The organism is Streptomyces sp. NPDC051576 (assembly GCF_040681835.1).
Taxonomy (GTDB): Bacteria; Actinomycetota; Actinomycetes; order Streptomycetales; family Streptomycetaceae; genus Streptomyces.
In genome coordinates this window covers 1-56,766 of the sequence record NZ_JBFAZO010000019.1, presented here as the reverse complement: position 1 = coordinate 56,766, position 56,766 = coordinate 1, and the positions used below count along the sequence as shown (strand labels likewise).

Below are 56,766 nucleotides of genomic sequence, written 5' to 3'. Positions count from 1 at the left end.
TGGATCTTGGAGCTGCCGGAAACCTTTTCGCCGTCCTTGAGCGTGACCTTGATGGTCTGCTCGTCGCCGGTGGTGATCTTGGCCGACTCGACCTTGTTGTCATTGATCGCCTGGACGACCTGGCCGGTGTCCACCGTCTTGTAGCCGCCGGACGAGCCGACGACCTGCATCAACACGACCACGGCAAGGACGGCCAGCACGATCCACATGACCGGCCCACGGAAGTATCGCTTCACGTCCATCCATACGGAGCGAAGTCGCTCCGTCCCTCCTGCCATAGTGAGTTTGATAAAGACAGTTCTTCTGACGGTACCCCAGCATGGTGGGCCGAAGCCGCACAGGACCGCTGGGAGACGCGTCTGCATGCTCCAACGGCGCGAAACCCGCTGGGGTTCCCGATCGTCTTACAGGGCTTGGGCCGAGTGGCTCTAGCCGCCGTAGACGTGCGGCGCGAGCGTACCGACGAACGGCAGGTTGCGGTACTTCTCCGCGTAGTCGAGGCCGTATCCGACGACGAACTCGTTCGGAATGTCGAAGCCGACCCATTCCACGTCGATGGCGACCTTGGCCGCCTCCGGCTTGCGCAGCAGGGTGCAGATCTTCAACGAGTCGGGCTCGCGGGAGCCGAGGTTGGAGATCAGCCAGGACAGCGTCAGACCGGAGTCGATGATGTCCTCGACGATGAGGACGTGCTTGCCCTTGATGTCGGTGTCGAGGTCCTTGAGGATCCGCACCACACCGGAGGACTGGGTGCCCGCGCCGTACGACGACACGGCCATCCAGTCCATGGTGACGGGGGTGGACAGCGCCCGGGCGAGGTCCGCCATGACCATCACCGCGCCCTTGAGGACGCCGACGATCAGCAGATCCTTGCCCGCGTACTCCGCGTCGATCTTCGCGGCCAGCTCCACGAGCTTCGCGTCGATCTCTTCCTTGGTGATGAGCACCGACTGGAGGTCGTCACCCATGTCTTTCGCGTCCACCCGCATCACTTTCGGTCGTCCCACCGGCTACTACCTGGTCCCGCCCCCGGAGGTCCGGAGGGGGTGTCGATTCAGCCTTGCCGAATCACCAGTCTGCCACCCTGCCGCCGGGCGACGACCTTGCCCGGGAGATTGATGGCTCCCTGGCCGCGCCAGCCGGTGATGAGGCGGTCGACTTCCTCGATGTGACGGGCGAACAGCGAACCGGCCGGGGCGCCCGCCTGGATGGCCGCGCGGCGCAGGATGCGGCGGCGCACGGCGGGCGGCAGGGCGTAGAGCTTCGCGCACTCCAGGAGGCCGGTGGCGTCGCGCACGGAGGCCTCGGCCTGGCTGGCCCAGGTGTCGAGGGCGTCGGCGTCGTCCCGGGAGAGCTGCGCCGTACGGGCGAGGGCTTCCACGACGCCTTTGCCGAGCGCCTTCTCCAGGGCGGGCAGGCCTTCGTGGCGGAGCCGGGAGCGGGTGTACGCCGGGTCGGCGTTGTGCGGGTCGTCCCAGACGGGCAGCGACTGGACCATGCAGGCCTTGCGGGCGGTCTGCCGGTCCAGGTGCAGGAAGGGGCGGCGGTAACGGCCGTCGGCCCCCGAGACCGCAGCCATTCCGGACAGGGAGCGGATGCCGGAGCCGCGGGCGAGGCCCAGCAGGACGGTTTCCGCCTGGTCGTCGCGCGTGTGGCCGAGCAGGACCGCGGCGGCGCCGTGGCGCGCGGCGCAGGCGTCGAGGGCGGCGTAGCGGGCGTCCCGGGCGGCTGCCTCGGGGCCGCCCTCGCGGCCCACGGTCACGGCGGTGGCCTCGACGGGGTCCAGGCCCAGTTCGCGCAGGCGCAGGACGACCTCGTCGGCGCGCAGGTCGGAGCCGGCCTGGAGGCCGTGGTCGACGGTGATGCCGCCGGCCCGGATGCCCAGCTTGGGGGCCTCGAAGGCGAGGGCGGAGGCGAGGGCCATGGAATCGGCGCCGCCGGAGCACGCCACGAGCACGAGCGGCGAGGGCGGGCGCTCGTGCGAGGGGTGCCGGGAGGCGCCGGCTGTCTGCAGGGCCTCGTGGTCTGTGAGGATGTCGTGGAGGACGCGGCGGACCGCCAGGCGTATCGCCGCGACCGCAGGATGGGGACCCATGTCCGGTTCCCTTCATGAAGTTTTCGGGGGGTTGGCCCGAGGTTCGGTCACTCAGAGTGTGTAGATGGTGACAGAACCGGGGCGTTCCCCGAGCATTGCACGCCTACCCATCGCTCACGGTCCCTCGGACGGGTGATTGCGGGGGCGTTCGCCTGCCGTCGGCCGGATTCGTTTCACCACGCCCGCGACGGTTCACGACTCGGCCTTGCGATGCACCCGCGCGACCCAGTCCGCCGGTTTGGCGATCTCCGTCTTGGTCGGCAGCGTGTTCGGGGAGGTCCACACCCGGTTGAAGCCGTCCATGCCGACCTGGTCGACGACCGCGCGGACGAACCGCTCGCCGTCGCGGTACTGCCTCAGCTTGGCGTCCAGACCGAGCAGCTTGCGCAGCGCCGAGTCCAGCCGGGAGGCGCCCTTCGCGCGACGCTGCTGGAACTTCTCGCGGATCTCCGCGACGCTCGGCACCACCTCGGGACCGACGCCGTCCATCACGAAGTCGGCGTGTCCCTCCAGGAGGGACATCACGGCGGTGAGCCGGCTGAGGATCTCCCGCTGGGCGGGCGTCTGCACGATCTCCACGAGGGAGCGACCGCCGTCGTCCTCCTCCTCGCCCTCGGGCCGGCCACCGGCCAGCGACTGGGCGGCTTCCCGGATGCGCTCCAGGACCGTCATGGGGTCGACCTCGGTCTCCCCCAAGAACGACTGGATTTCGCCCTCCAGGTGGTCACGCAGCCAGGGCACGGCCGTGAACTGCGTGCGGTGCGTCTCCTCGTGCAGGCACACCCACAGGCGGAAGTCGTGGGGCTGTACGTCGAGTTCGCGCTCCACATGGACGATGTTCGGCGCGACCAGCAGCAGCCGTCCGCCCTTCGCGCCCGCCGGCAGTTCGCGCGACGCCGGGGCGAACGTCTCGTACTGACCGAGCACGCGCGAGGACAGGAACGACAGCAGCATGCCCAGCTCGACGCCGGTGACCTTGCCACCGACCGCGCCGAAGACCGCGCCTCCTGGGGTGTTGCTCCGCCGCTCCTGCATCTTGTCGAGCAGCGGCTTGAGGACCTCCCGGAACCCGGCGACGTTCGCCCGGACCCAGCCGGGGCGGTCGACGACCAGGATCGGGGTGTCGTGGATGTCGTCCGTGCCCATCCGGGTGAAACCCCGGACGTGCTGCTCCGAGGCCTTCGCGTGCCGGCGCAGTTCCGCGACGACGGCCCGGGCCTCGTCACGGCTCACCTCGGGGCCCGGCCGCACGAGTCGGGTCGCGGTCGCCACCGCGAGATTCCAGTCGACCATCTGAGAAGAAGCAGCACCACCGATGCTCGTCATGCGTCAACCGTACGTGAGCGCTGCCGCTTGGGGCAGGGCACGAGATGCGCGAACGCGGTCCGGCGGCGGCTCGATGGCGACTTGGCTATGAGCAGCCGCAGCCCGCCAGCGCCGTCGCCGTGCGGTCCAGGGCCGCCTGGGCCTCCAGCGCGTTCGTCGTGTCGGACGCCAGGAACGCGAAGGCGAGCAACTGTCCGTCCTTGTCGACGACCGTGCCCGCGAGGGTGTTGACGCCCGTCAGGGTGCCCGTCTTGGCGCGTACGACGCCGGCCGCGCCCGTGGCGTCCGTGTAGCGGGTCGTCAGGGTGCCCGTGAAGGCGGCGACGGGGAGGCCGGTGAGGACCGGGCGGAGTTCGGGGTGGCCCGGGTCGCCGGCCTTGACCAGGAGGGCGGTCAGGAGGTCGGCGGTGAGGCGGTCGTCGCGGTTGAGGCCGCTGCCGTCGTTGAAGGCCGCGCCCCCGACGGGGAGTTGGAGCTTCTTCAACTGGGCGGCGATCGCGGCGGCGCCCCCGTCGAAGTCGGCCCGCCTGCCCGTCGCTACGGCGGTCTGGCGGGCCAGCGCCTCCGCGATGTCGTTGTCGCTGTTGGTCAGCATCCGCTCGACCAGGTCGGAGAGCGGCGGCGAGGAGACCGTGGCGAGGGTGTCCGCGCGGCCGGTCGCCTTGGAGGGGCCGGGCGATGTCGTCTTGATGCCGTGCTCCTGGAGGAAGGACGCGAACTTCTTGGCCGCGTCCGCCGCCGGGTCCGTCACCCGCAGCACCGGCCCGCTCGACGAGTCGTCCGTACGGCCCTCGTCGGCCATCAGGGCGCTGACCGGGGCGAGGTTCTCGTTGACCCCGATCGGGTGGAGTTCGGCACCGGCGTACAGGGTCGTGTCGTACGACAGCGTCACCTCGCGCACGCCGCGCTTCTTCAGGGTCGCCGCCGTCCTGTCGGCCAGCGTGCGCAGACTGGCCCAGTCCTCGGCGTCCTGGTGGGCCGTCAGGGTGGGGTCACCGCCGCCGACCAGGACGAGTTCCTTGGTGTCGGGCTCCAGGGCGGCGCGGGTGGTGAAGCGGTGGTCGGCGCCCATCGCGGAGAGGGCTGCCACCGCGGTGGCGATCTTCGTGGTCGAGGCCGGGGTCAGCGCGTCGTCCGCGCCGACGCCGTAGAGGCGCTTGCCGGTCGACACGTCCACCACGGCGGCCGTGTGGCGGGTGCCGAGCGCCGAGTTGCCCAGAAGGGGGCTCAGGACGTCCGCGAGGGCCGTGCCGGTCGGGGCCGACTTCACCGTGCTCGCGGAGCCGCCGAGGCCGACCAGGACGGATGCGGCGCTCGGTGCGGGACGGGGTGCCTTGGCGGACGTATCGGAATTACGGCCGTGATCTACGCCACCTGAACGTTCCTGTGCGACTGCGTGGTCCCGCTCGGCCGTACGCTGACCCGAGGAGTCCCAGGGACCGGCGGCGGTCACCACGACGGCGGCCAGCGCCATCCCGGCGGTGGTGGCGACGGCGGGGAACCGCCAGGTTCGGTCGGGCCGCGGCAACCGCGCGAGCTGTGGTGACACGGCCTGCGTGAGCCGCGTGACCTGGGGCGACACAGCTTGGGCAACCCGCGTCACGCGCGGTTTCACGGATTGCGCGGCCCGCACGAGACGGGGCCGGGCGGCTCGTGCGACCCGCGCCACATGCGGTCTCGCGGCCCGCCAAGGCCTCAGCTCCGGCACGACCACCAGCCCCTTTCGCGATCACACACCTGCGTGAGGGACACTTAACCACCAGAACTATGTGCTGATCATGGAGGAGCCACCGGTGGAGTTCGACGTCACGATCGAGATCCCGAAGGGTTCGCGGAACAAGTACGAGGTGGACCACGAGACCGGTCGGATCCGCCTGGACCGTCGACTCTTCACCTCGACCAGTTACCCGGCCGACTACGGCTTCGTCGAGAACACTCTCGGCGAGGACGGCGACCCGCTGGACGCGCTGGTCATCCTGGAGGAGCCGACCTTCCCCGGCTGCCTCATCAAGTGCCGCGCGATCGGCATGTTCCGGATGACCGACGAGGCCGGCGGCGACGACAAGCTGCTGTGCGTCCCGGCGTCCGACCCGCGTGTGGAGCACCTGCGTGACATCCACCACGTGTCGGAGTTCGACCGCCTGGAGATCCAGCACTTCTTCGAGGTCTACAAGGACCTGGAGCCCGGCAAGTCGGTCGAGGGTGCCAACTGGGTGGGCCGTACGGACGCCGAGGCGGAGATCGAGCGCTCGTACAAGCGACTGAAGGAGCAGGGCGGCCACTGAGCCCCCTGTCGCGAACGGGCCGCACGCGTACGCGTGCGGCCCGTTTGCATGTCTGTGCGCATACTGAGGATCACCGCAGTCGTCGTACAGGGAGTGCTACGGAGTGACGGAAGCGGAGGACCGCAAGCCGCAGTCGGACGAGGCCAGGAGCGCGTTCACGGCTCCGGTGGGTGTCGCTGCGATCGACGGGGAATCGTCCACGACCTCGGAGTTCGCCGTCCCGCAGGGGCTCGACGTGACGCCGGTGCCGGCCGTCGAGGAGTCCGAGGGGTCGGCGTTCAGTCCGCCCAGGACCTACCGCGCCAGACAGGCGCCGCCCGCCTTCACCCCGCCGACCGGGATCCCCGTCGTCAGCCTCACCAAGGACGTGCCCTGGCAGGACCGGATGCGCACGATGCTGCGGATGCCGGTGGCCGAACGGCCCGCGCCGGAGCCGGTGCAGAAACCGGACGACAGCGGTCCCGCCGTACCGCGCGTGCTCGATCTGACGCTCCGCATCGGCGAGTTGCTGCTCGCGGGCGGGGAGGGCGCGGAGGACGTCGAGGCGGCGATGTTCGCGGTCTGCCGCTCCTACGGCCTGGACCGCTGCGAGCCGAACGTCACGTTCACCCTGCTGTCGATCTCGTATCAGCCCTCCCTGGTGGACGATCCGGTGACCGCGTCTCGGACCGTGCGCCGCCGGGGCACCGACTACACGCGGCTGGCGGCCGTGTTCCGGCTCGTCGACGATCTGAGCGATCCGGAGACGGCGCTCTCCCTGGAGGAGGCCTACCGGCGGCTCGCGGAGATGCGGCGCAACCGGCACCCGTATCCCGGGTGGGTGCTGACCTCGGCCAGCGGTCTGCTCGCGGGGGCCGCCTCCGTGCTCGTCGGCGGTGACGTGATCGTGTTCTTCGCCGCCGCGCTCGGGGCGATGCTCGGGGACCGGCTGGCGTGGCTGTGCGCGGGGCGCGGGCTGCCGGAGTTCTACCAGTTCACGGTCGCCGCGATGCCGCCGGCCGCGATAGGGGTCGCGCTCACGGTCGCCGACGTCGATGTGAAGGCCTCCGCGGTCATCACCGGTGGGCTGTTCGCGCTGCTGCCCGGGCGGGCACTGGTGGCGGGCGTGCAGGACGGGCTGACCGGCTTCTACATCACCGCGTCGGCGCGGCTCCTGGAGGTCATGTACTTCTTCGTCGGCATCGTGGCCGGAGTGCTCATCGTCCTGTACTTCGGTGTGAAGCTCGGCGCCCAGCTCGACCCGGACGTGGCGCTGGGCGATTCGGACCAGCCGCTGTGGCAGATCGCCGCGTCCGTCCTGCTGTCGCTGACCTTCGCGGTCCTGCTCCAGCAGGAACGATCCACCGTGCTGCTGGTGTCCCTCAACGGGGGCGTCGCCTGGTCCGTGTACGGGGCGATGCACTACGCCGCCAAGATCTCACCGGTCGCCTCAACGGCCGTGGCCGCGGGGTTGGTCGGCCTCTTCGGGCAGTTGCTGTCCCGCTACCGCTTCGCGTCGGCGCTGCCGTACACGACGGCCGCGATCGGGCCCCTGCTGCCCGGATCGGCCACGTACTTCGGGCTGCTGTCGATCGCTCAGAACGAGGTCGACAAGGGGCTGGTGTCGCTGGCCACGGCCGCCTCGCTCGCCATGGCCATCGCCATCGGGGTCAACCTGGGGTCGGAGATCTCGCGGCTGTTCCTGCGGGTGCCGGGCGCTGCCGCCGGGGCTCGGCGGGCTGCCAAGCGGACTCGGGGTTTCTGACCGCCACCCACGACTTCAGCCCTGCGGATAGCCGCCGTTCTGCGAGTAGCCGTGGTTCTGCCCCTGGTTGTCGTACGGCGGGTACTGCTGGTTTCCGTACTGCTGGTTGCCGTACGGCTGCTGCTGGTACGTCTGCTGTTGCTGGGGCTGCGCGTAGTACTGGTCGTAACCGTTGTTCTGGTCGTAGCCGGTGTTCTGGTCGTAGCCGTTGTTCTGCTGCTGGGGCTCGTCCACGCGACGGAGCTGGGTCGTCGAGTCGTCCATGATCACGGGGAACGGCTGGGTCGCGGCCGGGTCGCCGGGCTGCGCCCCGTTCCCTTGGGGCCCCTGGGGCTCCTTCTTGGCCTTGGAGCGGGCGCGCAGGAACTCGATGATGATCGGGACCACCGAGACGAAGACGATCAGGATGAGGATCGCTTCGATGTTCTTGTGGACGAAGTCGATGTTGCCGAGCCAGGAGCCCAGCAGGGTCACGCCCGCGCCCCACAGGACGCCGCCGATCACGTTGAACGTGATGAAGGAGCGGTACTTCATGCCGCTGACGCCGGCGATGATCGGCGTGAAGGTGCGCACGACGGGCACGAAGCGGGCCAGGACCAGGGACTTGGGGCCGTACTTCTCGAAGAACTCGTGCGCCTTGACCACGTTCTCCTGCTTGAAGAGGCGGGAGTTCGGGCGGGTGAAGAGCGAGGGGCCGACCTTCTTGCCGAAGACGTAGCCCGCCTGGTCGCCGAGGATCGCGGCCACGCAGATCAGCGGGATCGCCGCCCACAGCGGGAAGTCCAGGGTGCCCGCGGTGATCAGCAGGCCGCAGGTGAACAGCAGGGAGTCACCCGGCAGGAAGAACCCGATGAGCAGGCCGGACTCCGCGAAGACCACGAGGAGCAGGCCCCAGATCCCGAACCGGTCGAGCATGGTGTTCGGATCGAGCCAGCTCGGGCCGAGGGCAAGCGTCATCACGGTTCCGGGCTCCTGAGGGGTGGAGGGATACGGCGTCAGGCACGGCCGCACAAAGCTATCAACGCAATGTGTCCGTCCCAGGTTCCACCGGTGTCTCCAGGATGCACTGTGCCTCCCATAGGACAAAGCTGTGAGCCATGGGTATCGACGAATACGGCGGCGGCCAGGGGCCGCAGGCCGATGTGCTGGTCGTGACGACGAACGACGTCCCCGGGTACCGGGTCGAGCAGGTGATCGGCGAGGTGTTCGGGCTGACCGTGCGCTCCCGGCATCTCGGCAGCCAGATCGGCGCCGGTCTGAAGTCGATGGTCGGCGGTGAGCTGAAGGGGCTCACCAAGACCCTCGTGCAGACCCGCAACCAGGCCATGGAGCGGCTCATCGAGCAGGCACGCGCGCGTGGCGCCAACGGCGTCCTGGCGTTCCGCTTCGACGTGACCGAGGCGGCGGACGTGGGCACCGAGGTGTGCGCCTACGGGACGGCGGTGGTCCTGGCCCGGGAGTGACCCCGGGCCGGAACGAGGCCTACGGGGTGTGCCGGGACGCGTTCGCCAGGATCGCGTCCCGGAGGTGTTCGGCCAGGCCGGGGGCCATGGAGTCGTAGAACGCCTTGAAGCGCTCGTCGGAGACGTACATCCCGCCGAGGCACACGTGCATCTCGTACGAGCACGGGTAGAACCAGCGGTCGATGTGCAGGCGGTGTTCCTCGGCCAGGTCCATGGGCGCCACGGCGGTGGGTGGTTCGCCGGTGGTCACCAGGGTGGCGTAGCGCTCGCTCCAGTCGTCGACCTCGGCCTGGAGGCGTTTCCAGTCGGCCTTGGTGTAGCGGGCGGCCCGGCGCTGCGACTCGGCGTAGGCCTCGGTGCCGCCCCAGCGCTGTTCGGCCTCTTCGGCGTACTGCTCGGGATCCTTGTCGCCGAAGACCTCGAAGCGTTCCTCGGGGGTGAGATTGATGCCCATCGTGCGTGCCTCCATGGCGTGCTCCACGGCCTCGGCCATCTTCCGCAGCTTCTCGATCCGGGCGGTCAGCAGTTCGTGCTGGCGGCGCAGGTGTGCGCGCGGGTCCGTCTCCGGGTCGTCGAGCAGGGCCGCGACCTCGTCGAGCGGGAAGCCGAGTTCCCGGTAGAACAGGATCTGCTGCAGCCGGTCGAGGTCGGTGTCGGCGTAGCGCCGGTGACCCGCGCGGCTGCGCTCGCTCGGGACGAGCAGGCCGATGTCGTCGTAGTGGTGCAACGTGCGCACGGTGACCCCGGCGAATCCGGCGACCTGTCCTACGGAGTAGCTCACTTCCGCTCCCTTCTGTGTCCGCGCTCCACGCTGAGGCCTCACGTCGCGTGAGGTGCAAGTCCCGCACACTCAAGATGTTGGGTCCGTTTTGCCCGCTTATGGTGTGCCCGTGGCCCAGGACAGCGCGCAACAGGCACCGGTTGCCCCTACGACCCCGGCGCGCACCCTGCTGCCGTTGATCGTCCCCGCTCTGGTCGTGGGCGTGCTCGCGAGTCTGCTCTTCCTCGGGGTGAGCGAGGTGGCCGAGCTGCTCCAGCACGTGCTCTGGAAGAACCTGCCGGACGCTCTCGGCGTCGGCCGGTACTCGGTGCTGTGGATGCTCGTCATGCTGACGGCCACCGGCATCGCGGTCGGTCTTGTGGTGTGGAAGGTGCCGGGGCATGCCGGTCCCGATCCGGCGACCACCGGGCTGGAGACCGTGGCGCTGCCGCCCATGGTGCTGCCCGGGCTGGTGCTGGCGACCGCGCTGATGCTCGCGGGCGGCCCGAGTCTCGGGCCGGAGAACCCGCTCATCGCCGTGAACGTGGGGCTCGCCGTGTGGGTCGGACACAGGCTGGCGCCCCGGGTGCCGGGCGGGGCGTGGGCGGTGCTGGCCGAGTCGGCGACGATCGGCGCGCTCTTCGGGACGCCGGTGGCGGCGGCGCTGCTCATCTCGGAGGCGCTGGCCGGGCGGAACACCAAGGGCGCGCTGTGGGACAACGTGTTCGCGCCGCTTGCCGCGGCCAGTGTCGGCGCCATGACGACCACCCTGGTGGCTCATCCGACCTTCGACCTGCATCTGCCCGCGTTCGGCCGACCCGGCTGGGGCGATCTGCTGGCCGTCCTGGTGCTGGCACCGCTGGCCGCCCTGCTCGGGATGTGCGCGGTCTACGGCTTCCCGTACGTCCATGGCGCCTTCTCCCGACTCAAGCACCCCATGCTGGCGCTACCGGCCGGTGGGCTCGTGCTGGGCCTGCTGGCGGCCGTGGGTGGCCATCTGACGCTCTTCAAGGGGCTGGACGAGGTCGCGGCGCTGGCGGCCGATCCCGAGGGCTGGTCGGCGGGACAGTTCGCGACGATGACGGTGGTGAAGCTGGCCGCGCTGGTGGTCGCCGCGTCCTGCGGTTTCCGGGGCGGGCGGATCTTCCCCTCGGTGTTCATCGGCGCCGCGTTCGGGCTGTTCGCCCACGCGGTCGTCCCGGCGGTGCATCCGGCGCTGGGCGTCGCCGCGGGCGTCCTGGGCATGCTGCTGGCGATCACGCGGCAGGGCTGGGTGAGCCTGTTCACCGCCGCCATCGTGGTGGCCTCGCCGGCGATCCTCGCCCTGTTGTGCATCGCCTCGCTGCCGGCGTGGCTGCTGGTGACCGGGAGGCCGCAGATGCAGTTGCGCGCGGACGGAACTCCGGTTCGCTGATACCCGTTGATCCTCTGTCACTTGCCGCAGGAGGCATGCCATGCCGTTGCACAAAGGTCCCGAGCACTCCGACGAGCGCCCGATGTCCGTGAACCCCTTCTACGGAGAGGCCAATCCGGTCGGCGGCATGACCGAGGCCCCGCCGAAGCACCGGCTGCCGGACGCGCCGCTGGCGCCGATGACGGCGGCCCAGGTCGTGCACGACGAGCTGATGCTGGACGGCAACTCCCGGCTGAACCTGGCGACTTTCGTCACCACCTGGATGGAGCCGGAAGCCGGCGTCCTGATGGCGGAGTGCCGGGACAAGAACATGATCGACAAGGACGAGTACCCGCGCACGGCCGAGCTGGAGCGCCGCTGTGTGGCGATGCTCGCGGATCTGTGGAACGCGCCGGACCCGTCGGCCGCGGTGGGCTGTTCGACGACCGGGTCCAGCGAGGCCTGCATGCTCGCCGGGATGGCGCTGAAGCGCCGCTGGACGCAGCGCAACAAGGACCGCTACCCGGCCGCCCGCCCGAACCTGGTGATGGGGGTCAACGTCCAGGTGTGCTGGGAGAAGTTCTGCAACTTCTGGGAGGTCGAGGCCCGCCAAGTCCCCATGGAGGGCGACCGGTTCCACCTCGACCCGCAGGCCGCCGCCGAGCTGTGCGACGAGAACACGATCGGGGTCGTCGGCATCCTCGGCTCGACCTTCGACGGGTCCTACGAGCCGATCGCCGACCTGTGCGCCGCGCTCGACGCGCTCCAGGAGCGGACCGGTCTCGACATCCCGGTACATGTGGACGGCGCGTCCGGCGCCATGGTCGCGCCCTTCCTGGACGAGGACCTGGTGTGGGACTTCCGCCTCCCGCGCGTGGCCTCGATCAACACCTCCGGCCACAAGTACGGCCTGGTCTACCCGGGCGTCGGCTGGGCCCTGTGGCGCGACAAGGAGGCCCTCCCCGAGGAACTCGTCTTCCGCGTCAACTACTTGGGCGGCGACATGCCCACCTTCGCCCTCAACTTCTCCCGCCCCGGCGCCCAAGTGGTCGCCCAGTACTACACGTTCCTGCGCCTGGGCCGCGAGGGCTACCGCGCGGTGCAGCAGTCCACCCGCGACGTGGCCCGCGGCCTCGCCGACCGCATCGAGGCCCTCGGCGACTTCAAACTCCTCACCCGGGGCGACGAGTTGCCGGTCTTCGCCTTCACCACCGCCCCGGGCGTGGAGAACTACGACGTGTTCGACGTCTCCCGCCGCCTCCGCGAACACGGCTGGCTGGTCCCCGCGTACACCTTCCCGGCGAACCGCGAGGACCTCTCGGTCCTACGCGTCGTCTGCCGCAACGGCTTCTCGGCGGACCTCGCGGAACTGTTCCTGGACGACCTGACCCGGCTGCTACCGGAGCTGCGCCGCCAGGCGCATCCGTTCACCCGGGACAAGGGGGCGGCTACGGGATTCCATCACTGAGATTCTCGCTCCTTCGCCACCAGCTCATAGGCCGTCGCGCCGTCCAGGGACTCCCGGATGATGTCGGCGTGGCCGGCATGGCGGGCCGTCTCGCGGATCAGGTGGAGGCAGACCCAGCGGATCGAGACGCTGCCCTCGGGGAACCAGGGTTCCTTCGGAAGCGGGAAGGTGTCGTCGAGGCTCGGTGCCGAGCGGATGAACGCCTCGGTCCCGGCGGCGACCTTCTCCCAGTACGCGAGCTGGGACTCGATGGTCTCGCCGTCGACCAGTCGGAACGACTCGTGCCAGTTGGACTGGTCCCGCTCGACCTCCGGCGGCTCCTGCTTCGCCCGGGCGATCCAGCCCTGCTCGACCTGGGAGACGTGCTTGAGGAGGCCGGAGAGCGAGAGTTCGCTGGCGCTCGGCCTGCTCGCGGCCTGTTCCTCGGTCAGTCCGAGCAGGGCCCGGCGGATGCCGCCCCGCTGCTCCTCGATGAACGCGAGCAGCGCCTCGCGCTCGTCGTCCTGTGCCGCTACGTGCGTGACCATGGCCTTCGCCTTTCGCCGGTGCCGGCAGGGAACCCGTCCCCCTGCCCGACACCGACGAAGCTACGGGCCATTGAGGTCAGGTTCTGTCCTCAATCGCTGGATCGGTGGAAGAGATCTAGAACGGGAAACCGCTGCGTCCGTGCTGCACCGAGATCCACTTCAGGCTGGTGAACGCGTCCAGCATCGACTCGCCGTTCAGACGGCCCAGGCCGGAGGCCTTCTCGCCGCCGAAGGGGACGATCGGCTCGTCGTGCACGGTGCCGTCGTTGACGTGGAACATGCCGGTGTCGATCTGCTTGGCGAAGCTGACGCCCCGCTCGATGTCGCCGGTGTGGACCGCGCCGCTCAGGCCGTACGGCGTGTCGTTGACGATGCGCACCGCCTCCTCCTCGCCGTCGAACGGGATGAGGAAGGCGACCGGGCCGAAGACCTCCTGGCGCAGCAGCGCCGAGTCGGCGGGGAGGCCGGTCAGGACCGAGGGCTCGACCAGGTTGTCGGTGGCCGTGCCGTGCACGAGGGCCGTCGCGCCCTCCGCGATGGCCTGGTCGACGACGCCCGAAATGGCGTCCGCCTGCGAGGAGTTGATGACCGGGCCGATGACCGTGCCCGGGTCGCGCGGGTCGCCGACCTTGAGGGACTTCACCTTGGCGACGAACTTCTCGGTGAACTCGTCGGCGATCGAGCGGTCGACCAGGACGCGGTTGGCGGCCATGCAGACCTGGCCCTGGTGGACGTAGCGGCTGAAGACCGCCGCGTCGACCGCGTAGTCGATGTCGGCGTCGTCGAGGACCACGAGGGCGCTGTTGCCGCCGAGTTCGAGCACCGAGCGCTTGAAGTGCGAGGCGCAGACGGTCGCGACATGGCGGCCGACCTTGTCGGAGCCGGTGAAGGAGATGACCTTCGGGACCGGGTGCTCGATGAAGGCGTCGCCGATCTCCGCGATGTCGGTGATGACGACGTTGAGGAGGCCGCCGGGCAGGCCCGCGTCCTCGAAGATCTTCGCGACCAGGGAACCGCCGGTGATCGGGGTGTTCTGGTGCGGCTTGAGCACCACGCCGTTGCCCAACGCCAGTGCGGGGGCCACCGACTTGAGGGAGAGGAGGAAGGGGAAGTTGAAGGGGCTGATCACACCGACGACGCCCACCGGGACGGTGTAGACGCGGTTCTCCTTGCCGTCCACCGGCGAGGGGATGATCCGGCCCTGGGGGCGCAGCGCGAGGTGGATCGCCTCACGCAGGAACTCCTTGGCGAGGTGCAGTTCGAAGCCGGCCTTCAGGCGCGTGCCGCCGAGTTCGGCGATGATCACCTCGGCGATCTCCTGCTCGCGGTCCTCGATGAGCCGCAGGGCCTTCTCGAACACGGCACGGCGGGCATAGGGATTGGTCGCGCCCCACGCCTTCTGCGCGCGGGCGGCCGCCCGGTACGCCTCGTCGACCTCGTCGACCGTGGCTATCGTGATCGACGCCAGCTTCTCGCCGTCGTACGGGTTGAAGTCGATGATGTCCCAGGAGCCGGTGCCCGGGCGCCATTCGCCGTCGATGTACTGCTGAGCAAGGTCGGTGAAGTAGGACGACATGTGATCCCTCAATCGCTGGCAGACGATCAACAGCAGACACGATCATCACGGTCTGATCACACGTCATCGTACTTGTGTTTCAAGAGAGTTGGAGCAGTCCCCGAAGAAGATCCCGGCTCTCGTCCGGGCCCGGACTGTCCTGCTGAAGTTCCTTCAGCGCCTTCTCGTACTGGGTGACGTCCTCGGCCTTGTCCAGATACAACGCGCTGGTGAGCTGCTCCAGATAGACGACGTCCGACAGGTCGGACTCCGGGAAGGAGAGGAGGGTGAAGGCGCCGGACTCGCCGGCGTGACCGCCGAAGCCGAACGGCATCACCTGGAGGCGGACGTTGGGGTGTTCGGAGACCTCGATCAGATGCTGCAGCTGGCCACGCATCACCTCGCGGTCGCCGTAGGGGCGGCGCAGGGCGGCCTCGTCCAGGACGATGTGGAAGTCCGGCGGGTTCTCGTTCACCAGGTACTTCTGCCGCTCCAGGCGCAGCGCCACGCGCCGCTCCACGTCGGCCTCGCTCGCGCCCTTCATACCGCGCCGGACGACCGCGCGGGCGTAGGCCTCGGTCTGCAGCAGCCCGTGCACGAACTGCACCTCGTAGACGCGGATGAGGGAGGCGGCGCCCTCCAACCCCACATAGGTGGGGAACCAACTGGGCAGGACGTCCGAGTAACTGTGCCACCAGCCCGCTACGTTGGCCTCCTTCGCGAGGGAGAGGAGTGAGATGCGCTCCGCCTCGTCCGTGATGCCGTACAACGTCAACAGGTCCTCTACGTCCCGGGTCTTGAAGCTCACTCGCCCCAGCTCCATGCGACTGATCTTGGATTCGGAAGCACGGATCGAGTACCCCGCGGCCTCGCGGGTGATCCCGCGTGCTTCACGCAGTCGCCTGAGTTGCGAGCCGAGCAGCATCCGCCGCACCACCGATCCGGGCTCTCCCGCGCTCACGTTCGTCAGCCTCCCCAACCGTCTTCAGGGGCCGCAGTCTGCCACTAAAACACTTCGAGCAGTACTCGTTCGATTACAGAAATGGAAAGAAGAGGCCCCTGTTCACAGGAAGTCGTCAGGAAGAGGTCAGGAAGAAGCAAGGTCAGGACGTGAGAACGGCGTGAAGTTGGCGGAAAAAATGGCCAACAAGCGGTACGGGTGGGTCCAATTCGGTCAGCTGCACGTGCATCTGCCCTTGCATCTGCTGTACGCATCCGAAACCATGGTCTCGCGCCACCGCTGCATCGCAACGACCGCGAATTCCCGGGAGTGCCTCGCATGGGGACGAATGGATCGACCATGCTCAAGCCGTTACGGCAGGGCCTTCCACCGCTGGACCCCTCGGCCGTGTCCAGCGCCGCCTCTTGTGCCCTGCCCGCCCGCTACGAAGCGGTGCGCGAGGCACGGCAGTTCACCCGTCGCACGCTCGACCAGTGGGATCTGGGCGACCGCTTCGACGACGTCTGCCTGGTGGTCTCCGAACTGGTCACCAACGCGCTGCGGCACGCGCTGCCGGCCAACACCCCGCGCGTCGTGGACCAGAACCCGCCCGTGCGGCTGCATCTGATGCGGTGGACGGAGCGGCTGGTGTGCGCGGTGCGCGACCCCAGTCACGACAGTCCCGTCGCGCAGGACTCGGGCGACTTCTCGGCGGAGTCGGGGCGGGGTCTGTTCCTCGTCGACTCGTTCAGCGACGGCTGGGGCTGGCACCCGCTCGCGGGGACGCTCAGCGGCAAGGTGGTCTGGGCGCTGTTCCGGCTGCAGGGCGACACCGCGCAGAACAACGCGTGACGAACCGCGGCTCTTTTTGGGGCCGCGGTTCTACGCGCGTTGCCGACGCGGGGGTGCGCCGGACCGCTATCCCACTATCAGGTGGTCGAACTCGCCGTCCTTGATGCCCAGCAGCATCGCCTCGATCTCGGCGCGCGTGTAGACCAGCGCGGGACCGTCCGGGAAGCGGGAGTTGCGCACGGCCACGTCCCCTCCGGGCAGCCGCGCGAACTCCACACAGGAGCCCTGCGAGTTGCTGTGCCGGCTCTTCTGCCAGGCCACTCCGTCAAGCTGGGTGGCAGCCATGCCGTTGTACACGTCGTACCCCAAGTACACGCTGTCAACGCGGTGGTCCACAGGTCGCTCCCGGTTGTGCACTGGCTGGTGTGGCCATTGATGCAGTGGTCAACTGTTCCGGATCATAGCCCTGTTCATGTGCAGATGCATGGGCAGATGCACGTGCACGGGGGGTGGTGCTCCGGTTACAGCTTTGACGACTGCTTTACCGATGCCGTTCCAGCGTCTGCCCCGGTCCTCGCAGGACATGTCCTAGTGAAGACGCGTACCGGGGCACTTGTGTTCCGGGAGGGGGCGGCTACCGGGTCGAGTAGGGCAACAATGTCATCTCCCGGGCGTTCTTGATCGCGAGGGCCACCCCCCTTGCTGCTGGGCGCTCGGGCCTGCGGGGCACGGTCATGTCTCCAGAAAGGTGTCGAAGACGGGCGGGAGGCGTTTCCAGGCAGCGGGGCCGGCGGCGTACTCGATGTCGGTCAACAGGCAGGACTCCAGGAGCCGTTCGAGTCCGTCGCGGTCGAGACCCGGGGACGTGAAGACGAGGTGCTGACAGCAGTCGCCGTGCTCCGGATGCCAGTCGAGCGCGGCGGCGGCGCGCCGCACCGGCGGCACCAACTCCCAGGCGGCGTCCGGCAATGAGGCCAGCCAAGGCCCCGCACTCTCCACACACAGGGCACCGCCGGCCGCGTCCCAGTGCAACAACGAGTCGGGCTTGTCGGCGAGCCAGAACCGCCCCCGGCTACGGGCCGCGGCACAGGTCAGGTCCTCCAGCGCCGCGTACAACCGCTCCGGGTGAAAGGGCCGGCACCGATGCCAGACGAGCGTGCCGACCCCGTGCGCATCGGCCTCGACGGGGAGGAGCGCACAGGCGGGGTGCTGGGCGGCGGCAGCGGCTTCCACGTCGAAGCCGGCGAGGGCGGCTTCGACGAGGGGGGTCCCGAAGGGGCGGGCGCCGGATCCGGGCGAGGGCGATCGCGGCATCGAGCCCCGCTCGATATCCGCTGGCCTCAACGCCCTTTTTCCTACGGCTACTTGGCGCGCCGTCGGATGCAACTGACCCAACAGCTCCCGGTCCTCGTCATCGGCCTCCTCGGAGTCGAGGACCGCGAGGACGGGGGCGTACTCCAGTTGGCGGGCGAAGGTGTCCGCGATGGTTCGCCGGTCGGTGGGGGCTGCCGCGAGGCCGGCCGCGGTGAGGTCGTCGCCGTTGGCGAGGTAGGGCAGGAGGAGGGCCGGGTCGACGGCGGTGATGACGGCGGTGACCGTGAGGCCGCCGGAGGTGATCACCTCGGCCATCGCCTTGGGCTCGACGGAGTCCCACAACTCGACGACGGCCAACCGGACTTGGCCGGCCGCGGCCAGTCGGCGCAGCTCCGGGACCAGGTCCTCACGCAGGGCGCAGCAGGCGCAGTCGTCGACGAGCGGGGTCTCACCGGCGGAGACGATGCCCGTGGCGTCCCGGATCGTGCGGACGACCGTGCCCGCGGTCGCCGTAGCCAGGTCGTGGTGGAGAACAACACTGCCGGGGACCTCGTGGAGGAGGTGGGCGACGGTCGCTCTGCGGGCGTCGGCGTGCAGGCCGCCGACGATCGCGACGGAGAGGTCGTGCACCGTCAGTCCCGCTTTCCGTAGCGGCGCTCGAAGCGCTCCACGCGGCCGGCCGTGTCCAGGACGCGGGCCGTGCCGGTGTAGAAGGGGTGGCTGACGTCGGAGATCTCGACGTCCACGACGGGGTAGGTGTTTCCGTCCTCCCACTCGATCGTCCTCGCGCTCGTCATCGTCGAGCGGGTCAGGAAGGCGTGCTTCGCGGCCCGGTCCCGGAAGACGACGGGGCCGTAGGGCGGGTGGATGTTCTCGCGCATCGCGGTCAGCGCTCCTCTCGGAAGTCGACGTGCCGGCCTGCTACCGGGTCGTACTTGCGCAGGGTCAGGCGGTCGGGGTCGTTGCGGCGGTTCTTGCGGGTCACGTAGGTGTGGCCGGTGCCGGCGGTGGACCGGAGCTTGATGACCGGGCGGAGTTCGTTGCGAGCCATGCCTGATACCTTACTGAAAATGAATTCCATTAGCAGCACCGGCTGCGACCCCGATCGAGGAGAGGTACGTCACCCATGTCCGCCCACTGCATGCTGACCGGCGCACAGCCCGGCTTCGGCAACCGCATCTCCCACTCCCACCGGCGCACCTCGCGCCGCTTCGACCCGAACATCCAGTCCAAGCGCTACTGGCTGCCCGGCGAGGGCCGTTACGTACGGCTGCGGCTGAGCACCAAGGGGATCAGGACCGTCGACGCGATCGGCGTCGAGGCGGCCGTGGCCCGGATCCGTGCCCGTGGGGTGCGGATCTGATGGCCAAGAAGAGCAAGATCGCGAAGAACGAACGGCGGCGGGAGATCGTCGCGCGGTACGCGGAGCGGCGGGCCGAGTTGAAGGAGATCATCCGGCGGCCCGGCTCGACCGAGGACGAACGGGTCGCCGCCCAGCGGGAGTTGAGCAGTCAGCCGAGGGACGCCAGCGCCACCCGCGTGCGCAACCGCGACCAGGTCGACGGGCGGCCCCGCGGTTACTTCCGCGCCTTCGGGCTGTCCCGGGTGAACCTGCGCGGGCAGGCTCACAGCGGATACCTACCCGGCGTCCGCAAATCCTCCTGGTGACCCCTGGTAGCTTGCTGCGGTCGTTCCGGCCAAGGCCGGCCGGGCGGCCGTCCGGCTACAGCATGGGGAGCTACCAGTGACTACGGCGTTTTCGACGGTGTCGACGGTACGGATCGCGGCCGCTGCCGCCGGTCTGGCGGGCGCGCTCGTGCTGTCCGCGTGCAGCGGTGACGACTCCAAGGACGACTCCTCGTCCACGCCGAGCGCGTCCGCCACCTCGACCGCCACGGCGGACACCGGAGGCGCCACCGGCAGCAGCCCGTCGGCCGCGTCCGACGGGCTGCAGGGGAGCTGGCTCGCCACGACCGACGGCAAGGCGGTGGCGCTGGTGATCACCGGCAAGCAGGCCGCGCTCTTCAGCACCGGCGGAAGCGTGTGCAGCGGGACCGCCGGCGAGGAGGCGGGCATGCAGATGATCCACCTCACGTGTACGGACGGCAGCAAGACCCGGGCGACCGGAATGGTCGGCTCCGTCAGCAAGTCGAGTCTCGCGGTCACCTGGTCGGGCAGTCTCGGCGAGGAGACCTACACCCGCTCCGAGGGCGGGCAACTGCCGTCCGGCCTGCCGACGGCGAGCCTCGGGTCGTAGCCCGCTCCGCGTCCCGTGGGCCTCGTGTCGGCGGAGCCCCGCCCGGTGCGGGATGATCCCCTCATGCGCACCATTTCCCTCGCCGTCACCGCCGTCGCCTCGGCCCTGCTCCTGACCGCGTGCAACGGCAGCGGCGGCGGCTCCGCCGACAGCAAGAACGGCTCGGCCTGCTCCTTCGACGGAGTCGCCGTCCAGGTCGGCCCCGCCAGCACCGCCCCGGCCGCGGGCGACACGGGCGAGGTCCCCGTCTCGCTCACCAACCAGAGCAAGCCGTGCACCCTGGACGGCTTCCCCGGCGCCTCGCTGGAGGCGGGCGGCACCAAGGTCGCCCTCGCCACCCAGAAGGGCGCCAAGGCGCAGAAGCTGACCCTCGCCAAGGGCGACGCGGCCTCCTTCACCATCACCTACGTACGCGGCAAGGCCGGCGAGAAGCTGAGCCTGGCCGCGACGAAGGTGGTCATCACCCTGCCGGGCAGCAGCGACACCGCGAGCTACAAGTGGTCCTACGGCCCCGTCCAGGGCAAGACCTCGGTGAGCGACTCGGAGGCCTCGGTCGGCGCCTTCACCCAGGCCGGCGACTGACGTCCGTCAGTCGAGCGGCGGCCGGGCCCTGACCTGGGCGCGGTCCGCCGCCTCGGCGCCCTCCGTCCAGCCCGCCTCGTCGCTGACCCCGCGCAGCCGGGTCGTGGTCGTCTCAGGGAACATCTCGTCGACGCGGTCGGTGACGGCGACCTCGCGGGTGGCGAGGACCGGGAGCAGGTCGTCGGTCACCTGGGTTCCGGCGGCCTCGGCCAGCCGGGTCCCGATGCGGTGGGCGTAGGCCGCGAGGAACGACTGCCGGAAGGTCTTGGTCCGCCTACGGCCGCCCGCGCGCTGGGCCGCCTCCGCCCGGGTCATCGCGGTCGTGGCCTGCACCAGCAGCGAGGTGTAGAGCAGTTCGACCACCTCCAGATCGCCCTCGAAGCCGACGACCGTGGAGAACCCGAAGGCGTCGTTCCACACGGCCCGGCAGTGGTTCGCCCCGGCGACCGCGTCCAGCAGCACCGCCTTCGCCTGCTCGTACGGCGCCTCGACCCCGATCCGGCAGGCACCGGGCGCGTCCTTCGCCGGCGCCTGCGCGTCGAGCAGCGCCTCGTCGATACTGTGCCGCGCCATCAGCTCCTGCGCCTTGGCGCTCAGCGCCTCCGCCTCCTCCGGGAACCCGGTCGCCTCCGCCTTCGCGAGCAGCGCGCGGATCCGGGTCAGCATGCGGGACACGGGCCGACGGCTCTCGTGCCGTTTCGGTTCGTCCAGGGGTTCGACGGCCGGCAGTCGCAGCAGCAGGCGGTACAGCTCCAGCACGGTGGTGGCCTGCGTGAAGCGGTCGGTGCGGGCCGGCGGCTCGGCGGCGGCCAGCTCCTCCACCTGCGCGGTCCAGCGCGGCCCGCGCGCCCGGTCGTCGGGCGCCTGTTCGCGGATCAGCGCCGACACGAGTCGTACGTGTACGTCGTCCAGGTCCCGCCGGACCAGCCGTACGACATCGGCGGGCTGCCACCCGCGCCGCCAGGCCGCCGCGACGAACTCCCGCCCCCGCCGGGCGAGTTCGGGGTCGGCCGCGGGGTCGGCTGCGAGGATCGAGGCGCCCGTGTCGAGGGCGTCGTGGGTGTCGGTGTAGAGGGCGGCCTCGAAGGCGCGCTCGACGGTGCCGGTCGTGCTGCTCACCCGTCGATCGTGTCATGGGGTGACGGGGAGGTAGGGCTGGGCATACCACCGGGACGCCCGCTGGTGGTCGTGTGCGCGCGGGGCGGGCGCGGTGCGATGGGGGCATGACACAGACAGTCGTACGGACAGTCGTACGGATTCGGGGACTTCGGCGTCGCTACGGCGATGTGCGCGCCCTCGACGGGGTGGATCTGGACTTCGGCGCCGGCACGTTCACGGCGGTGATGGGGCCGTCGGGGTCCGGGAAGTCGACGCTGCTCCAGTGCGCGGCGGGGCTGGAACGGCCGGACGCCGGGACGGTGACCGTCGCCGGGGTGGAGCTGTCGGGGCTGGGCGAACGGCGGCGGACGCTGCTGCGGCGCGAGCGGATCGGGTTCGTCTTCCAGTCCTTCAACCTCCTCCCCTCGCTCACCGCCGCGCAGAACGTGGTCCTACCCCTACGGCTGGCAGGGCGCCGCCCCTCGCGCGGGGCCGTGCGTGAGGCACTGGAGCGGGTGGGGCTGGCGGAGCGGGCCGGGCACCGGCCGTCGCAGTTGTCGGGCGGGCAGCAGCAGCGGGTGGCGCTCGCGCGGGCGCTGATCACGCGTCCGGCGGTGCTGTTCGGGGACGAGCCGACCGGAGCGCTGGACACCAACACCAGCCGCCAAGTGCTCACCCTGCTAAGGGAGTTGGTGGACATCGAGGGCCAGACGACGGTCATGGTCACCCACGATCCGGTGGCCGCCTCGTACGCCGACCGGGTCGTCTTCCTGGTCGACGGCCGGGTGGGCGGGGAGTTGCTCGCACCGTCCGCGGCCGAGGTGGCGGCGCGCCTGACGACCCTGGAGGGCGTGCCGTGCTGATCCTGGCTTCGTTGCGTACGCGATGGGTGTCGCTGGTCGGTGCGTTCGTCGCCGTGGCGCTGGGGGTCGCGGTGCCGGCGGCGGCGCTCGCGGGTCTCGCCTCGGCGGTGGGCGCGCCGGAGCGGGCGCCGCAGCGGTTCGCGTCCTCGCCTGTCGTGGTGCTGGGCCGGGACACGCTCACCGTGGAGGTGCGGCGCGGCCCGTCCACCGCGAAGGTGTCGAAGAAGCTCGCTCATCCACACCCTGTGGACAACCAACTCCTGACGGAACTACGGGCGTTGGGACCAGTACGGCTGGCCGCCGACGGACGGCGGGACGCAGTCGGGGTGGACGCGCCGGTCGCGGCGGTACGGGCGGTGGTGGGCGAGCGGGCGAGCGTCCTGACGGGGAGTGCGCGCCGGCTCGCCGATCCGTCCGCGGCACGTGACGCCGAGCAACTGACCTCCGTCGTCGCGCTGCTCGGCACGGCCGCCGGGGTCACCGGCTTCGTGTCCGTGTTCGTCATGGCCTCGACCTTCGCCTTCGTGATCGCCTTGCGGAGAAGGGAGTTGGGGCTGCTGCGGATGGCCGGGGCGACTCCGGGTCAGGTACGGCGACTGCTGCTCGGGGAGGCCGGGGCGGTGGGGCTGGTGGCGTCGACGGCCGGGTGTGCGCTGGGGGTCCGGGCCGCGCCGTGGCTGGTGCGGGCGCTGGTGGAGGGCGGGGTGGCGCCGTCGTGGTTCGCGCTGCGGGCGGATGTGCGATGGCCGTACGAAGTCGCCTTCTGTGTCGGGGTGTTGGTGGCACCGGCCGGAGCGTGGGCGGCCGCGCGGCGGGCCGGGCGGGTCGGTCCGGCGGAGGCCTTGCGGGAGGCGGCCGTGGACACGGGGGTGTTGCCGTGGTCGCGGAAGCTGATCGGCGGTCTGTTGCTGACGGCCGGACTGGCCCTGCTCGCCCGGTCGTTGTGGACGGACCCGGCGGACCTGCTGAAACGGAAGACGTACACGACCCAGCCGATGATCCTCATCACCGCGGTGGCCGCCCTGTCCCCCGCCCTGGTGGGCCCCGTCGTACGACTGCTGGTGCGGCTGCCGGGCGCGAGCGGGCTGCTGATCCGCGAGAACACGGCGGCCTCGGTACGGCGAACCGCCGCTGTGGCGGCGCCTGTTCTGGTGACGGTCGCGCTGGCCGGTTCGCTGCTGGGGTCGGCGTGGACGGTCACGGGGGCGAAGGCGGCGGAGGCTCGAGAGCGGACGCGGGCCCAATTCGTCGTCACGGGCGAGAGGTTGAAGATCCCGGTGGCATCGGCGGTCCCGGGCGCGACCGTCTCCGCGTCCGCCTCGACCGCGGTCTTCGTACGGGAGGACGGCACGGCCCTCGTCCGCTCCGACGCTCGTGCCGTACGGGATGTGCGGGCGTTCGCCGAGGTCACGCGGTTGCCGGTGATCGCCGGTGACGTAAGGGAGTTGGACGACCGCTCGATCGTCGTGAACGAGGAGTGGCAGCGGCACACGGTCGGCACCTGGGTGCGGGTATGGCTCGGGGACGGGCGGGCGGCCCGGCTGCGGATCGTGGCGGTACTGGCGCGCGGAACCGGCGACAACGGGGCGTATGTGACGGCGGCGAACGCGCCGGGGGCGACGGTGGACCGGCTGGAGGTACGGCTCACGGGCGGGGCGGTCGAACGGGCGCGGATGCTCACCGAGTTGAGGGCTTCCGGGGGGACGGTCCGGAGTGCGGAGGCGTGGCTGGCGGAAACGTATCCGGAGATGGGCATGTGGGGTGGCGGAAGCGGGGCGCAGACCCGGCTCGGGCTGTTCGTGGTGCTGGGCATCTCCCTTGTGTACGCGGGCATTTCGCTGGCCTCGACGCTGCTGATGGCGATGTCCGCGCGGGGCGGTGAATTGCGGTCACTGGGGCTCGCGGGGGCAACTCGCTTGCAGCTGCTCGGAGTTGTCGCAGGAGAGGCACTGGTGTCCGTGGGGGTGGGGGCCGGGCTCGGGGCGGGGGTGAGCGCGGTCAACCTTGCCGGATTGGCCGGGGCGTTGGAGGTGTTGGGGGCGCCTGTGGGGGTGGGGGTGCCTTGGGGGGTGGTGGGGGTGTGCGTGGGGGCTTGTGCGGGGATCGGGGTGGTTGCGGCGGGGGTTGGCGGGGCGGTGGCGATGTCAACCCGGGGTTGACACCTCCGGACTGTCAACCTAAGGTTGACACATGACGACCAACCCGAACGTCACCTCATCCGTACGTCTCGACGACCTCATCGCGGCCATCAAGAAGGTCCACCCCGCACCGCTCGACCAGCTTGAGGACGCGGTCATCGCCGCCGATCATCTGGGCGATGTGGCCGACCATCTGATCGGCCACTTCGTGGACCAGGCCCGGCGCTCGGGGGCCTCCTGGACGGACATCGGCAGGAGTATGGGGGTCACCCGGCAGGCGGCGCAGAAGCGGTTCGTGGCCAAGGAGTCGGCCGACCTCGACCCGAGTCAGGGGTTCAGCCGGTACACCGTCCGCGCTCGGAACGTGGTGATGGCCTCCCACAACGAGGCCGTCGCCGCCCGCAACCCCGAGGGCCGCCCCGAGCACCTGATCCTCGGCCTCCTGGCCGAACCGGACGCCCTCGCGGGCAAGGCGATCACCGCACAGGGGGTCCTCCTGGACGCCGTACGCCAGGCGGCCACCGCGGCGCTGCCGCCGGCCGCCGAGGAGGTCCCGGACCTCATCCCCTACGGCCCCGACGCCAAGAAGGTCCTCGAACTCACCTTCCGCGAGGCCCTGCGCCTGGGCCACAACTACATCGGCACCGAACACATCCTGCTCGCCCTGCTGGAGCACGAGAACGGCGAGGGCGTGCTGAACGGCCTGGGCATCGACAAGCCGACGAGCGAACGGCACATCGCCGAGATGCTGAACAAGCTCCCGGGCTGACGTGCCGCCTCAGAAACGGCTGGTGTCGAGGTCGAACCCGAGCGGCTCCGGCAGCGCCACGGTCTTGGAGATCTCGATCTCGGCGGCACGGGTGTAGCGGTCCTCGGAGGGCTCGCTGTAGACGATGACCGTTCCGGCCTCGCGGTCGATCAGCAGGTAGCAGGGGATGCCCGCGCGGGCGTAGCCGCGGAGTTTGGGCCCGCGGTCGTTGGCGGCGGTGGAGTCGGAGGTGACCTCGCCGACGAGGACGACGGGCGCGGGGTCGTGATAGCGCTGGTCGTCGGCGAAGCTGCCCTTCGGGGCGATCACCAGGTCCGGGATGACCCTGCCGGTGTCGGACGTGCCCGGAACGTACAGGCCGAGGCCGGTGTACGTACGCAGCTCGCGGTCCTGACGGTTCAGCGTCACCTGCTCCGCCGTCTCGGACACGATCTCTTCATGCTCCCCATTGGCCGGAGGCACCACGTGGATCTTCCCTTCGATCAACTCCACGCGCCAGCCCTCCGGGGCGGCAGCGTCGAACGCGTCGAAGGCGGCCTCGACCGACGTGTCCATACGCCTCTCCTCCGTCGGACCCGGATGAGGGCTCAGTCGGCGTTCTGGGGCGGTCAGTGCCACGGCGGACCTCCTTCGTACGGAGCGACCCTGCCAGCGTAGGCGAGAGGGCCCTCCGCGATCTCGCGATGCGTCACTCGTACGAGTGTGCGCGTGACGTTTCTTCGCTCGGGGACGCCTGGCCCGCGAGCCGGTTCGTGCAGGTCGGGGCCGTTGTCAGACCCGCGTGCCAGACTCGCGAACATGACCGATCGCTGGGCGCTCGCTCCGGCCGAGGGCGGTGGCGTTGAGGTCGCCGCCCTCGGTCCGGACGGGCTGCCCGTGGGGGCGGTGCGGCGGGAGCCGGATCTCGTCGAGGCCGTGCGGGGGCGGTCGGAGGTCTCGCGGTGGGTGTGGCGGTCCACCGCCGAGGTGTATCCGGCGCTGCTCGCCGCGGGGGTGCGGGTGGAGCGGTGCTATGACGTGGAGGACGCCGAGACGCTGCTGCTCGGGCACGAGGGGCGGCACGGCGAACCGCGGTCGGCCGCCGCCGCGCTGGCCCGGCTGCGCGGTGGGCCCGTGCCGCCGGATCCGCCGCAGCGGGCCGCCGAGCCCGGCTCGCAGTCCTCGCTCTTCGAGCCGCAGAGCGTCCACCTCCCGCTGGCCGACCTCCTCGCGGTCTACGCCGAGCAGCAGCGGCGCCATGACACCACCACACATCCGGACCGGATGCGGCTGCTCACCGCCTCCGAGTCGGCGGGCATGCTGGTCGCCGCCGAGATGAACCGCGCGGGGCTGCCCTGGAGCGCCGAGGTGCACCGGGAACTGCTGCACGAGCTGCTGGGCGAGCGGTACGCGGGAGGCGGTGAGCCCCGCCGGCTCGCCGAGCTGGCGGACGAGGTGTCCACCGCCTTCGGGAGACGGGTGCGGCCGGATCTCCCCGCGGACGTCGTCAAGGCCTTCGGTGCGGCTGGGATCAAGGTCAGGTCGACCCGGCGCTGGGAGATCCAGACCCTCGACCACCCGGCCGTGAAGCCACTCCTCGAATACAAGAAGCTCTACCGGATCTGGGTCGCTCATGGGTGGTCCTGGTTGCAGGACTGGGTGCGGGAGGGGCGGTTCCGGCCGGAGTTCCTCGCCGGCGGGACCGTCACCGGGCGCTGGGTCACCAACGGCGGGGGCGGGCTCCAGATCCCCAAGGTCATCCGGCGGGCGGTGGTCGCCGACCCGGGCTGGCGGCTCGTCGTCGCCGACGCCGACCAGATGGAGCCGCGGGTGCTCGCCGCGATCTCCCGCGACCCCGGACTGATGGAGGTGGCCGGCCGGGCCACCGACCTCTACCAGTCGGTGTCCGACCGCGCCTTCTCCGGCGACCGCGCCCAGGCCAAGCTCGCGGTGCTCGGCGCGGTCTACGGCCAGACCTCCGGCGACGGCCTCAAGAACCTCGCCGCGCTCAGACGCCGGTTCCCCAAGGCGGTGGCCTACGTCGACGACGCGGCGCGGGCGGGCGAGGAAGGGCGGCTCGTGCGGACCTGGCTGGGGCGGACCTGCCCGCCGGTGGCCGGCGGCGAGGACGCGGCGGAGGAGGCGGGCATCCCCCAGGACGACCCCGCCGACGCCTCCGCCTCCCCCGGCGACCAGGGCTGGGTGCCGGGCTACGCCTCCACCAACTCCCGTGCCCGGGGCCGCTTCGCGCGCAACTTCGTGGTCCAGGGCAGCGCCGCCGACTGGGCGCTGCTGATGCTCGCCGCGCTCCGGCGGTCCTGTGCGGAGCTGGCGGCCGAGCTGGTCTTCTTCCAGCACGACGAGGTGATCGTGCACTGCCCCGAGGAGGAGGCCGAGGCCGTGGCCGCCGCGATACAGGAGGCGGCCGACCTCGCCGGGCGGCTGACGTTCGGGGAGACGCCGGTGCGGTTTCCGTTCACGGTCGCGGTGGTCGAGTGCTATGCCGACGCCAAGTAGGGCCTACGGCCGGGGTGGTCGACGCGCGTCACCCTGCGACAACAACTCGCCGAGTTCCTGGAGCACCGCCTTCTCGTCCGTGCCGTCGAGTGCGTCCAGGGCGGCCTGCCATGCGTCGTACGCCTCCTCTGCCCGGCCCCGCTCCCGCAGCAGCAGGCCGTGCTGGTGGCGGGCGAGGCCGCCCATGTAGCGGTCGGCGCGGGCGTCCGCGCGGCTGAGCAGTTCGGCGCATTCGGTGCCGGCGCGTTCCGTACGGCCGAGGAGGCGGAGGGCGCGGACCAGTCCGAGGCGGGTCTGCGACTCGCCGTGCCAGTCGCCGTGGCCGCCGAGGATGCGCAGGCTCTCCTCGAAGTGCGGTACGGCGGCGGCCGGTTCGCCGAGGGTGAGGTGGGCGTAGCCGATGTTGCAGTGCGCGGAGTGCTGCACGATGACGGCGCCGATCTCGTCGCCGATGGCCAGCGAGCGCCGGTGCTGCTCGATGGCGGCCCGCGGGTCGGTGTGCTCGTACAGGTTGCCGAGGTGGCTGTGGGTCACGGCCTCGCCGTACGGGTCGTCCAACTGCCGTGAGTACGCCAGGCTCTGCCGCAGCGCGACACCCGACTCGGCGTAGCGGCCGAGGCCTTCGAGCAGCAGGCCCCGGTTGTTGAGGCAGCGCCGGATCCAGGAGAGGGCATCGAGCCGCCACCAGATCGCCAGGGCCTGGTCGTTGAGCCCGAGGGCCTCGCTCTGCCGACCGGTCAGGAAGTGCAGCCCGGCGAGGTCCCCCAGCGCGTACGCCTCCGCCGCCGCGTCCCCGAGCAGCCGCGCCGCGTCCAGCGCGACCCGCCCCAGCACCTCCATCTCGGCGACTCGGCCGCTGCGCAGGACATAGGGGAAGAGGAGCCGGACGAGGGTCGAGACATGGGCGACCCTGCGAAGGTCGGCGACACCCTCGCCGCCGCCCCCGTAGCGGGTCACGAGCGCCACCACGTTCTCCAACTCCGAGTCCCCCCAGGCAAAGGCCTCTTCGGAACCGGCGAAGGGAGCGGTAGCCGCCACCTCCGCCGCATGCCCGGCAGGCTGCGCGGCGGTCGGCCGACGCCGGTCGTCCTGGTCGAGTCCCGGTTCGACGATCGCGGTGAGGGTGCGCTCGGCGAGGGCGGCGTACCAGGCGAGGGCGGTGTCGACGGGGTCGCCGGGCGGGTCGGCCACGCTGGTGTCGTTGCGCGGCGCGGCTGCGGAGGCGTCGCTGTGCGGCCCAGCCACCGCGATGCCGCTGTGCGGCTCGACCACGCCGGTGCCGGCGGACGACCCATCGCGCTGCCCGGCCGCCCCCGTGGCGGTGGATGACCCGGCCACCGCCCCGTCACCACCCGCCCCCGCCGCCAGTTCCCGGGCGAAGTCGCGGACCAGGTCGTGCGGTGCGTAGCGGCCGTACGCCGTCTCCTCCAGGAGGGCCACGTCGACGAGGCGGTTGAGGGCGGACTCGGAGCGGTGTTCGTCGGTGGCTGTGAGGCGGGCGAGGAGGGGGGCACCGTAGGTCGGGAGGTCGAGGGTGCCGATGTGGTGGAGGGCGTGGGCCGCGTCGCGGTCGGTCTGGCGGTCGGAGGCGGCGAGGGCGTCGTGGGCCACCGCGAGGGAACGGCGGACGCTGAGGTCGTCGTACTCCAGGTGGTGCAACCGGCCTTCTGTGGCCGTCAGTTGGTCGGCGAGGACGTCGGGGGTCAGGGCCCGGCGGGCGGCCAGGCGGGCGGCGACCACGCGCAGGGCGAGGGGGAGTCGGCCGGTGAGTTCGACGAGCGGGTGGTCGGCGTCGAGGCCGTCCCTGCCCGACACCGCGCGCAGCAGTGCCGCGCTGTCCTCGCCGGACAGCGGCGCGAGCGGGAAGCGGCGGGCGCCGTCGAGGGCGGTCAGCGGTGAGCGGCTGGTGACGATCACCGCGCAGCCGGTGCCGGCCGGCAGCAACGGCCGTACCTGGGCGGCGTTCTCGACGTCGTCCAGCACCATCAGCGTGCGGGTCGGAGCGAGGAGGGAGCGGAGCAACGCCGCTGCCGCGTCCGGGTGTTCGGGGATGTGCCGGGGTTCAGCGCCGAGGTCGCGGAGCAGGGCGTGGAGCGCCTGGCCGGGGGTGAGGGGGGCCATGCCCGGGGTGGCGCCGCGCAGGTTCACGTACAACTGGCCGTCGGGGAAGCGTTCCCGCAGTTCGTGGGCCGTGTGCAGGGCCAGGGCGCTCTTGCCCACGCCTGCCATGCCGCTGATCACGGAGAGGGGGACCGTGGTGGTGCGCAGGGCGGCGAGGGTGTCGGCTCTGCCGGTGAAGTGGGCCGGCGGGGGCGGGAGTTGGGCAGGGGCGGGCACCTTGACCGGCTCGTCCCCACCAGCCTCCGCGACATCGGCGCCCCCCTTCCCGCGCAGCACCTCCGCATGCGCCGCCCGCACCCCCTCCCCCGGCTCCACGCCGAGTTCCTCGATCAGGCGGTTGCGCAGGTCGCGGTGGACGGTGAGGGCCTCGGCCTGGCGGCCGGTGCGGTGGAGGGCGAGCATCAGTTGGCGGTGGTAGCCCTCACGGAAGGGGTGCTCGGCGGTCAGGGCGGTCAACTCCGGCACGAGGCCGCCGAGTCGGATGCCGCCGAGGGCCAGCTCGGCGTCGTAGCGCCATTCGAGGACGAGGAGGCGGGCCTCGGTGAGGCGTTGTGCGAAGGCGTGGCCGCCGAGGTCGGCCGGGAGGCCGCTGAGCGGGGTGCCGCGCCACAGGGCGAGGGCCGACGCGCACGCCCGGACGGTCCCGGGCCAGTCCCGGTCGGCGTGCGCCGCGCGGGCGGCGGCGACCCGGTCCTCGAAGACATGGACGTCCAACTCGCCCTCGTCGACGCGGAGAAGGTAGCCCGGCGGTACGGCACGCAGCCGGTCGGGGTCGTCGAGGAGACGGCGCAGCCGGGTCACGTGGTTGTGCAGGGAGGCGTGCGCGGAGGCCGGTGGTGAACCGCCCCACAGGGCGTCCTTGAGGGCGTCGACGGAGACGACCCGGCCGCCCTCCAGCAGCAGCGCGGCGAGCAGGACCCGCACCTTGGCGCCGCCGATGGGTTGCGCGGCGCCGCCGTCAGAGCCGTAGAGGACAGTCGTGCCCAGCAGTCCGAACCGCAGCTCGCACCGCATCACACCGACCCGTCGCCCTTCCGCGCGGCCCTCGCGGCCGTGCTCCGCGGCGGAGCTCTTCCGCCGTCACTGGCGGATATCCGCCCTGTTCGCAGCGGTTTTCCGCCACACCGTCCCGGGCCTTCGAGGGCCGGGATCCGCTACCGTACCCGCCATCCGCCGCCACCGCGCGGCGACTTCAGGCCATCCGCCCCAGGGGCACCGGGCGCACCGTTGGCCACATGTTAGCGATTCGTTGGCGCGACCTGATGTGATCACTTCATCGGAGCTGGCCCGACGGTGCGCGCGTTCGACGCGCAACTCGGGGGAGTGTCGCCGTCGTGGCCGGGTCCGGGGACGCGAGAGGGCCCCGGTCGGCGGAGGTGAACGACCGGGGCCCTCGTCCCCCACTCCCGCGTTTTCGCGTCTTCGCGGATCAGATGACGGGCGGGCGGCCCAGCCGGGTCAGCCGCCACACCGTCCGCCAGCGCATGGGGCGCCGCTCCCCCGCCGGTTCGCGCAGGCCCTCGACGAACCCGCCGAACCACGCCCGCAGTCCGGCGCGCGACCGCGTCCGTACGAGGGTGAGCAGCGTCCAGACCCCCAGGTGCACCGGGATCAGCGCGAGCGGGAGCCGGCGGCGGACCAGCCAGACGCGGTTGCGGGCGGTGACCCGGTGGTAGATGGCGTGCCGGGCGGGCGAGGTCCTGGGGTGCTGGAGGAGCAGTTCGGGCGCGTAGCGGATGCGCCAGCCGGCGTCGGCTGCCCGCCAGGCGAGGTCGGTCTCCTCGTGCGCGAAGAAGAACTCGGCGGGCCAGTCCCCGGTCTCGGCGAGCATCGCCATGCGCAGCGCGTGCCCGCCGCCGAGGAACTGGGTGACGTAGCCGCCCCGCATCGGGTCGCCCGCGCCGATCCGGGGCACATGGCGGCGCTGGGTCTCGCCGTGCTCGTCCGCGATCCGGAAGCCGACGATGCCGAGGCGGGGTTCGGCGGCGTACAGGTCGCGTACGCGGCGCAGGACGTCGGCGTCGACGAGGAGTCCGTCGTCGTCGAGTTCCACGACGACGTCGATGTCGCCGAAGGCGCGGAGCGCGGCCAGGCCCGCGTTGCGGCCGCCGGGGCAGCCGAGGTTCTCGTCGAGGTCGATGGTGGTGACCTCGCCGGGCAGTGAGAGCCGGTCGGTGAACTCGGGGAGCCGGCAGCCGTTGCCGACGATCACGATGCGGGTGGGCGGGAGGTCCTGCTTGGCCACGGACTCCAGGAGCGCGTCGACCTCGGCGGGCCGGTTGCCCATGGTCACCACGGCGACCGCGATCCTCGGCTCCACCACGTCCCTCACTCCATCCGGCCGTCCGGCGATGCCCGCACCCCGAGCGCGCGGCACTCACCGTTCACCAAGATGTTGCCTCAGGTCGGCCGGTTGCCCCGACTCAAGTTCATTTTGCGGGACCTTTGTTGGGGCTTTGCCGGTTTTCCCTCCGCCGTACGAACTTCAGCCCCGACCAGTCCTCCCCCAGCGCGGCGACCTTCACGTCGACGACCCCGAGAGGCAGGAACACCTCCCGCAGTCCGTTCTCGGTGATGTCGCTCGCGTGCCCCGCGGCCTTGCGGGGCCAGGCGATCCACAGCATGGCGGTGTCGGCGAGGCCGAGGACGAGTTCCGGTCCTTCCGCGTCCAGTCGCCGCCGTTCCTGATAGAAGGCGACGGTGACGTCCGCCCCGCGCGGCCCACCGTCGGCGACCTCGCAGCCGTCGGGCAGGCCGGGGATGTCCCAGCCGTCGGGGGCGTGGTGCAGGTGGATCCGGTGGCCCGGCCCGACGCCGATCTTCCTGGCGAGCGGGGTGGCGGAGTAACCTCCGGCCGCCGTGGGGGAGTTGCTCATGGCCTGCCCTTCGTCCCGTGCACCGTTATGAGGAAGTGACGCATGGTTCACCTGATGATCCAGGGACCGCTGTTAATCTCCTGCGCATCTTGCATGGGGGGACAGCCGGGGGGCTGTACATACGCAGACACGTCACGGAACTCGCCGACGCGCACGCGCACTCGGCCACCGCCGTCCCGCCACGCCCGCTCCTCGTCCAGGAGGCCGCGTTGGCCCGTCGTACCACCGCTCGTGGCGTCGTCGCCGCGCTGGCGGTTCTTGTCGTGACCGCAGGCCCCGGCCCGCTGTCCGTGCCGGCCGGGGCGGTCGGGAACGCCCCCGTCGCGACCGAGAAGGTCTTCCAGTCGGACCGCTACGTGCCGCGCGGCGACCGGATCTACAGCGCCGGTCCGAGTGGCTATCTCCATGCGCGGGAGGGTAGTTCGGGCTACCTCTGGACGTCGTACGACAGTGGTACGACGACCACCGCGCTGGACGACGTCAACCGACTGGAAGTCCCCGGATACCTCGGGTCGTCGTCCGACGTCGTGACCGAGATCGTCTCGCCCACCGCGAAGGTCGTCCTCAAGGACATGGCCGCCGGTACGAGCACGGACGTCGCCCTCACGCACGGCAGGTACTGGGCGACCTACGGCACCCATGTGCTGACCCAGTGGAGCAACAGCAACAGCAGCCAGCACGCGCTGTATCTGTACGGCGGCGGCGCGCCCGCCGACGGTGCCCTCGTCGAGGGGCTGCCGGCCGATGTCACCGTCAACTACACCGTCCTGGGCGGGGACAGCGGTACGGCGGTCGTCAGCTACTTCCATGCCGACGAGCGTCACCTCGCGCTGGTGGACCTGGCCACCGCGAAGGTCACCGGTGATGTGACGGTGCCGGTCGCGCCGGTCGCGGTCGCGCTGAGCGCGGACCGCCTGGTCTGGTACGGGGCGAGCGACACCGTGCACATCCTGGACCGCGCCGACCTGTCCGCCGCCGGGACGACGGTGCCGCTGCCCGTCACCGAGGGCACCCCGTATCTGGGTGTCACCGGGCGCTGGCTGATCGTCGCGCGCTCCGTGCCCGCGTCGCCGTCCGACCTGGCGAACAAGGCCGGTGAACGACTGATGGCCGTGCCCCTCGCGGGCGGCGACGCGGTCACCCTGCTCCCGCGCGCGAACTCCTCGCTCGTCGCGGCCCCCGACGGCAGCCTGCTGACGGTCGGCGGCACCGACTCCGCGCACTGGGCGGTCCGCCGGATCACCGACACCGGCGCGGACACACCGACACTGACGGAGCTGAGCGCCGTACCGCCTGCGGCCTCGACCATCAGCCGACTGTCGATGCAGAACGGCACCCTGGCCACGGACGAGACCAACAGCACGTTCACCGGCGGCTACTACACCCGGCGGATCGCCGCCGACGGAACACCGGACGCGCGGACCTTCCGGAGGTTCGACAACCTGGGGACCGGGCCGTACGCCACCGGCGACGGACGCGTGGTGACCTTCACCGCCGACTCCGACCCCGTCGGGTCGTTCGTCCAGTCGATCGACCAGCACGACGACGCGGGGTTCTTCTATCTGCCCTCCGCCGCCGGGAACATCCTGGACGTCTCCGGCCGCTACGCCCTCGTCAACGGGGCCTCCCCCAGCAAGCAGTACGTGGGTGACCTCGGTGTCTACAGCACCCTGGAACCCATCGTCACCCGCTCCGTCACCGCCGCCTCCGTCTGGGGCACCAAGCTGTGGACCCCGGGTACCGGCACCGGCACGGTCACCGCGAAGGACCTGAAGAGCGGGCAGACCACGGACACGGTCGCCACCGGCGCCCCGTGCGCCGCCAAGGAGTTGCAGGTCGTCGGCCGGTGGATCTACTGGTCCTGCGGCCCGACCGCCACGGCCGGCGTCTTCGACCGTACGACGAAGAAGAACATCACCGTCGCGTCCGGCGAGGCGCTGCTCGGCGACGGCTATCTGGTCCGGCACGACACGACGGCCGGGACGCTCCAGCTCACCGCCTTCGCCGACGGCACCGCGACCACCCGCACCATCGGCACGCTCGCGGCGGGCGCGGGCAACTCCAGCCTGCGCGGGGTGACTTGGACCGTCGACAAGTTCGGCGGACCGGCGGCCTACGTCGACGCCGACCACCGGATCCACCTGGTGCCCAGCGGGGTCGCCCCGCAGCCGCTCGCCGTCACCGAGTCCGACGCCACCCAGAGCGGCGCGGTCAGCAGCCCGTGGTGGCAGTACCGCGCGGTGCTCTCCCGGCCCGCCGCCTCCTGGACGGCCACGCTCACCAGCAAGGCGACCGGCGCCGTGGTCCGTACGCTGACCGGCGGCGAGGTGGACGGCACCCTCACCGCACGCTGGGATCTCCGAAACAGCTCGGGCGCGCTCGTGCCCAACGGGGCCTACACCTTCAAGCTGACGGCCACCCCCGCCGACGGCTCGGGCGCGGCGCTGACGATGTCCCGGACGGTGGCCGTGTCCACCGGCGCCGCCGTACGCCGCGACTTCACCAACCGCACCACCTGGGGCCCGGACGGCATCGGCGACATCCTCGCCCTCTCCTCCAACGGCGTCGTCAACTACCGCCCCGGCAACGGGACCGGCGGCTTCTCCGGCGCCATGTCGGCCTCCGGCTGGCCCTCGACGGTGACCCTGGTCCCCTTCGGCGACCTCAACGGCGACCGCCAGAACGACGTCCTCGTCCGCTTCGCCGGCGGTGAGCTGCGCGTCTACCGCACCTACCGCGGCCAGGCATTCACCACCTCCACCCCGCACACCTCACTGGGCACCGGCTGGAACCAGTACAACCTGCTGACCTCCCCCGGCGACCTCACCGGCGACGGCCTCCCCGACCTGATCGCCCGCAAGACGTCCACCGGCGAGGCCTTCCTCTACAAGGGGACCAGCACCGGCAGGCTGTCGGCGCGGGTGCGCATCGCGACCGGCTGGAACGGCTACAAGAAGATCGTCGGCATCGGCGACTTCAACGGCGACGGCCGCGGCGACCTCCTCGCCCAGGACAAGTCGAACACCCTGTGGCGCTACGACGGCAACGGAACCGGCGGCTTCAAGCCCCGCGTGAAGCTCGCGACCAACTGGGGCTCGAACTACAACGCCGTCATAGGCGTCGGCGACCTCACCGGCGACGGCAGGCCCGACCTCGTCTCCCGCGACACGGCGGGCACCATGTGGCGCAACACCGGCAACGGCAAGGGCTCGTTCGGCCCGCGCGTGAAGATCGCCACGGGGTGGCAGACGTACAAGGGCCTGTTCTGACCCCTGCCCTTCTACTGCTTTTCTACTGTTCTTCTTCTACGACAACGGTGCCCCGTCTCGATCGAGACGGGGCGCCGTGCCGGTGTGTGCGTGCCTTCGGGTCAGCCGGCGACGACGAACCTGGCGGCCATCGACACGAACTTCGTGTCACCGTCCTCGGCCGTCGCCAGTGCCGAGACGTACCAGGTGCCCTTGGCCAGGTCGGCGGCCTGCTTCTTCGTGACCTTCAGTGCGTAGGTGCAGTGGGACGTGTCGTGGGAGGTGCGCTCGCACGTGGCGGACTCGGCGTGGCGGAGGTCGGCTTTGGTCGGGACCAGCGCCGAACTCGCGGGCCACGCAACGACCTTGAGACTTCGGACCCCCGAGTCGTCGTTGACGTCCACCGCATAGGTGAACGAGCCGGCGCGGCTGTCGGTCGGGGCGACATAGCGGGTCGAGCCGTGCGCGAGGGTCGCCCCGTTGGCGGCGGACGCGGTGGAGGCGGCGAGCCCGCCGGCGATGATCCCGCCGGTCGCGACGACACAGGCGAGCGAGGACAGGACGGCGCGCTTGGACACGGGCATGGACATGGTGGATCCCCCTGGGGATGTGTGGGTGGTGACGGAAGCGGTGGTCGTCCGCCTTCTCGATGTGATCGAGCCTATGAACGGGACGGGGCGTCGTCCTCCGGCTGCCGGACGGTTGCCGCGTCGAACCAGAGATAGAGGAGGGCGGGGCCGGAATCCCCCTCCAGCCTGAGTCGGGCCCTTGACCTGCGCCCATAGCCTTTGAACGTCATGAAACGAACCGACGACCGGCTGCTCCCGGTCCTGCTGATCTGCGCCCAGGCCCTGGTGTGGCCAGGGGCGCCACTCCTGCGTGGCACGGCGCCGACCGCGGCCGATCTGCTCGTGGCCGCCCTGGTCGCCGGACCGGTCACGGCCGCGCTCGCCCTGCGCCGCGGCCGCCCGGTGGTCACCCTGATCGTGGTCGCCGCGGCCTGCGCGCTGGGCGCCGGCCCGCTGCCCACCGGCGCGATGGCGGTCCTCGGCACCGCGGGCGTCGTGCTCGCCCTCTTCACGGTGGCGACCGAACGCGACACCTTCACCACCGTCCTGTGCGTGGTCACCCTCGCCGCCTGGCAACTGCTGCAGAACATCACCCTGCACGGACTCAGCGACCACAACGGCCTCGACCTCGTCCTGACGGCTCTCCTCTACGTCACCGCGTGCGGCGCGGGCCTGTTCGTACGACGGACCCGGCGCGCCCGTCAGGCCGCCCAACTCCTCCTGCACCGGGCCGAGACCGAGCGCCACCGGCTCCCGGCGGCCGAACGGCGGCGGATGGAAAGGGAGTTGCACGATGTCAGCGCCCACCATCTGACCGCCGTGGTGGTCACCGCCGGCGCCGCTCTCGGCCTGCGCGAACGCCGTCCCGAACTCGCCGCCGAGGCACTGGAGTTCGCGACCGAGACCGGCCGCGAGGTGACCCGCGCCCTCGGCGCGGTCCGCGCACCGGCCCCCTCACGCGAGGAACTCCCCTCCCCGCGCGAGCGGTTGACGGCCCTGATCGCGGGCTTCCGCCGCCTGGACCAACCGGTCGAGTACGAGATCGACCCCCTCCCGGACGGCGCCGTCGCGGACGCGACCTACGGCATCGTCCGCGAGGCCCTCACCAACGTGGCCCGCCACGCACCCGGCGCACACACGACGGTGACCTGCCGCTACGGCGACACCCGCACCGAGGTCGTGGTCACCAGCGCGGCACCGCCGTCCGGTACGGCGGCCCACGGCGCGGGGCTCGGCGGCGGCCGGGGCCAGGGTTTCCTGCGGTCCCGGGCCCGCGAGGCGGGCGGCACCCTCACCACCGGCCCCACGGCGGAGGGCGGCTGGGAGGTACGCGCACTCCTCCCCGGCCGCACCGCGGCCCCGGTCGCCGACTCGGTGCCGCGCAGCTACCGGCTGGCCCAGGTCGTCGCCGCGATCGGCCTGTGCGTACAGCCGCTCCTGCCGGTACTGATCATCCGGACACAGACGACATCGAGCGGTTCGCATGTCTCGGCGGGCGTCTTGTTCGCCCTGCTGGCAGCGGCCCAGGCGGTCACCCTGCTGTGGCTGCGCAGGGCACCTGGCGTTGCGAAGGGCACGCTGCTGGGCTTGGCGCTGCTGTGGCCGGTGGCGATGGAGGTGGGCGACTACACAGGCCCGGTGCTGTTGCCTCCGGCGCTGGGGATGTTGGCAACATGCGTGCCGCTGATTGCCCTAAAGGGGCGCGGGGAACTGCGCACTCAGCTACAACAGACCCGCACCTACCAACTCCCTTGGGTCTCCATCCCCCTCTTCTTCCTCGCAGCCACAGCCGCACACGCAACGGCCCTGACGATCGCCGTCCTCCACCGAGGCACAACACTCCCCACCTGGACGATCCCCACAACAGCAACTGCCGCCACTGCCCTGATAATTGGCGCGGCAACCTACACCGGCACCCTGCACCGCATACGCACCGAGGCCACCCAGAACACCCAGACCCAACGCCTCGCCACCTGGACGGAGGAAGCCGTACGGGACGCCTGGGCCGAGCGCCGCAGGATCGCCGCCGGCCTGGAGACCACCGTGCTGGCCCGCACCGCCGACATGATCGCGGAAGCACAGGCCGGCCGACTGGAGGCGACGGCGACCCGCGCCCGTGAGGCGCTCGCCGCGATGCGCGCCCTGCTGGACGCGGTCCGCGACGGCGAGACGGCCCCCGAACTGCGCCCCCAGCCCACGCTCCAGGCCCTCGACCTGCTCGCCCACCAGTGCCGGGCCACCGGCCGCGACGTGGAGATACGGCTCACCGAGCGGGTGCCGGGACGCCTGCCCACCGAGGTCGACCTCGCCGCGTACCACGTCGCCGAGACACTCCTGGCGACCGGCGACGAGGAGCCCGCCGTACTCGAACTCGACGCGGTCGACGGTACGTTGACGATCACGGCCACCGGTGTGCCGCGTGCCGCCGACGCCGCCGTACGGGACCGGTTGACGGCGCGGATCGCGCCGCTGGGCGGCACCCTGACGACCGGCGGGCCGCCGGGCACGGTCCAACTCCGGCTGCCCTTCACGGTGGTGCCGGACGACGAGGAGAGAGAACGATGAGCCTCAGGGTGCTGGTCGTCGACGACCAGGGCATCGTCCGGGCGGGGTTCGCCGCCGTGATCGACGCCGAGGACGACATGACGGTCGTCGGGGAGGCCGCCGACGGCGCTACGGCGGTGGTGCTCGCCGCCGAACTCGCCCCCGACGTGGTGGTGATGGACGTACGGATGCCCGAACTGGACGGCATCGCCGCCACCCGGATCATCACCGGCAAGGAGAACGCGCCCCGGGTCCTCGTCCTGACCACCTTCGACCTGGACGCGTACGTCTTCGACGCGCTGCGCGCGGGAGCCTCCGGCTTCCTCCTCAAGGATGTGCACGCGTCCGAACTCCTCGACGGTATCCGGGTGGTGGCGAGCGGCGAGAGCGTGCTGGCACCGTCCGCGACCCGCCGGCTGATCGGCCACTACGCGTCGGGGGCGGGATCGGGCTTCCGCGCCGACCCCAACTCCGATGCGGGGAAGGGTCCGCGCGAACTGGAGAGCCTCACCGACAGCCAGCGCAACGTCCTCTCCCTGCTCGCCTCCGGCCTCAACAACGCGGAGATCGCCGGGGAGTTGGGGATCACGGTGGGCACCGTCAAGTCCCATGTGAACGCCCTGCTCCGCAAACTCGGCCTGCGCGACCGCGTCCAGGCCACGATCCTCGCCTACGACCTCGGCATCGCCCGCCCGAACCCGCCCGGCGCCGACCACCTCTGACCCACCACCCTTGGGAGTACACCCCGTGACCGGTACCGATCCCGGCCGTCCGCCCCTCCACCGACTGGGCCTGGTCCTCCGCAACCCCTTCGCCCTCGCCTACCTGCTGATCTGCGCGGCCCTCCTGATCTGGGCCCTGGCCGTGACCCTCACCGACGACTCCGGCGAGTCCATGGCGGGCGTCATCCCCGTCCTCGCGACCGCCCCGGCCAGCCTCGTCTTCCTCGTACTCCCGGACGGCGCCCCGATGTTGATCGTCGCCATCGTCATCGGGGCCCTCGTCAACGCGTCGGTCATCGGCTGGTGCGCCCTTGCCCTGAGCCGGGGCAACCGGCCGGACGCGACGCGCTGAGTTCCTCGGGACCTCACTCCTTGACCGGGGTGTCGCCGTTCATGCCGAAGCGGGGCGAGCACTGCTCGTCGGACCGGTCGCTCGCGCTCCAGACGCAGATCCACATCGTGGTGCCGGAGTTCGGGACGAAGTTCGTCTTCGCGGCGCCCCAGGAGGCGCTGAAGGTGTATGCGACGCCGTCGCTGCGGTGGAGCTGGGCGCTGCACGTCTTGGTGAGGGAGGTGTTGAGCACGCCCGCCAGTTCGCCCGAGCCGTTGTCGTCCAGCCAGGCGGAGCAGGCGGCGTCGTTGCCGAACCAGGCGGTGTCCGCCTCGGAGCCCTTGACCTGCGCCGGGTCCTCGCTGCCGTTGACGCCCTTGATCGCCGACGAGGTGACGCGGGGGGCGGCTGCCGAGGACTCGGCGGCGGCAGGGCCCGAACGCGTGCTGGACACGCTCGGGGAGGCGGTCGCCTCCGTGCCGACGGAGCCGGCCGGGGCCGGGGCGGCGGACTTGGCGGTGGCCGAGGCCGAGGAGCTCGGGCTCGCGGAGGACTTTCGCGTCGTCCCGGCCACGGGCTCGACGGTGGTCGGTGAGCTGTCGGGCGCGTGCGCGGTGCCGTGCCGCGTGGACGTGGGCGGGAGGAGTTCGAACGCCGCCGCGGATCCGAGGGCGATCACCGCCGCGATCGGAAGCAGGAGCAGGAGGAGCTTCTTGCGCGGGTGGCGGCGTGCCGCCGGGGACGCGGGCACCGTCTCGGACTTCGAATCCGCGGCCGGGCCCGGCGGCGGAACGGTCTCCAGCTTGCCGACCGGCGTCGCGGCGAAGGCCCGTCGTGAGGCGATGCGTGCCATGACCTCGGAGGGCCAGGACGGGGGCGGAACGGGCAGGTGAGCGCGGGCCGCCTCCGCCAACTCGCGGGCGGTCGGGCGGAGTTCGGGGGCCGTGGCGAGACAGGGCTCGATGAGGGCGGCGAGGTCGGCGTCCACAGCGCGCAGCGCCTCCACGTCGGGGACGACGCCGGGTGTGCGGCCGGAGGCCGCGTAGAGCAGGAGCGCCCCGAGCGCGTAGACGTCCGCGGGCGCGTCCACGTCCTCGTCCCCGGACTGCTGTTCCGGCGCCGAGAACCCCTGTGTCCCGTAACTGCCACCGCTCTTGGTGAGCCTCGCCTGGTCCGCGGCGCGCGCGATACCGAAGTCGATCAGTTGCACGCCGTCGCGCACCAGCATCACGTTGCCCGGCTTCACGTCACGGTGCACGATTCCGGACGCGTGTACGGACCGCAGGTGGGCGGCCGCCTCGGCGAGCAGCAGCCACAGCGCCTCGGCGGGCAGCGGGCCGCGCAGCCGCACCGCCTCGTCCACGGTGAGTCCGGGGACGTACTCGGTGGCGAACCATGCGCGTTCCGCTGTGCCGTCGCTCGCCAGGACCCTCGGCGCGACCCCGGCCGGGACCCGGTAGAGGATGCCGACCTCACGTGCGAAGCGCTCGCTGGGGACCAGCCGCGGCCGGACCCGCTTGACGGCGGCGTAGCCCTTGTCCGACACCCCGAGATAGACCTCACCCATACCGCCCGTGCCGAGCAGACCGATGATGGTGAAGCTGCCGATCTCCTGCGGATCGTCCGCCCCGAGCGGTTCGGCGATCGTACTGTCCAGCATCAGCAGGTCCCCCGCTGCTCGCGATCACGGCGGGCAGGTTATCAGCAAGTCCCCTCCCCACACGGCGCGTTGACGGCGGGCACACGCATACGACGGCGGGGACCGGTCCTCCCGGTGCGCTCCTACACTGACGCGAGCCGAGCCGGAGGTAGGGATCAGGGATATGGCGTACGGAGACTTTCCACCGCAGATGCTGCCGCCCGGCAGCCCCGCCGGCCGAGTGCCCTCGGCACCGCCCGGGACGATCTTCGTCCTGGGCCCGGAGGGCGGGTACGCCGTGCCGCCGCGCCGGTACGCGCTGTTGTTCGGGCGCGACCGCGAGGACGTGCATGTGCCGGTCGGTATCGACGACCCCACCGTCAGCCGTCGGCACGGGGTGTTCACCTGCACGGGTGCGGACGGCGACTGGTGGCTGTTCAACACCGGCAATCTGCCGATCGAACTGCCCGACGGCGCGCTCATGCTCACCGGCCACAAGCGGATCATCGAGTCCGGGTACACACCGCTGGTGATCAACTCGTCCAAGCGGCGCTCCCACCTGATGGAGGTCCGCGTCGTCGACGAGGACGACCGGCACCCCCGCTCCACCAGCAGCGCCGAGACCGTGGATCCCGAGACGGTCTACGAACTCTCCCCGCAGGAGCGGCTGGTGCTCACCGCGCTCGCCCGGCGCTATCTGGAGGGCCATGACGCCTTCCCCCACCCGCTGGCCTGGGAGGAAACCGCCCGGCTGGTCAACGCCTCGCCCTATGTGACCAAGTCATGGACCTACAAGTCGGTCGCGAACACGGTCGAGGACGTGCGCGAACGGCTGCACCGGCGGGGCGTACGCGGACTGCTGCGCGACGAGGTCGGCGAGCCGGTCGGCTCCACGCTCAGTGTCAACCTGATCAGGGAACTGCTGAAGACGGCGACCCTGAGCGCTCAGGACCTGGAGCTGCTGTCCGGCAACGCCTGAACGGATCACGACCCGAGTGCCCCGGCCGATCAGACGATCGGCCGGGGCACTCGGGTTTCTCAGCGTTCCGCCTCTTGCCGGGCTTCGGCGGCGTTGTAGGTGACGTGCATGGTGCCGTCCTGGACCGCGAAGACGGCTGCTTGGCCTTCCGCGGAGGTCTGTTGGTGCGGCTGCGGGTGCGGTTGTGATTGCTCAGGGGGAGGCGTCGTGTTCGTCACGCGGTTGTTGTCGCCGACGATGAAGGTGCCGGAGACGTCTCCGGCGTGGATGTCTCCGTGGGTGGGTTGCGTGGGCATGACCGGCCTTTCGTGGTAGGGCTCGGGGAGGGTCAGACGCCGCAGTCGGTCTGCAGGCTGTCCGCGGCCGAGTTCATCTCCGAGGCCTGACTCGACGCATCGGCGTCGGAAGCCTGCGGATCGCTCTCGTACGACTGGTACAGGCTCACCAGTTCCTGGGCGGAGGTCAGCATGTCGTTGAGGTCGGTCACCACGGAGGGGTCCTGGGCCTGCGATACGGCCTCCTGGAGCGTGGACTCGATGGCGTTCACGTCGCTGATGACGGTGCTGACGTCGGAGAGCAGCGCGCTGTCGTCGGGAGGGGTGGACGTCAGGCCCGAGTTGTAGTCGCCCATGGCACTGTTGTAGGAGTCGACCTCATCGGACGCGACGGCGACATCGACGGAGTACTGCTGCATGTCGGATGTCAGGTCCGGGATCACCGTCGCGCACACGGGATCGACGGTGGGCGCGGTGTCGTCGGTGGTCGAGGAGTCGTCGGTGGTCGAGCTGTCGTAGTCCCAGTTCGGCGTGGTGACCGGGCTCGTCGGCACGACGTCCGAGGACGGGCTCGGCCGGTCGTTCGCGTAGACCGTGAAACCGACGCCCAGTACGGCGGCCAAGCCGACCGTGCAGGCGACGGCGAGTGCTGATACTCCGCCTTTGAAACCCCCTGCGGCGACGACGTGCCCGGTGTGGGAGCCCGCGCTCACGGCGTGCGTCGGCTGGGCGGCGTGGGTGTGCGCCTGCGAGAGGTCGATCCGCTGCCGTATCGGTGCGGTGGCATGTGTGCCGGTCACATGGCCGGCGCCATACGGATGTTGGGCGGAATGGGAGAGGTCGACCACCTGCCTCGCGCCGGGCGCGTGCGGGGGAACATGCACGGGAGCCGGAGCACCGGACGTGGCGGCGGTCGGATGTGCGAAGGCCGGCGTGTTGCTCACGACATGCGACGGGGGAACCGCGTGGACCGGCGGTGCGGTGGTCGTCGCCACGTGGGCGGCCTGGTGCGTGGTGGTTGTCATCGCCTGGGCGGTCTGCTGCGTGGCGGTTGTCGCCACCTGAGCGCCCTGCCCCGCCGCCGAATGCGCCAGCAGGGCCGCGAGTTCATGCCCCAGCACCCCCGCCTCAAGCGCCAAGGTCGCCGTCAGCGCCCCCCGGCTGAGCGCCTTCTGGCGGGTGCGGGCCTCGTGCAGGAAGAACTCCTCGCCCTCCTTGTCCCCCACACTCGCCGCCGCCGCCCAACCCGCTCCGAGCAGGCTGCCCCACGCGTCGAACTGCCGGGACAGTGCCAGCTTCGGCGAGGCGGCACGGGCCAGCTTCACGCCGAGCCGCGCGTGTCCGCGCTTCTCCGCTCGCAGCACCGCGACGTCCAGGGCCTGGAAGTGCGCCGCGACATCGTCCGGGGTGGTGCCCTTCTCCTCCACCCACACGGTGAGCGCCCGGCAGAGCTGATCGGCGGGAAACTCCGTCGCCCGGCTCTTCAGCACGCACTCGGCGACGTCCTGCGGACAGCCGTAGCCGGTCTCCGAGGCGACCAGCAGACCGTGCCGCACCAGGCCGTCGGCGAGCGTCCCGGCGTCCGGCCGGCCGAGCAGGTCGGTCAGATGCCGGGCGGCCAACTCGGCGCCGGACAACGAGCCGAGCAGATGCAGCAGGTCGAGCTCCGGCGGCTGGAGCGTCCTCAGCAGCGCGGGAAGCAGTTCGGGGAGGTCGGCGACGCCCGGCAGCCCCTTGCCGGTCGAGGCCGACAGGGCGATGTGCCGCAACCTGAGCGGGTTGCCGTCCACCGCGCCGCACAGCGCCTCCACGGTCCGCGCCTCGTCGCTCCGCAACGCGCGGGCCAGCACCGCCTCCACCAGCTCCGCCCCCGCCGGGGCCGTCAGCCCTGCGAGCCGGATCGTGTGCACGCCGTCGACCGCGGACGGCTGCCGCGAGGTGAAGACGAACGTGGACCGCTCGGCCAGGTCGAAGAGCCGGCGCAGGTCGTTCTCGTCGAATCCCGCGTCGTCCAGGTAGATCCGCAGCCGCAGTGTCTTCAGATGCTCCTTCAGCACCTCCAGCGACGGCTTGTAGTTCGGCGCGTGGAAGGTGCTGTCGAAGATCGCCTGAGCGATGTCGTCCGCCGTGCGCCGGCCGACCTCGATGTAGGCCGCGCCGTCGGGCCCGCGCTCCGTCGTGCGCGCGAGGTGGCGCAGCAGCGCGCTCTTGCCGACCCCGGACTCGCCCCAGATCTGCACCAACTGCCGTGTCCTGACCGCCTCTTGCAGTACCCGGACGTCCCGTTCGCGTCCGATCAGCGACTCGGCGGCGGACCGCGGCAGGTGGGAGATCTCCTCGCGCTTGACCGGATCCGGCAGCGGACCGTTGTGCACGGTGTTCCAGTCACCCACGATCACCGTGCCGGACGTGTCGCCGATCCGGATCCACCGGGCACCGTTGTCCTCCGGCCCCGGATCACCGTTGTTCTCTGGCATCTGCTTCCCCCGTCCTCTCCGACGCTCGGGTCCCGGCGCTCGGTCATGCTGGCGCCGACCCGGCGCGCGAACCCGGCGCTTTTATGTGTTTGGTGAGATCGCCGACGATTCGGCGGGCCCGGCCGCGACGGCGATCCGGGCAAGGCGGTCCAGGTCGGGGATCGTGATCCTGCGGTAGCCGGTCACGATCGCGTCCGCGTCCCGCAGCGCCCGCAGCGCCTTGTGGATCGACGACTCCGCCGCGCCGACCAGGGTGGCCATCTCCGGCTGCGACAGCGGGAGTTGGGCTTCGTTCTGGTCGGGACGCCCGTAGGTGACGGCCAGGTGGTGCAGGATCCTGGCCAGCCGCCCGAGCACGTCGCAGCCGGTGAAGTCGACGATCCGGCCGGTCGCCGTGCGCAGCTTGGCCACCACGCTCGCGCTCAGCGCGAGCCCTATGGCGGGGTGCTGTCTCGTGCACTCCAGGAGTTCGGAGCGCAGGATGTAGCGGGCCAGCACCTGGCCGCAGGCGGTGACGGTGCCGACGCGCGGCCGGCCGTCGATCCCGGCGAGTTCCCCGACCAGGTCCCCGGCCATCCGCACGGCCAGCAGTGCCTCACGGCCGTCCTGCGCGCGTGCGGTCACCTTCACCGTGCCGCCGACCAGCAGCAGCGCGAAGTCCGAGGTGTCGGCCTCGCGGATGGTGATCTGGCCGGCCGGGTAGACCACGCCGTGGCCGAGTCCCAGCAGGACTCCGCGCCCGGCCTCGTCGACCCGCCCGAGCAGCCCTGCCGGCGGCCAGTAGGCCGCGCCCCGGCGACTCCGTGTGTTGCTCATCGGCCACACCTCTCTCCCTCGTACGGCCGAAGCCGCACAAGCAGTAGTAGTAGCCGTTCTACCCGGGGACCCCTCCTCTACGATCTCGTCAATCATTCTCACGGCACCGAATGACGGGCCCGAATAAGGACCTGGATAACGGACCCGGCTAACGGACCCGAATAACGGCACCGATCAACAGGGCAGACGGCACATCGATCTTCGAATTGCCGACCCCGTCGTAATTGCGGAGGGATTGTGAATCCGAGGTATGAATACCGCGCGCTGCTGGCATGCGACATCGCGGGTTCCGCGGGTCGCGGCGAGCGGCGGCTGCAGGAGATCCGCGGGGTTCTGCGTTCCGCGCTGTCGGGCGTCCTCGACAGCGCGGATCTGGACGCGCGGGCCTTCTCCTACGTCGACACCGGCGACGGCTGTCAGCTCGTAGCCCCGGCGGCGCTGCCCAAGGCCGGACTCCTGTTCCCGCTCCTGCCCGAGCTGGGCCGGCGGATCCGCGAGCACAACCAGCACGCCGGCCCGGACACCCGGATGCGGATACGGGCCGCGGCGCACGCCGGGGAGATCCGGCTCGATCCGGACGGCACCGTCTCCGGCGCCCCCTTCGAGGCACTGGCCCGGCTGCTCGACTCGGCCCCGCTGCGGCACGCGGCCGTGGCCGGCCCGAACGGCACCCCGGTGGCCGCGATCCTCTCGCGGCACTTCTACGAGGAGACGGTCGGGCACGGCTACGAGGGGCTCGACGCCGACGCCTTCACCGCGGTCGACGTCCGGGTCAAGGAGTACGCCGCGCGGGCCTGGCTCTGGTATCCGGGCAGCCCCGTCGGACCGCACGTCGACTCCGGCCGGGATTCGGGTCGGGAAGCGGTGCGGGATTCAGGCCGGGATCCCGGTCGGGAAGCGGTGCGGGATTCGGATCGGGACTCCGGCTCCGGCTCCGGCGAGCAGCCCGCGGAAACCGGGGCGCGGTCCGTGGGACAGCTCGTCCAGGCCACGGGACACGGCACGGTCTTCGCCGTCCACCGGGGCCACCAGCACATCCGTCACAACGACCGGGGTTGATCCGCGCGATGAACGAGGAACTCGCCGAGCTGGCCGCGAGCGGCGCCACCGCTCTGGTCTCCGCGATGGGCACCGATCTCTGGGGAGAGGCGAAGCTGCTGATGAGCGGCGTCCTCGCCCAGGTTCGCGGCGGCCGCCGCCAGGAGCTGTCCGCCGCGCTGAACCAGCCGTCGACCGCCACGAGGGGAGCGGTCGACGGCTCGGTCGTGGACTACTGGACCACGGCCCTGTCCCAATTGCTCGACCGGAACCCGGCGCTCGCCCAGGACGTCATGGCCCTGACCGAGCTGTACACCCGCCGCATTCCGGACATCGCGATCCAGGTCAATTCAGCCACGAATTCCGGTGAATTGTTCGCGGTGCAGCACGGCACCCAGCATTTCGCCTCCGCACCGAATTCTCGCGATCACGATCACTGTCACGATTCCGAGGAACGGCCGTGATCCGGGACGACAGCCGTAAAGGCGGCTTCATGGACGAGGGATGGGTGCGCGCGGTCCTGCTCATGGCCGTCGTCATCGGGGCCTTCGTCGAGGTCAGCACGCCACATCGGCGCTACGGCCCGCTGGTCGACGTGTTCGCCCTCGCGGCGGTGGGTGTCGTCGGCGCGGCGGCCGTGCTGGGGTCCGAGGCCGCGGCGACACTCGCCCGGCAGCGGGACCGGCTCGAACAGCAGGCTCAGCCCAACCCGACCGGTTCGGTCTGCCGCTTCGTCACCGCGCCGACGGCGCCGGCGATGCCGGCCCAGCCCGCGAGACCCCGGCCGTTCCTGCGCGAGCGGCCGACCGACCTGAGCGTTCCCCGCTTCGGCGACGGCGCCCGTGCCCAGGGCTACCCCTGGCTGCTGCCGGAGCGCACCGTACAGAACGGCATCGCAGCCGACGAGGCCACGGTCGGCGCCTTCACCATCCGCGCGGCCTCCGTCATCGGGCCCGGCCACCGCTGCGGCCAACCCGCCGAGCCACGACAGGACTCGTACCGCATCGGGCGGAGCCGGGACAGCCGGTACGCGATCGTGGCCGTGGCCGACGGCCTGTCCAGCGCGGCCTGGTCCGACGCCGGGGCCACCACCGCCTCCAGCCGGGCCGTCACCCTGCTCCGCGAACAGATCGACGCGGTGGGCTTCGGGGGGCTCGACGTCAAGGAGCTGTACGGCCGGACCGCGGAATCGGTCGCCGCGCACGCGGCCGGACGCGGCGTCGACACCTCGCACGTGGCCACCGTACTGATCACCGCGGTGGTCGCGGAGCCGGACCGGAACGGCGTCGCGCAGGCCTGGGTCTCGTGGCTCGGCGACAGTTCGGCCTGGACGCTCGACCCGCGCGGCGCGCTGTGGCAGCTCTCCGCGGGCGAGGCCAAGGACCGCGCGGCCGCGGTGGTCTCGAACGAGGTCGCCGGGCGGCTGCCGGACACACCGCACCTGGCCATGGGCCACTACGTCACGCTGGCCCCCGGCGCCGCCCTCGCCCTGGTCACGGACGGGATCGGCGACGCGTGGGCGGACCGGGCGGGCAACGTCAACGAGTACTTCGCGAACGCCTGGCGCTCGCCGGTCCCGGCCACCCGGTTCACCGCCGACGTCGGCTTCGACGCACCGCAGTGCCTCGACGACCGTACGGCTGTCGTGGTGTGGAACGGCGGCCGGCCATGACCGAACCCCACCTCGTCGGCGGCGCCGAAGCCGCTGCCGACGACAGCGACGACGGTGACGCGGCGGCCGATCCGCGGGGCTGGGCGCTGCCGCGCGACGTGAGCGTCAGCGATCTCGGCTCGCTCGCCGACCCGATCTCCGAACACAACGGCCAGGCCATCGCCGTAGCACCACTCATCGACCATCCGGGCTGGCTGGCCAAGCTCTACCGGCCCGACCAGCACCCGGAGGACGCCCACCGGCTCGACCTGCTGATCTCGGCTCCGGACGCGTTGCCGGCGGCGGATCGTGCGGCCCTGTACGCCGGGACGTGCTGGCCCGCGGCCCGCATCCACGACTCCGGCAACCCGGCCGTCGGCTGTGTGATCCCGATCGCGCCCGAGGAATACCGTTCCGAGCTGCGGCGCGGCACCTTCAGCGAGCGCCGCTTCGTGGAGATCGACTGGCTGGCGAAGTCCGACGAGTCGATCCGGCGGATCGGACTTCCGCGCCCCGGCTTCGAGGACAGACTGGCCGCCTGCCGCCAACTGACCGAGCTGGCAAGGATTCTGGAGAGCCTGGGCCTCGTCTATTCGGACTGGTCGTTCTCCAACGCCTTCTGGAGCCCGGCCCGACGCTCCGTCTACCTCATCGACGTCGACGGCTGTCAGCCGAGGAAGATGCCCGACATCCACCAGCCGAACTGGGCCGACCCGCTCACCCCGCAGGGCACCGACGCGGACACGTACACCGACCGCTACCGGATCGGACTGCTCGTCGCCAAGTGCCTGACGGGCCGGCGCGACGCGCACGCCTTCCACACCGTCGCCAAGTCCTCCTGGCAGAACCAGCCCGCCGTATCCGAAGTACTGCTGGACATGCTGCTCGCGACCGACCGCGAACGACGGCCATCGGCCGCCCAGTTGAACCAGGCGCTGAACAGCGGCCCCTATCTCAGGCCCGCACCACGCCCGACGCGCACGGCCCTGCCCGCGCTGCCGCCCACGATCGTCCCGCACCCCCTCGACCCGGACCCGGTGAAACCCGTGAAACCCGAGCCGAAGCCCACCACCGTCCCTCCGAACACCTCGCAGGGCGGGTGGATGTTGGCGCTCCTGTTCGCCTTGGTCCTGGCCCTCATCATCGTCCTCAACCACTAGCTCAGAAGCTCAGAGGTGCACCATGTCACTCTGCCTGCCCACCTATGTGGTGATCGACGCGTCCTCGTCGATGAAGGAGCACGAAACGGTGCTCAACGCCACCCTCTCCCGTCTGCACTACAGCCTGGCGTCGAATCCCCGCGTCTCGGAGTTCGCCCGGGTCAGCGTGATCGCCTTCTCCACCGATGTGCATGTGGTGATCCCGATGTCGGACATGGAGCAGGTTCCCGTCATGCCCGAGGTGATCTGCGGCGGACGCACGGAGTACGGCAAGACCTTCGACCAGTTGCGGCAGTCCATCGAACAGGACGTCAGCGACCTGAGGACGCAGAACTTCAGCGTGCTGCGGCCGACGGTCTTCTTCCTGACCGACGGCGGCCCGACCGACACGAACTGGCAGCGCTCCTTCCGCACGCTGGTGGACAAGGACTGGCCGCGCCACCCGCACCTGATCGCCTACGGCTTCGGCGGCGCGCGGCGCGACGTGCTGGAGCAGGTGGCGACCAAGGCACTGTTCATCGCCGACGGTACGGACACCGAGTCGGCGCTGAGCGAGGCGATCGCCGGTCTGCTCAACACCCTGGTCGCCTCGTCGAAGACCGGCCAGATGCAGATCGCCACCGAGGTCAAGGGCTTCAAGTACGTCCCGGTGACCCAGGAATACGTGGACTGATGGCGAACATCGACCCGCGGTCCACGGAATCACGCTCCCTGCGCGCCTCCGTCGGCCTGACCGTACTGGCCGCGGTACTGCTCACCTGCGGCGCGGCGGCCGAGGCGACGGGCAACTTCCTCGCCCCGTCGGCGAACGGAAGCGGAGGCGCAGGCGGAAGTGGAGCCGAAACCGGCTCACACTCACCGGCAACCAGCCGACGGACGCCCACCGCCACCCCATCCCACGCCCGCCCTCACCTCTCCAAGTCGCCTTCGCCGTCGTCAGCGTCGCTGTCTCCCTCGCCGTCGCTGTCTCCCTCGCCGTCGTCGTCGCTGTCGTCGCCGAGCTCCCTCACCGGCGGCGGTTCGCCCACGGGGTGAAAGGGGGCAAGGCGTCCGGCGCACGTGTGGACTGGGGCGGGACGGCTCAACGGGGAGGGGGCCCAAGTCGTCCCACGGTGAGGGTGGTTCGGGGGCCTTACGCGGGCGCGGGATGCCGGCATTGCCGTCGGGGTGCTGGTTGATCCAGCCCAGGCCGCCGATGTCGAGTCGATGACGGGCACGCGTGACGGCGACGTAGGCGAGGCGGTCTTCGGCGTCGTCGATGATGACGTCGACACCGTGTTCGTCGACGAGGTCGACAAGCGGCAGCAGGTCCCGGCCGGCGTGGGCCAGCGCACGCGGGGTCAGGCCGCCACCGACCAGCACGACTCGGCGCCCCGCCTCCAGTTGACGCATGACTTCGGGCATCGCCCCGAAGTCGCTCATGACGTCCCGGACCCCGCACCAGCCGTAGATGGCCTGGGCCGAGTCGCCGACCATCACCAGCTGGGGTCCACTCCGATGGTTCTGCAGGTCGTCCCATGCCCTGGGTGCGTTCATGCGCGGTCTTGAAGGCGATGTACCGCCCACGCCTGCCGGTGTGCTCCTCGCCACCGGAGGGGTTGTCACCGACCCGTCAGCAAGACTGCCGCTTGGCTGCCTGCGGTGCTGTCGACCGGACGGAGAGACGAGCGGAGGTCGCTGCAGGACATCCACAAGCCGGCCGCCTGCCCGTAGAGCCCAGCACACGCGTCCCTGGACGCAACGACGCCCCGCCGACCGGCACTTGGTCGACGGGGCATCACCGGGTGTGGCGTCGGAATGTGTCAGCCGATGTAGCCGGCGACGTCCGCGATCACGTTGGTCGTGCTGTTGGTGTAGAAGTCCACCTTGCCGTCGGAGCCGACCGGCGCGATCACCTGGTTGGAAATCGTCTTGCCCTGCACCCAGTTCAGGTTGGAGGCCGTCGGGCGGCTGCCGCCGTCGGCGAAGGCGGTGAGGTAGCCGCTGCCGGTGGTACCGGTGACGGTGACGGTGAGCACGACCGCCTTGACGCCGGCCGGGATGCCGTCGGCGCCGGAGATCTGCAGGGCCAGGGTCTTGCCCGAGCCCAGGGGGGTGGACGTACGGGTGTCCAGCAGGCGCAGCGGGGTGACCGTGTCGAAGGTCGAGCCGCTGGTGGAGAAGTAGCCGGAGACGTCGGCGATGACGTGGCTGGTGCCGTGGACGTAGATGCTGACGTTGCCGTCGCTCGCGATCGGCACGACCACGAGGTTGGGGATGGTGGTCCCGGTGGCCGACCAGTTGACGTTGGAGGCGGTCGGGCGGGTGGCGCCTTCGGGGTAGGCCTCCAGGTAGCCGCCGCCGACGGTCTGGGTCGCCGTCAGGTTGAGCACCACGGAGGTGGCGCCGGTCGGTACCCCGCCGTGGCCGCGGACCTTGAGGCTGACCACCGCGTTGGAGATCTTGGTGGTGGTGGAGATGCCGACCTTGGAGCGGGTGTCCAGCAGGCGGGCCGGGGCCAGCGCCGTGTACTTCGAGCCGGTGGTGGTGCTGGTGTAGTAGCCCTGGACATCGGCGATCAGGTGGGTGGTGCTGTTGGTGGAGAGGTCCACCACGCCGTCACCGGCCACCTTGACGGTCGCCGAGGCCGCGATGGTCTGGCTCGCTCCGGTCCAGTTGAGGCTGCTGGTCGACGGCTTGGTGGTGCCGTCGGCCCAGGCCGTCACCGAACCGGCGCCGGTGGTGCCGGTGACCGTGAGGTTGAGCACGACACCGGTGACGCCGCTGCTCGGGATCCCTCCGACGCCCTCGACCTTGACCGGAGCGGTACCGCCCGCGACCAAGGGCTTGGTGGTCGGGATGGAACTGAGGCCCCAGCCGGTGCCGTTGCGGGTGTCCAGCAGGCGCTTGGGGCTGCTGAGCGGGTGGAAGGTCGAGGCTCCCGTGGCCGCCGTGCCCTTGGCCGCGCACAGTGCGGTGGTCAGGCCAGCCTCCTTGGGCGAGCCCAGGCCGGTGACCTCGTCGTAACCGGCCGCCGACGTGAAGCCGGTGGCGTATGTGGAGTTGTTGCCGCTGGTGACGTCCCAGAAGTTCGTCGGGTAGCTGCTCCGCGCGGCCTTGTAGAGGGCGTTGTTGAGGAAGCCGACCCTGCCGTTGGCCTGGCAGGCCGTGCCGGCGTTGGCCTGGACGATCGCGGCGGCCCAGGTCGGTGCCGCGCCGCTGGTGCCGCCGATGATGGCGGGGAGGGGGCTGGAGGACTGGCTGTTGTCCTGCAGGTAGATCGGATAGCCGGTGTACGGGTCCGCCAGCGCGGAGACGTCCGGAACGGCACGCTTGGCGGTGGTGGCGACACCGCCCTGATAGACGACTGGAGCCCAGCGCGAGGAAACGCCGCCACCGGTGCCGCCGATGTCGTTGTTCCACGTCGTCTGGGTCGCGCTGCTGCCCGAACCGGTCATCGTCGTACCACCGACGCCGGTGACATAAGGCTGGCTCGCGGGGTCGTCGACGGCCTTGGCGGTGGAGCCGGTGGCGCGGTAGCAGTCGCTTGAGCCGTCGTCGCCCGAGGCGGCGACCACGCTCTGGCCCTGGGCGGCGGCCTCCGCGAAGACGTTGTTCTCGGCGTTCGCGGTCGCGCTGCTCTCGACCGCCTCGCACTCACCCCAACTGGTGGAGATGACCTGCGCCTGGTCGTCGGTGACCATCCGCTGGTAGACGTCGAGCACGTTCTGGTCGGTCGCGGACGCGGCGTCCGGGCCCTGGTAGTCGATGATGCTCGCGCCGGGCACCAGACCGATCAGGTCATCGATGTCGAGCGCGGACTCCACGCCGACCGATCCGTCGGTGGCCGGTGCGCCGGCCCCTGACGTCGTATCGACGTACACGGTGGAGACCGAGGTGCTGGTGCCGACGCAGGACTGGTACGCGGCGATACTGCCGGCGTCGACGTTCTCCAGCTCGAACACGGCCACGGTCTGCCCCGCACCCACGGTGGCGGAGCTGGTCATCCCGTAGGTACCGGCCAGCTTGCCGGGGCTGTAGTAGTCGGTGCCGTCGGCGAGGCCCGAGCCGGTGAAGTCGGCGCAGAGCGCCGGGCTGTACGCGTTGGCGGTCACCGTGCGCGAGCCGCGTCCGGAGACGGTGGCAGAGCCGGTCCTGCTCGCGCGACGCGCCGCAGTGTGGTGGCCGGCGACGGTGTTGACGCTGCTCAGGCCGACGACCCCGGTCACCGACGCCGCTACGTCCGCGGGCAAGGAGGGGGCCGACGTGTTGAGGTAGTCGGTGGTGCCGTCCTTGAGCCGGACGTTCCGGAAGCCGGTGGCGAAAGCGTGGGACGCCTGTGCGGCGGTGGCGGTGACCGGTATGGACAGGCCGTCCGGGCTGACCTTGCCAGGAGCGAGACCGACCGCCTTCAACGCCCGTGAGACCCCGGCGATGGTGGCCCGCGTAGGACCGAAGACCGAGGCGAACTGCCCCTTGGCCAGGTAGTGGTGATACTGGGCGTTCCCTGGTGTGGACACCGCGGTGACGAAGTCCGCCAGCGACTGCGGGTCACGCGGGGCCAGGTTCACACTGAGGTGCAGCGTGGTTCCCGACGCGGTCGCGCCGGTCACCGTCGCACCCGCCGGGACACGCGGAGCGGTCCCTATTCGCTTGGGTGCGTCCGATCCGGGCGTTCCCGTTTGGGCGACCGCGCCGTTGGCGGTCGCGGTGACGACGGTGAGGGCGACGGCAGCGGTGGACGCCGCCATGATCACCCTGGCCCGTCTGCCGGTCTTGACTGCCGCGTGTCCGGGACGTCCCGGCGCGGCGTGGGCCTTCTTGGCCATGCAGAAATCTCCTAGGAACTGACACACCGTCACATCTGTGGTCGTGACGATGGCCGAAGCGTCACTCGGGCCGACGGGTGCATCCGTGTCACCAGGAGCGCAGGCGCTATCCCCCTTAACCGAAGTGTGCGCATTTCTTATCAGGACTGGACAGTTACTGTCTCTGTCCGACCGGGAACCATGAGCGGATCTTTACGCCACCGCAGCGGGGCGAGCGTGTGCGCGACGTCGTCGAGTACCCTCCGCGCTCCCCCGACCTCGTGCCATGCCGCCGGACGAGCAGCGGTTCCAGCCGACGACCGTGGCGAGTCGCCGACAGCAGGAAGCAGCCGCCAAGGGCCAATTACGGGACCCCAGTTGCGCAGCATCGCTTTGCGTGGCCGAGGCGAGCCTCAAGCACCATGTACACATGGGGGCCCGATGGCGTCCCGCCATGTGCTGCAGGGACCAAAGCACCGGAATCCGCAGGCCGGGGACGGTCGTTGCACCCGATCGGTTGTCCAACTCGCTTTACCGGGACGGCCCGGTCGGCCCGGACAACCGCGCCTTCTCGCCTCGGTCGCTTTCCGGGGTCACCGGCGCCGTGTCGCACTCGCCGGGAGTCAGCACCCTTCGGCTTGCCAGGGCGACGCCCGCTTTGTCCGAGGCGGCGTCAGCCAGCCCTGGGGATGACACACTCAGGAAGTGATGAATTGGATCAAATACCGTCCCAGTTAGAGGAGTTACCGGTCTCTCTCCCCCGCCCCCCGCGGATCTCGCGCGCAGCGCGTCCAGTCCAGTTCCCCGCGCAAGCCGGCTCGTCCAGGACCAGGCGGTGGAGCTTGGCCTACACCCGGGCCCTGCTCCACTCGGCGAACCGCCGCCGCGGACGGGCTGAAGCCCGGAGGCCGCCCGTCAGGACCAGACAGTCGCGACGCCGCCGACCCTCACATCGACGAAGGTCGCATCTCCCCTGTCGCCCCAGGGAGCGACAGACTCTGATGGAGTGTCACGCACGCCTGTCCACCGGTTGTCCACCGAGACCCGTTACGCATGCCTGGCCCATCCCTCTCGAATGAGCAAAGGACCAGGTCAGAGGCCGATACTGTCTACACAGTCACGGAGACCGGGGTAATCTGGCCCGACGGTTAGGGCGGATGGATGCAAGGGATCCCTCAAAGAGTGAATGGACGCCCGCCCGTGTGCTTGCCGGCGTTGTCGCTGACGGCAGCCGTCACTTGGCGGGTCTCGCGGCGGCCGTGCCCGCGTGCCCTGAGCGCTGGTGAAGCCCGGTTCAGCGAGGCACCCGCGGGCACGCTGAGCCCTGGCTAGACCGACGAACAGCGGAAGCGCGTCTGGGCCATCGAGCGGCGGCTGCGCCGCCTGACCGCTCTCGTGATCACTGAGCTCTTTCAGAGTGGTCATTGATCGGGTGACGAGTTGGCGTACCGCAACAGACGAGGCTCCTCTGCCGTTGAGAGAGGTGTTCGACGTCTCAACTCATCAGCGCAGGAGCCTCGTTGGTGTCCCATCCTGCCGCACTCGACCTGCCTCACGCGCTGGTTGAAAAAGCTCCCTACGTTGTTCTGCGGGCTGTGGTGAGCCCCTCGTATGGTTCACCTACCCAGGGGCGCCGGGTGTGGTTGAAAACGCTCTGCCGCTTGTGGC

The 56,766-nt window shown here is 70.9% G+C and carries 49 protein-coding genes and 1 pseudogene (1 of these 50 only partly in view); 24 read left to right on the top strand and 26 right to left on the bottom strand.

What is annotated here, in order from left to right:
- The 5 genes from ftsH to dacB form a co-directional block, all read right to left on the bottom strand.
- Positions 1-242, bottom strand: partial view of an ATP-dependent zinc metalloprotease FtsH gene (ftsH, locus tag AB0M63_RS42870; protein WP_355907858.1) — the 5' end (the start) only. 1,792 nt of this gene lie to the left of the window's left edge; only the first 242 of its 2,034 coding nucleotides appear in the window; it begins with the start codon at positions 240-242; the stop codon falls past the left edge of the window.
- 186 nt (positions 243-428) lie between these two features.
- Complete coding sequence (gene hpt, locus AB0M63_RS42865) at positions 429-989, bottom strand: hypoxanthine phosphoribosyltransferase (protein ID WP_019064278.1); 561 nt, start codon at positions 987-989, stop codon at positions 429-431.
- A 65-nt stretch (positions 990-1,054) separates the two neighbouring features.
- Positions 1,055-2,095, bottom strand: a complete 1,041-nt coding sequence (gene tilS / locus AB0M63_RS42860) for a tRNA lysidine(34) synthetase TilS (RefSeq protein WP_355907855.1) — start codon at positions 2,093-2,095, stop codon at positions 1,055-1,057.
- 192 nt (positions 2,096-2,287) lie between these two features.
- Positions 2,288-3,421, bottom strand: coding sequence for a zinc-dependent metalloprotease (locus tag AB0M63_RS42855; protein WP_355907852.1), 1,134 nt, complete (start codon positions 3,419-3,421; stop codon positions 2,288-2,290).
- 85 nt (positions 3,422-3,506) lie between these two features.
- Complete coding sequence (gene dacB / locus AB0M63_RS42850) at positions 3,507-5,090, bottom strand: D-alanyl-D-alanine carboxypeptidase/D-alanyl-D-alanine-endopeptidase (RefSeq protein WP_366023243.1); 1,584 nt, start codon at positions 5,088-5,090, stop codon at positions 3,507-3,509.
- A 124-nt stretch (positions 5,091-5,214) separates the two neighbouring features.
- Here dacB and AB0M63_RS42845 point away from each other — a divergent pair, with 124 nt between their 5' ends.
- Together AB0M63_RS42845 and AB0M63_RS42840 are read left to right on the top strand one after the other, a co-directional pair.
- On the top strand, positions 5,215-5,706 hold the full coding sequence (locus AB0M63_RS42845; RefSeq protein WP_019070224.1) for an inorganic diphosphatase: 492 nt from the start codon (positions 5,215-5,217) through the stop codon (positions 5,704-5,706).
- Positions 5,707-5,809: 103 nt separating this feature from the next.
- The gene (locus AB0M63_RS42840) at positions 5,810-7,450 is read left to right on the top strand and encodes a threonine/serine exporter family protein (protein ID WP_366023217.1); all 1,641 of its coding nucleotides are present in this window, start codon (positions 5,810-5,812) and stop codon (positions 7,448-7,450) included.
- A gap of 15 nt (positions 7,451-7,465) precedes the next feature.
- Here the strand turns inward: AB0M63_RS42840 and AB0M63_RS42835 are convergent, their stop codons facing one another.
- The gene (locus AB0M63_RS42835) at positions 7,466-8,410 is read right to left on the bottom strand and encodes a VTT domain-containing protein (RefSeq protein ID WP_355907842.1); all 945 of its coding nucleotides are present in this window, start codon (positions 8,408-8,410) and stop codon (positions 7,466-7,468) included.
- Positions 8,411-8,547: 137 nt separating this feature from the next.
- Between AB0M63_RS42835 and AB0M63_RS42830 the strand changes: the two genes are divergently transcribed.
- The gene (locus AB0M63_RS42830) at positions 8,548-8,913 is read left to right on the top strand and encodes a YbjQ family protein (RefSeq protein WP_200688251.1); all 366 of its coding nucleotides are present in this window, start codon (positions 8,548-8,550) and stop codon (positions 8,911-8,913) included.
- Between the two features lie 19 nt (positions 8,914-8,932).
- Here the strand turns inward: AB0M63_RS42830 and AB0M63_RS42825 are convergent, their stop codons facing one another.
- A complete protein-coding gene (locus AB0M63_RS42825) occupies positions 8,933-9,694 on the bottom strand; it encodes a MerR family transcriptional regulator (protein ID WP_355907837.1) in 762 nt (253 codons plus the stop codon).
- A 109-nt stretch (positions 9,695-9,803) separates the two neighbouring features.
- Here AB0M63_RS42825 and AB0M63_RS42820 point away from each other — a divergent pair, with 109 nt between their 5' ends.
- Positions 9,804-11,087, top strand: a complete 1,284-nt coding sequence (locus AB0M63_RS42820; protein WP_366023216.1) for an ion channel protein — start codon at positions 9,804-9,806, stop codon at positions 11,085-11,087.
- A 40-nt stretch (positions 11,088-11,127) separates the two neighbouring features.
- Positions 11,128-12,534, top strand: a complete 1,407-nt coding sequence (locus AB0M63_RS42815; protein WP_355907831.1) for a glutamate decarboxylase — start codon at positions 11,128-11,130, stop codon at positions 12,532-12,534.
- Here AB0M63_RS42815 and AB0M63_RS42810 read toward each other — a convergent pair.
- From AB0M63_RS42810 to AB0M63_RS42800, 3 genes are all read right to left on the bottom strand, one after another.
- On the bottom strand, positions 12,528-13,061 hold the full coding sequence (locus AB0M63_RS42810; protein ID WP_366023215.1) for a DinB family protein: 534 nt from the start codon (positions 13,059-13,061) through the stop codon (positions 12,528-12,530). The two genes, AB0M63_RS42815 and AB0M63_RS42810, sit on opposite strands and share 7 nt — an antisense overlap.
- 115 nt (positions 13,062-13,176) lie before the next feature.
- Entirely contained in the window at positions 13,177-14,637 is a 1,461-nt protein-coding gene (locus AB0M63_RS42805; protein WP_355907824.1) for an aldehyde dehydrogenase family protein, read from the bottom strand.
- 79 nt (positions 14,638-14,716) lie between these two features.
- Complete coding sequence (locus tag AB0M63_RS42800; protein ID WP_355908054.1) at positions 14,717-15,541, bottom strand: helix-turn-helix transcriptional regulator; 825 nt, start codon at positions 15,539-15,541, stop codon at positions 14,717-14,719.
- A gap of 354 nt (positions 15,542-15,895) precedes the next feature.
- Between AB0M63_RS42800 and AB0M63_RS42795 the strand changes: the two genes are divergently transcribed.
- Positions 15,896-16,408: an ATP-binding protein gene (locus tag AB0M63_RS42795; protein WP_355907821.1), complete on the top strand. Its 513-nt coding sequence runs from the start codon at positions 15,896-15,898 to the stop codon at positions 16,406-16,408.
- Positions 16,409-16,474: 66 nt separating this feature from the next.
- Here the strand turns inward: AB0M63_RS42795 and AB0M63_RS42790 are convergent, their stop codons facing one another.
- From AB0M63_RS42790 to rpmG, 4 genes are all read right to left on the bottom strand, one after another.
- The gene (locus AB0M63_RS42790) at positions 16,475-16,693 is read right to left on the bottom strand and encodes a DUF397 domain-containing protein (protein WP_234478148.1); all 219 of its coding nucleotides are present in this window, start codon (positions 16,691-16,693) and stop codon (positions 16,475-16,477) included.
- A 387-nt stretch (positions 16,694-17,080) separates the two neighbouring features.
- A complete protein-coding gene (locus tag AB0M63_RS42785) occupies positions 17,081-18,292 on the bottom strand; it encodes a GTP-binding protein (RefSeq protein ID WP_366023214.1) in 1,212 nt (403 codons plus the stop codon).
- A 2-nt stretch (positions 18,293-18,294) separates the two neighbouring features.
- The gene (locus AB0M63_RS42780) at positions 18,295-18,543 is read right to left on the bottom strand and encodes a type B 50S ribosomal protein L31 (protein ID WP_366023213.1); all 249 of its coding nucleotides are present in this window, start codon (positions 18,541-18,543) and stop codon (positions 18,295-18,297) included.
- A gap of 5 nt (positions 18,544-18,548) precedes the next feature.
- Positions 18,549-18,713 carry a 50S ribosomal protein L33 gene (gene rpmG, locus AB0M63_RS42775; protein WP_355907813.1) on the bottom strand — a complete coding sequence of 55 codons (165 nt, stop codon included), beginning with the start codon at positions 18,711-18,713 and terminating at the stop codon, positions 18,549-18,551.
- Between the two features lie 75 nt (positions 18,714-18,788).
- Here rpmG and rpmB point away from each other — a divergent pair, with 75 nt between their 5' ends.
- From rpmB to AB0M63_RS42755, 4 genes are all read left to right on the top strand, one after another.
- Entirely contained in the window at positions 18,789-19,025 is a 237-nt protein-coding gene (rpmB, locus tag AB0M63_RS42770; protein ID WP_262063132.1) for a 50S ribosomal protein L28, read from the top strand.
- Positions 19,025-19,330, top strand: a complete 306-nt coding sequence (gene rpsN / locus AB0M63_RS42765) for a 30S ribosomal protein S14 (RefSeq protein WP_366023212.1) — start codon at positions 19,025-19,027, stop codon at positions 19,328-19,330. The genes rpmB and rpsN overlap by 1 nt, the downstream gene beginning before the upstream one ends.
- Before the next feature lie 76 nt (positions 19,331-19,406).
- On the top strand, positions 19,407-19,919 hold the full coding sequence (locus AB0M63_RS42760) for a hypothetical protein (RefSeq protein WP_366023211.1): 513 nt from the start codon (positions 19,407-19,409) through the stop codon (positions 19,917-19,919).
- A gap of 63 nt (positions 19,920-19,982) precedes the next feature.
- Positions 19,983-20,501: a DUF4232 domain-containing protein gene (locus AB0M63_RS42755; RefSeq protein WP_355907806.1), complete on the top strand. Its 519-nt coding sequence runs from the start codon at positions 19,983-19,985 to the stop codon at positions 20,499-20,501.
- A 6-nt stretch (positions 20,502-20,507) separates the two neighbouring features.
- On the opposite strand, the gene AB0M63_RS42750 is transcribed toward AB0M63_RS42755, so the two are convergent.
- Positions 20,508-21,620 carry a DUF2786 domain-containing protein gene (locus tag AB0M63_RS42750; protein WP_366023210.1) on the bottom strand — a complete coding sequence of 371 codons (1,113 nt, stop codon included), beginning with the start codon at positions 21,618-21,620 and terminating at the stop codon, positions 20,508-20,510.
- 104 nt (positions 21,621-21,724) lie between these two features.
- On the opposite strand from AB0M63_RS42750, the gene AB0M63_RS42745 reads away from it, so the two are divergent.
- Genes AB0M63_RS42745 through AB0M63_RS42735 form a run of 3 tightly spaced genes read left to right on the top strand, consistent with a single transcriptional unit; the run spans position 21,725 to position 25,369 of the window.
- The gene (locus tag AB0M63_RS42745; RefSeq protein WP_366023209.1) at positions 21,725-22,462 is read left to right on the top strand and encodes an ABC transporter ATP-binding protein; all 738 of its coding nucleotides are present in this window, start codon (positions 21,725-21,727) and stop codon (positions 22,460-22,462) included.
- A complete protein-coding gene (locus AB0M63_RS42740; RefSeq protein ID WP_366023208.1) occupies positions 22,456-24,621 on the top strand; it encodes an FtsX-like permease family protein in 2,166 nt (721 codons plus the stop codon). Before AB0M63_RS42745 ends, AB0M63_RS42740 begins: the two co-directional genes overlap by 7 nt.
- 31 nt (positions 24,622-24,652) lie before the next feature.
- The gene (locus AB0M63_RS42735; protein WP_355907794.1) at positions 24,653-25,369 is read left to right on the top strand and encodes a Clp protease N-terminal domain-containing protein; all 717 of its coding nucleotides are present in this window, start codon (positions 24,653-24,655) and stop codon (positions 25,367-25,369) included.
- 9 nt (positions 25,370-25,378) lie between these two features.
- Here AB0M63_RS42735 and AB0M63_RS42730 read toward each other — a convergent pair whose 3' ends face one another.
- The gene (locus tag AB0M63_RS42730) at positions 25,379-25,924 is read right to left on the bottom strand and encodes a Uma2 family endonuclease (RefSeq protein WP_355907792.1); all 546 of its coding nucleotides are present in this window, start codon (positions 25,922-25,924) and stop codon (positions 25,379-25,381) included.
- Between the two features lie 243 nt (positions 25,925-26,167).
- Between AB0M63_RS42730 and AB0M63_RS42725 the strand changes: the two genes are divergently transcribed.
- Positions 26,168-27,865 (top strand): bifunctional 3'-5' exonuclease/DNA polymerase, encoded by a 1,698-nt coding sequence (locus AB0M63_RS42725; RefSeq protein WP_366023207.1) that lies wholly within the window; start codon positions 26,168-26,170, stop codon positions 27,863-27,865.
- 3 nt (positions 27,866-27,868) lie between these two features.
- Here the strand turns inward: AB0M63_RS42725 and AB0M63_RS42720 are convergent, their stop codons facing one another.
- The 3 genes from AB0M63_RS42720 to AB0M63_RS42710 all read right to left on the bottom strand — a co-directional run bounded on the left by AB0M63_RS42720 (position 27,869) and on the right by AB0M63_RS42710 (position 32,862).
- Complete coding sequence (locus tag AB0M63_RS42720; RefSeq protein ID WP_366023206.1) at positions 27,869-31,000, bottom strand: BTAD domain-containing putative transcriptional regulator; 3,132 nt, start codon at positions 30,998-31,000, stop codon at positions 27,869-27,871.
- 415 nt (positions 31,001-31,415) lie between these two features.
- Positions 31,416-32,309 (bottom strand): glycosyltransferase, encoded by an 894-nt coding sequence (locus AB0M63_RS42715; RefSeq protein ID WP_366023205.1) that lies wholly within the window; start codon positions 32,307-32,309, stop codon positions 31,416-31,418.
- Between the two features lie 106 nt (positions 32,310-32,415).
- Positions 32,416-32,862, bottom strand: coding sequence for a DUF3052 domain-containing protein (locus AB0M63_RS42710; protein ID WP_366023204.1), 447 nt, complete (start codon positions 32,860-32,862; stop codon positions 32,416-32,418).
- An 89-nt stretch (positions 32,863-32,951) separates the two neighbouring features.
- Between AB0M63_RS42710 and AB0M63_RS42705 the strand changes: the two genes are divergently transcribed.
- On the top strand, positions 32,952-36,131 hold the full coding sequence (locus tag AB0M63_RS42705; protein ID WP_366023203.1) for an FG-GAP-like repeat-containing protein: 3,180 nt from the start codon (positions 32,952-32,954) through the stop codon (positions 36,129-36,131).
- A 101-nt stretch (positions 36,132-36,232) separates the two neighbouring features.
- Here AB0M63_RS42705 and AB0M63_RS42700 read toward each other — a convergent pair whose 3' ends face one another.
- Complete coding sequence (locus tag AB0M63_RS42700) at positions 36,233-36,700, bottom strand: DUF5707 domain-containing protein (RefSeq protein ID WP_366023202.1); 468 nt, start codon at positions 36,698-36,700, stop codon at positions 36,233-36,235.
- 207 nt (positions 36,701-36,907) lie between these two features.
- Between AB0M63_RS42700 and AB0M63_RS42695 the strand changes: the two genes are divergently transcribed.
- The 3 genes from AB0M63_RS42695 to AB0M63_RS42685 are packed head-to-tail and all read left to right on the top strand — an operon-like array spanning position 36,908 to position 40,297.
- Complete coding sequence (locus AB0M63_RS42695) at positions 36,908-39,244, top strand: histidine kinase (protein WP_355907771.1); 2,337 nt, start codon at positions 36,908-36,910, stop codon at positions 39,242-39,244.
- Positions 39,241-39,945 carry a response regulator transcription factor gene (locus tag AB0M63_RS42690; protein WP_355907768.1) on the top strand — a complete coding sequence of 235 codons (705 nt, stop codon included), beginning with the start codon at positions 39,241-39,243 and terminating at the stop codon, positions 39,943-39,945. The genes AB0M63_RS42695 and AB0M63_RS42690 overlap by 4 nt, the downstream gene beginning before the upstream one ends.
- 25 nt (positions 39,946-39,970) lie before the next feature.
- Positions 39,971-40,297, top strand: a complete 327-nt coding sequence (locus AB0M63_RS42685; protein WP_355907765.1) for a hypothetical protein — start codon at positions 39,971-39,973, stop codon at positions 40,295-40,297.
- Positions 40,298-40,310: 13 nt separating this feature from the next.
- On the opposite strand, the gene AB0M63_RS42680 is transcribed toward AB0M63_RS42685, so the two are convergent.
- Entirely contained in the window at positions 40,311-41,936 is a 1,626-nt protein-coding gene (locus AB0M63_RS42680; RefSeq protein WP_355907762.1) for a protein kinase, read from the bottom strand.
- Between the two features lie 163 nt (positions 41,937-42,099).
- On the opposite strand from AB0M63_RS42680, the gene AB0M63_RS42675 reads away from it, so the two are divergent.
- Complete coding sequence (locus tag AB0M63_RS42675; RefSeq protein ID WP_355907759.1) at positions 42,100-42,894, top strand: FHA domain-containing protein; 795 nt, start codon at positions 42,100-42,102, stop codon at positions 42,892-42,894.
- 59 nt (positions 42,895-42,953) lie between these two features.
- Here AB0M63_RS42675 and AB0M63_RS42670 read toward each other — a convergent pair whose 3' ends face one another.
- The 3 genes from AB0M63_RS42670 to AB0M63_RS42660 form a co-directional block, all read right to left on the bottom strand.
- Positions 42,954-43,190 (bottom strand): hypothetical protein, encoded by a 237-nt coding sequence (locus AB0M63_RS42670; RefSeq protein ID WP_366023201.1) that lies wholly within the window; start codon positions 43,188-43,190, stop codon positions 42,954-42,956.
- A 32-nt stretch (positions 43,191-43,222) separates the two neighbouring features.
- The gene (locus AB0M63_RS42665; protein ID WP_366023200.1) at positions 43,223-45,646 is read right to left on the bottom strand and encodes an AAA family ATPase; all 2,424 of its coding nucleotides are present in this window, start codon (positions 45,644-45,646) and stop codon (positions 43,223-43,225) included.
- Positions 45,647-45,727: 81 nt separating this feature from the next.
- Positions 45,728-46,462 carry a Crp/Fnr family transcriptional regulator gene (locus AB0M63_RS42660; RefSeq protein ID WP_366023199.1) on the bottom strand — a complete coding sequence of 245 codons (735 nt, stop codon included), beginning with the start codon at positions 46,460-46,462 and terminating at the stop codon, positions 45,728-45,730.
- A gap of 237 nt (positions 46,463-46,699) precedes the next feature.
- Between AB0M63_RS42660 and AB0M63_RS42655 the strand changes: the two genes are divergently transcribed.
- The 5 genes from AB0M63_RS42655 to AB0M63_RS42635 are packed head-to-tail and all read left to right on the top strand — an operon-like array spanning position 46,700 to position 50,984.
- A complete protein-coding gene (locus AB0M63_RS42655) occupies positions 46,700-47,521 on the top strand; it encodes a hypothetical protein (RefSeq protein ID WP_366023198.1) in 822 nt (273 codons plus the stop codon).
- 8 nt (positions 47,522-47,529) lie between these two features.
- Positions 47,530-47,964, top strand: coding sequence for a hypothetical protein (locus tag AB0M63_RS42650; RefSeq protein ID WP_355907744.1), 435 nt, complete (start codon positions 47,530-47,532; stop codon positions 47,962-47,964).
- Positions 47,961-49,172, top strand: coding sequence for a protein phosphatase 2C domain-containing protein (locus tag AB0M63_RS42645; protein WP_366023197.1), 1,212 nt, complete (start codon positions 47,961-47,963; stop codon positions 49,170-49,172). Before AB0M63_RS42650 ends, AB0M63_RS42645 begins: the two co-directional genes overlap by 4 nt.
- Positions 49,169-50,311: a hypothetical protein gene (locus tag AB0M63_RS42640; RefSeq protein WP_366023196.1), complete on the top strand. Its 1,143-nt coding sequence runs from the start codon at positions 49,169-49,171 to the stop codon at positions 50,309-50,311. The genes AB0M63_RS42645 and AB0M63_RS42640 overlap by 4 nt, the downstream gene beginning before the upstream one ends.
- Positions 50,312-50,333: 22 nt before the next feature.
- Positions 50,334-50,984: a VWA domain-containing protein gene (locus AB0M63_RS42635; protein ID WP_366023195.1), complete on the top strand. Its 651-nt coding sequence runs from the start codon at positions 50,334-50,336 to the stop codon at positions 50,982-50,984.
- Between the two features lie 485 nt (positions 50,985-51,469).
- Here AB0M63_RS42635 and AB0M63_RS42630 read toward each other — a convergent pair.
- Positions 51,470-51,796: pseudogene (locus AB0M63_RS42630) on the bottom strand (hypothetical protein); the annotation flags it as partial.
- A 317-nt stretch (positions 51,797-52,113) separates the two neighbouring features.
- Positions 52,114-55,119 carry a S53 family peptidase gene (locus tag AB0M63_RS42625; protein ID WP_366023194.1) on the bottom strand — a complete coding sequence of 1,002 codons (3,006 nt, stop codon included), beginning with the start codon at positions 55,117-55,119 and terminating at the stop codon, positions 52,114-52,116.
- Positions 55,120-56,766: the final 1,647 nt, after the last annotated feature.

Excerpts from the sequence above, each read along its gene's own strand:
- AB0M63_RS42635 (WP_366023195.1), top strand. The coding sequence starts at position 50,334 with ATGTCACTCTGCCTGCCCACCTATGTGGTGATCGACGCGTCCTCGTCG.
- AB0M63_RS42755 (WP_355907806.1), top strand. The coding sequence starts at position 19,983 with ATGCGCACCATTTCCCTCGCCGTCACCGCCGTCGCCTCGGCCCTGCTC.
- AB0M63_RS42700 (WP_366023202.1), bottom strand. The coding sequence starts at position 36,700 with ATGTCCATGCCCGTGTCCAAGCGCGCCGTCCTGTCCTCGCTCGCCTGT.
- AB0M63_RS42815 (WP_355907831.1), top strand. The coding sequence starts at position 11,128 with ATGCCGTTGCACAAAGGTCCCGAGCACTCCGACGAGCGCCCGATGTCC.
- AB0M63_RS42625 (WP_366023194.1), bottom strand. The coding sequence starts at position 55,119 with ATGGCCAAGAAGGCCCACGCCGCGCCGGGACGTCCCGGACACGCGGCA.
- AB0M63_RS42680 (WP_355907762.1), bottom strand. The coding sequence starts at position 41,936 with ATGCTGGACAGTACGATCGCCGAACCGCTCGGGGCGGACGATCCGCAG.
- rpmB (WP_262063132.1), top strand. The coding sequence starts at position 18,789 with ATGTCCGCCCACTGCATGCTGACCGGCGCACAGCCCGGCTTCGGCAAC.
- AB0M63_RS42790 (WP_234478148.1), bottom strand. The coding sequence starts at position 16,693 with ATGGCTGCCACCCAGCTTGACGGAGTGGCCTGGCAGAAGAGCCGGCAC.
- AB0M63_RS42670 (WP_366023201.1), bottom strand. The coding sequence starts at position 43,190 with ATGCCCACGCAACCCACCCACGGAGACATCCACGCCGGAGACGTCTCC.
- AB0M63_RS42800 (WP_355908054.1), bottom strand. The coding sequence starts at position 15,541 with ATGCTGCTCGGCTCGCAACTCAGGCGACTGCGTGAAGCACGCGGGATC.
- AB0M63_RS42810 (WP_366023215.1), bottom strand. The coding sequence starts at position 13,061 with ATGGTCACGCACGTAGCGGCACAGGACGACGAGCGCGAGGCGCTGCTC.
- AB0M63_RS42650 (WP_355907744.1), top strand. The coding sequence starts at position 47,530 with ATGAACGAGGAACTCGCCGAGCTGGCCGCGAGCGGCGCCACCGCTCTG.
- AB0M63_RS42725 (WP_366023207.1), top strand. The coding sequence starts at position 26,168 with ATGACCGATCGCTGGGCGCTCGCTCCGGCCGAGGGCGGTGGCGTTGAG.
- AB0M63_RS42730 (WP_355907792.1), bottom strand. The coding sequence starts at position 25,924 with ATGGACACGTCGGTCGAGGCCGCCTTCGACGCGTTCGACGCTGCCGCC.
- AB0M63_RS42735 (WP_355907794.1), top strand. The coding sequence starts at position 24,653 with ATGACGACCAACCCGAACGTCACCTCATCCGTACGTCTCGACGACCTC.
- AB0M63_RS42675 (WP_355907759.1), top strand. The coding sequence starts at position 42,100 with ATGGCGTACGGAGACTTTCCACCGCAGATGCTGCCGCCCGGCAGCCCC.
- AB0M63_RS42795 (WP_355907821.1), top strand. The coding sequence starts at position 15,896 with ATGGGGACGAATGGATCGACCATGCTCAAGCCGTTACGGCAGGGCCTT.
- AB0M63_RS42855 (WP_355907852.1), bottom strand. The coding sequence starts at position 3,421 with ATGACGAGCATCGGTGGTGCTGCTTCTTCTCAGATGGTCGACTGGAAT.
- AB0M63_RS42720 (WP_366023206.1), bottom strand. The coding sequence starts at position 31,000 with ATGCGGTGCGAGCTGCGGTTCGGACTGCTGGGCACGACTGTCCTCTAC.
- AB0M63_RS42640 (WP_366023196.1), top strand. The coding sequence starts at position 49,169 with ATGACCGAACCCCACCTCGTCGGCGGCGCCGAAGCCGCTGCCGACGAC.
- AB0M63_RS42805 (WP_355907824.1), bottom strand. The coding sequence starts at position 14,637 with ATGTCGTCCTACTTCACCGACCTTGCTCAGCAGTACATCGACGGCGAA.
- rpsN (WP_366023212.1), top strand. The coding sequence starts at position 19,025 with ATGGCCAAGAAGAGCAAGATCGCGAAGAACGAACGGCGGCGGGAGATC.
- AB0M63_RS42745 (WP_366023209.1), top strand. The coding sequence starts at position 21,725 with ATGACACAGACAGTCGTACGGACAGTCGTACGGATTCGGGGACTTCGG.
- AB0M63_RS42695 (WP_355907771.1), top strand. The coding sequence starts at position 36,908 with ATGAAACGAACCGACGACCGGCTGCTCCCGGTCCTGCTGATCTGCGCC.
- AB0M63_RS42780 (WP_366023213.1), bottom strand. The coding sequence starts at position 18,543 with ATGCGCGAGAACATCCACCCGCCCTACGGCCCCGTCGTCTTCCGGGAC.
- AB0M63_RS42690 (WP_355907768.1), top strand. The coding sequence starts at position 39,241 with ATGAGCCTCAGGGTGCTGGTCGTCGACGACCAGGGCATCGTCCGGGCG.
- AB0M63_RS42710 (WP_366023204.1), bottom strand. The coding sequence starts at position 32,862 with ATGAGCAACTCCCCCACGGCGGCCGGAGGTTACTCCGCCACCCCGCTC.
- AB0M63_RS42665 (WP_366023200.1), bottom strand. The coding sequence starts at position 45,646 with ATGCCAGAGAACAACGGTGATCCGGGGCCGGAGGACAACGGTGCCCGG.
- hpt (WP_019064278.1), bottom strand. The coding sequence starts at position 989 with ATGCGGGTGGACGCGAAAGACATGGGTGACGACCTCCAGTCGGTGCTC.
- tilS (WP_355907855.1), bottom strand. The coding sequence starts at position 2,095 with ATGGGTCCCCATCCTGCGGTCGCGGCGATACGCCTGGCGGTCCGCCGC.
- AB0M63_RS42830 (WP_200688251.1), top strand. The coding sequence starts at position 8,548 with ATGGGTATCGACGAATACGGCGGCGGCCAGGGGCCGCAGGCCGATGTG.
- AB0M63_RS42660 (WP_366023199.1), bottom strand. The coding sequence starts at position 46,462 with ATGAGCAACACACGGAGTCGCCGGGGCGCGGCCTACTGGCCGCCGGCA.
- rpmG (WP_355907813.1), bottom strand. The coding sequence starts at position 18,713 with ATGGCTCGCAACGAACTCCGCCCGGTCATCAAGCTCCGGTCCACCGCC.